This window comes from Pseudomonas laurylsulfativorans (assembly GCF_002906155.1).
Classification (GTDB): domain Bacteria; phylum Pseudomonadota; class Gammaproteobacteria; order Pseudomonadales; family Pseudomonadaceae; genus Aquipseudomonas; species Aquipseudomonas laurylsulfativorans.
In genome coordinates, this window is sequence record NZ_MUJK01000002.1 from 460,630 (window position 1) to 517,668 (window position 57,039).

Here is a 57,039-nt window from a genome sequence, read left to right on the forward strand (position 1 = left end):
ACCAGCATCGCCACGACGTTGGTCACCGGCACGTCCCGTGGGCGGCTGAGCTGGTTGAGCAGCCACAGCGGCAGGGTGCGTTCATGGCCGGCGGTGAAGGTGGTGACGATGATCTCGTCGAACGACAGCGCGAACGCCAGCATGCCGCCGGCCAGCAACGCCGAGCCGAGGTTCGGCAGGATGATGTAGCGGAAGGTCTGCCAACCATCGGCGCCGAGGTCCATCGAGGCCTCGATCAAGCTGTGGGAGGTGCGGCGCAAGCGGGCGATGACGTTGTTGTAGACGATCACCACACAGAAGGTCGCATGGCCGACGATGATGGTGAACATCCCCGGCTCGATGCCCAGGGTCTTGAAGGTCGCCAGCAGCGCGATCCCGGTGATGATCCCCGGCAGGGCAATCGGCAGGATCAGCATCAGCGAGATGCCTTGCTTGCCGAAGAAGTCCCGGCGGTACAACGCGGCGGACGCCAGCGTGCCGAGGACCATGGCGATCAACGTGGCAATCGAGGCGATCTGCAACGACAACTTGATGGCTTCGAGCACGTCTGGCCGCGAGAACGCCACCCCGATCCACTTCAGGGTGAAGCCCTTGGGCGGAAAGCTGAACGCTGCGTCTTCGGTGTTGAAGGCGTACAGGAAGATGATCAGGATCGGGAAGTGCAGGAACACCAACCCGCCCCAGGCTGCGATGCGCAGACCTAAGGATGCTTTTTCAGAGTGCATCGAAGGCCCCCAGACGTTTGACGATGGACAGGTAGATGGCGATCAGCACGATCGGCACCAGGGTGAACGCAGCGGCCATTGGCATGTTGCCGATGGCGCCTTGCTGGGCGTAGACCATGCTGCCGACGAAGTAGCCGGGCGGGCCCACCAGTTGCGGCACGATGAAGTCGCCCAGGGTCAGCGAGAAGGTAAAGATGGAGCCAGCGGCAATGCCCGGGATCGACAGCGGCAGAATCACTTGCATGAAGGTCTGGCGAGGCTTGGCACCGAGGTCGGCGGAGGCCTGCAGCAGCGATGGCGGCAGGCGTTCCAGCGAGGCCTGGATCGGCAGGATCATGAACGGCAGCCAGATGTAGACGAACACCATGAAGCGCCCCAGGTGCGAGGTCGACAAGGTACTGCCGCCCACTCCCGGAATACCCAGCACGAATTGCAGGACCGGTTCCAGCCCCAGGTGCTGGACGAACCACTGCGCCACGCCGCCCTTTGCCAGAAGCAGCGTCCAGGCGTAGGCCTTGACGATGTAACTGGCCCACATCGGCATCATCACCGCGATGTAGAAAAACGCCTTGGTCTTGCCCGTGGTGTAGCGCGCCATGTAGTAGGCAATCGGGAACGCGACGATGGCGCTGGCAATCGACACGACAATCGCCATGCCCAGGGTGCGCAGGATGATGTCGAAGTTTGACGGCTGGAACAGCGCGGCGAAGTTTGCCAGGGTCAGGTCGGGGGTGACCGCCATGGTGAAGTCATCGAAGGTGTAGAAACCTTGCCACAGCAGCGTCAGCAACGAGCCGAGATAGATCGCGCCAAACCAGATCAGCGGCGGCACCAACAACATCGACAGGTACAGGTTCGGCCGGCGATACAGCAGGTTGGAGAACCGGCGCAACGGCGAGCCGCCCGACTGGTTTTGAGAGATAGCCAAGGTGTTCATGTCACACCCCGCCCGCAACGGTGTCTTGCAACGCAATCATGGCTTCGCGTGCCCAACGTGCGCTGATGCGCTGGCCGGTCTGGTGTTGGGCGCTGGTGTCCAGCCACTGGTTGTTGGCCTTGCTGATGTTCAGGGTCTGGCCGTTATCCAGTTTCAGCTCGTAGCGGGTGGCGCTGCCTTGATACTGGATATCGTGCAGCAAGCCGGTGACTTCGATTTCGTGGCTGGCCAGCGGACCCTCGGCGAAGCGCACGTGTTCCGGACGAATCGAGAACGGCTGCGGATTGCCGCTGAGCTGCCTGGCCAGGTCACCGCGGATCACGTTGGAGGTGCCAACGAATTCCGCGACGAAGGTGGTGGCCGGTTTCATGTACAGGTTGCGCGGGCTATCGACCTGTTCGATGCGGCCCTTGTTGAACACCGCCACGCGGTCGGACATCGACAGCGCTTCGGTCTGGTCGTGGGTGACGAAGATGAAGGTGATGCCGAGCTGGCGTTGCAGCTTCTTCAGCTCGCTCTGCATTTGCTCGCGCAGCTTCAGGTCGAGGGCGCCGAGGGGTTCGTCGAGCAGCAGCACCCGTGGGCGATTGACCAGGGCGCGGGCCAGGGCCACACGCTGGCGCTGGCCACCGGAGAGCTGCACCGGCTTACGCTCGCCATAACCGCCGAGGGCGACCATCTCCAGGGATTCTTCGGCGCGCTTGAGGCGTTCGGCCTTGGCGATGCCCTTGACCTTCAAACCGTAGGCGACGTTGTCGCGAACGTTCATGTGCGGGAACAGCGCGTAATCCTGGAACACGGTGTTCACGTCGCGCTGGTACGGCGGCAGGCCGGCGGCCTCTTCGCCATGAATTCGGATGGAACCTGCGCTCGGCTGTTCAAAACCGGCGATCAGGCGCAAACAGGTGGTCTTGCCCGAGCCGGAAGGCCCCAGCATGGAGAAGAACTCGCCGTCCTGGATGTCGATGGAAACCCGGTCTACGGCTTTCACTTCGCCGAACTGACGGGAAACGTTGGTGAACTGGACTGCAAGCGTCATGGTGCGGTGCTCCAAAAAGGCGAAGGCCGTCGCAGCGGCCCTGCCTGGACTTCTGAAAAATCTGAATCGATAGAGAAGAGCGCTTCGCGCTCTATCGCTGGCAAGCCAGCTCCTACAGGGGTACGCAGACTGTGTAGGAGCCGGCTTGTTGGCGATAAGGTCCGAAGGACCTTCGGGCGTTAACGACCGCCCATGATTGCGATGTAGTCCTGGGTCCAGCGGCTGTACGGCACGAACTTGCCGCCTTCAGCCTGCGGGGTTTTCCAGAAGGCGATCTTGTCGAACTGGTCGAAACCGTTGGTCTTGCAGCCTTCGGCGCCGAGCAGTTCGCTCTCCTTGCACGCCGCCGGAACCGCTGGCAGCGAGCCGAACCACGCCGCTACGTCACCCTGGACTTTCGGTTGCAGCGACCAGTCCATCCACTTGTAGGCGCAGTTTGGGTGCTTGGCCTCGGTGTGCATCATGGTGGTGTCGGCCCAACCGGTGGCGCCTTCTTTCGGGATGGTCGAGGCGATTGGCTGCTTCTCGTTCATCAGGCCGTTGACCTGATACGGCCAGGCGCCGGAGGCGACTACGCCTTCGTTCTTGAAGTCGCTCATTTGCACGGTGGTGTCGTGCCAGTAGCGGTGAATCAACGGCTGCTGCGCGCGCAGCAGGTCGAGCACGGCCTTGTACTGGGCTTCGGTCAGTTCGTAGGGGTTCTGGATACCCAGTTCCGGCTTGGCGGTTTTCAGGTACAGCGCCGCGTCGGCGATGTAGATCGGGCCGTCATAGGCCTGCACGCGGCCTTTGTTCGGTTTGCCGTCCGGCAGGTTTTCCGCATTGAACAGCACGCCCCAGGTGGTCGGCGCGGTCTTGAACACGTTGGTGTTGTACATCAACACGTTCGGACCCCACTGATACGGGGTGCCGTAGGTCTGCTTGTTGACCACGTACCACGGTGCATCCTTGAGGCGCGGGTCGAGGTTTTTCCAGTTCGGGATCAACGCGGTGTTGATCGGTTGCACACGCTTGCCGACGATCAGGCGCAGGGACGCGTCGCCGGATGCGGTCACCAGGTCATAACCGCCCTTGGCCATCAGGCTGACCATTTCATCGGAAGTGGCGGCGGTCTTGACGTTGACCTTGCAGCCGGTTTCCTTCTCGAAACCGGTCACCCAGTCGTAGGCCTTGTCGCTCTCGCCACGTTCGATGTAGCCGGGCCAGGCCACAATATCCAGTTGGCCTTCGCCCGCCCCGACAGCTTTGAGCGGCTCGGCGGCCTGGACAGCGGCGCTGGCCAGCAGCGCGGTGGTGATTGCACTGAGCAGTGCGGTCTTGTGCACGAACATGGGAATTCCCTCTTCTTTAATTATGGTCGGGGCAGTTTTTTGAACATGGTTTTCAACGTCGTAAACACGATCCTGTAGGAGCCGGCTTGCCGGCGATGAGTCCCTCAAACCTTGCGGTGTCCTGATGGACGCCTTCGCTGGCAAGCCAGCTCCTACAAGGGGACCGCTTTGTTTCAACGTTTCTACATCAATGCCTTTACGGCTAATTGTTAGCGTAGTGCGCTTTTATAAATGCTGTCCGTGGCGGGCCATGATGTGCCGCACCACGCTGTAGTCCTGAAGCGAATCGCTGGACAGGTCTTTGCCGTAGCCCGAACGTTTCAGGCCGCCATGGGGCATTTCGCTGACCAGCATGAAATGGCTGTTGATCCAGGTGCAGCCGTACTGCAAGCGCGCCGCGACCTGCATGGCCTTGTCGAGGTTCTGGGTCCACACCGACGACGCCAGGCCGTATTCCGAGTCGTTGGCCCAGTCCACCGCTTGTTCCAGCTCATCGAAGCGGGTCACGGTAACCACCGGCCCGAACACTTCGCGCTGGACGATCTCGTCACTTTGCTTGCAGCCGGCCAGCAGGGTCGGCTGGTAATAGAAGCCGGCGCCGGAATGCACGGCCGCACCGGTCACCCGCTCGATGTGCGGCTGACCGAGGGCGCGTTCGACAAAACTGGCCACGCGGTCGCGCTGGCGGGTACTGATCAGCGGGCCGATTTCGTTGTCGGCGTCGCGCTTACCGGCAAAGCGCAGGCTGCTGACGGCCGCGCCGAGTTCGGCGACCAAACGGTCATGTATCCCGGCCTGGGCATAAATGCGGCAGGCAGCGGTGCAATCCTGGCCAGCGTTGTAATAGCCGTAGGTGCGCACGCCTTCGACCACGGCCTGAATGTCGGCGTCGTTGCAGACGATCACCGGGGCCTTGCCGCCGAGTTCGAGGTGGGTACGCTTGAGGGTTTTCGAGGCGGCCTGGAGAATCTTCTGGCCGGTGACGATATCGCCGGTCAGCGACACCATGCGGACCTTCGGATGGCTGACCAAATGGCTGCCGACGCCTTCGCCACCGCCACAAACGATGTTGATCACCCCCCGTGGCAGGATCTCGGCCAGCGCGGGCGCCAGGGCCAGGATCGACAGCGGCGTGTGTTCCGACGGCTTGAACACCAGGGTGTTGCCGGCGGCGAGGGCCGGGGCGATTTTCCAAGCGGCCATCATGATCGGGTAGTTCCACGGCGCAATCGACGCCACCACCCCGATAGGATCGCGACGAACCATGCTGGTATAGCCCGGCAGGTATTCGCCACTGAGCTGGCCGGTCTGGCAGCGCACGGCACCGGCGAAGAAACGGAACACGTCGACCGTGGCGCTCAGGTCATCCTGACGGGCCAGGTGCAACGGCTTGCCGCAGTTCATGGATTCGAGGCGGGCCAGCAGGTCGGCGTTTTTTTCGATGGCGTTGGCGATGTCCAGCAACAGGTTCGAACGCTGTTGTGGCGTGGTGCGCGACCAACCGGCAAAGGCACGGTGGGCGGCGAGGATGGCGGCTTCGACTTGCTCGGTGCTGGCTTCGGCGATCTGCGTGATGACTTCGCCGGTGGCCGGGTTGAGAATCGGCTCGACGCAACCCTGACCGGCGACTAATTCACCATCAATCAACAATGCGGTGAACAACGGGGTCTGCGCGCCAGCCATTTTTCGGGTTCTCTTTTGTGTTGCTTCTTGTGTAGACATCCCAGCGTTCCCTGTGACTGGGGCCCGGCCGTCTTTATTAGTTGTAACAAGACTAGTTCGCGGGCCCGAGGACGACAAATACTAAATACTGAAGGTGGCGTTCGATTAAATAGATGGCTTGCGCCCGCCGTGGGGTTGCTCGCGGGCAACGGTGAGAAACGGGTCCACCAGCGCCGGCCGAGCTGTGCCGCGTCGCCAGGCGAGGCCGACATCCAGGGTCTGGCTGAGGTCGGCAATCGTCCGTGCTTCGATGATGTCGCCCTCCAGTGACCATGGGCGATACGTCATATCGGGCTGGATCGACACGCCCAATCCGGCAGCCACCAGGCTTCGCACCGCTTCGGTCGAGGCAGTGCGCAGGGTGATACGCGGTTGCAGCGAGGCTGCCGACCACATGCGCTGGGCGTTGCGGTCCATTTCGTCGACGTTCAGTTGAATCAATGGCTCGCGGGCGACGTCGGCGAGGTTGATGCTGTCGTGTTCCAGTAGCGGGTGCTGGGCCGGCAGCCATAGCCGGTGCGGCGAGTGGGTCAGCACTTCAGTCTGCAAGGCGTGGCGGTCTTCGAGGTTGGAGAGGATCAGCACGCCGACATCGATCTCGCCGCTGACCAGCAAATGCTCGATGTACGGGCGTTCATCTTCCATCACGCGGATTTCCACGTTGGGGTAGGCGCGCTGGAAGCGGGTGAGCAAATCCGCCAGGTAGTAACCGGCGACCAGGCTGGTCACGCCGACGATCAACTGCCCGGCGACCTGATCGGTGCTCTGTTGCAGGTTGCGCTTGGCGTTATCCACGGTCGCCAGGATCAAGTGCGCCTGACGCAGGAATTGATGGCCCTGGTGGGTCAGGGTCATGCCCTTGGCGTGGCGGCTGAACAGGCTGACGCCGATTTCCTCCTCCAATTGCTGGATCGCCAGGGTCAGGGTCGACTGGGAAATGAACGCGGTTTGTGCGGCGGCCGAGATCGAGCCGGTCTCGGCCACGGCGATGAAATGACGGATCTGACGCAAGGTCATCATGGGAAAGCACCCGGTGGGCTGTTTTTATCGATTCACGAGAGTCTATATCTTTTTTTTCGATAGGCAGCGTGTCGATGCAACATCTGGAAGCACTCTCTCGCACGGGGCGTGGGTACTTTCCAACTAGGCTGGTGGCCTTATTTCAGGTTAAACGTCCTGTGGAGGCGAAAAATGAACACCCGTGGATTGCTTGATCAACTTCTCAAATCCGGCCAGGACCTGTTGCAGAACAAGACAGGCAGCTCTTCGCAAAAAGGCGCGAGCGGCAGCACCGGTGCCCTCGGCAGTTTGCTCTCCGGCGCCAGCGGCGGGGCATTGGCGGCAGGCGCCATGGGCTTGCTGCTGGGTAGCAAAAAGGCCCGTAAAGTCGGGGGTAAGGTCGCGGTCTACGGCGGTCTCGCCGCGTTGGGCGTGCTGGCGTACAAAGCCTACGGCAACTGGCAGGCGCAGCAGGGTGGTGCAGCCGGTACGGAGCCGCAAACCCTGGACCGCGTACCGGCCGCGCAGGTCGAGTTGCACAGTCAGGCGATTCTCAAGGCGCTGGTAGCCGCGGCCAAGGCTGACGGTCATGTCGATGAGCGTGAACGTGCCCTGATCGAAGGCGAATTCACCCGGCTCGACAGCGACCAGGAACTTCAACACTGGCTGCACGCCGAGCTCAACAAGCCGCTGGACCCGAGCGATGTCGCCCGCGCCGCCCGCTCCCCGGAAATCGCCGCCGAGATGTACATCGCCAGCGTGATGATGGTGGACGAGGAAAACTTCATGGAGAAGGCCTACCTCGACGAACTGGCGCGGCAGCTAAAGCTGGAGCCAGGGTTGAAAGCCGAGCTTGAGAAGCAGGTTCGCCAGGCTTCGCTGTAAACCTTTAGGAGCGGGCTTGCCCGCGAAGATGGTGTGTCAGGCACCTGTACATCGACTGACACAACGCCTTCGCGAGCAGGCTCGCTCCCACATTGAATCTCTAGTGTTCATAAAATCTGTGACCACTGAAGTTCCATCGTGGGAGCGAGCCTGCTCGCGAAGGCGTTTTCAGGCCCCCCCCATCCCAAATGGCCGATCCGTCGCCCGTTTCTACCCAATCACCGCTGGCACTCATCCCCTCAATTAACGGACAGTCCCCATCCAGAGCCCACCGGCTTGCCCGCGGGATGAGCGGCGGTATACATCCGTCTTATAAATGAAACACCGCCCTCGGCTATACTCCCCGCATTTCGAATCAGGCCCGAGGATTGACTGTGAAGAACTGGACGTTGCGCCAACGCATTTTGGCGAGCTTTGCGGTAATTATCGCCATCATGCTGCTGATGGTGGTCGTCTCGTATTCCCGGTTGTTGAAGATCGAAAGCAGCGAAGCCAGCGTTCGCGAAGATGCTCTGCCCGGTTTGTATTACAGCTCGATGATCCGCGGCGCCTGGTCCGACAGTTATTTGCGAATGATGGCGATGCTGGGACTGGAGCAGGGGCAGGGCTTCACCGCCAAGGATGCATCGGACTTCAAGGACTTCTCTGCGCGTCTGCAAGAGCAGATGGAGCTGTATCGTGGAACGGTCACGACGGATGAAGACAAGGTCGAGTACGCCGCGTTTGAAAACATCCACAAGGATTACCATCGGATCCTGCTCGCCGTTACCGAGTTGCATAAACGCAACCAGGAAACCGAAGCCATCAAGATGTTCAACGAAGAACTGACCCCGGCCTGGACGGCTGGTCGAATGAAGCTCAGTGAGATTCTGCGTCATAACAAAGCGGTGGCAGACCAGGATGTTGCGGCCATCGATGACGCGGTGCTCACCGCAAAAACCATCATGGGCATTTCCCTGCTGGTGGCAGTGCTGGCCGCCGGCCTCTGCGGCCTGTTGCTGATGCGCGCCATCATGGCGCCGATGAACCGCATCGTGGATATTCTGGAAATCATGCGCACGGGCGACCTCAGCAGCCGCCTGAACCTGGAGCGCAAGGACGAATTCGGCGCGGTGGAAACCGGTTTCAACGACATGATGACCGAGCTGACCTCGCTGGTATCCCAGGCCCAGCGTTCGTCGGTGCAGGTGACCACGTCGGTCACCGAGATCGCCGCGACGTCCAAGCAGCAACAAGCCACCGCCACGGAAACCGCCGCCACCACCACGGAAATCGGCGCGACCTCTCGTGAGATCGCCGCCACTTCGCGGGATCTGGTGCGGACCATGACCGAGGTCTCCACCGCCGCCGACCAGGCTTCGGTGGCCGCCGGCTCCGGACAACAGGGCCTGGCGCGCATGGAAGAAACCATGCACTCGGTGATGGGCGCGGCCGATCTGGTCAATGCCAAGCTGGCGATCCTCAACGAGAAGGCCGGCAACATCAATCAGGTGGTGGTGACCATCGTCAAGGTCGCCGACCAGACCAACCTGTTGTCGCTCAACGCCGCCATCGAGGCCGAGAAGGCCGGGGAATACGGGCGCGGTTTTGCCGTGGTCGCCACCGAAGTGCGGCGCCTGGCAGACCAGACGGCGGTGGCCACCTACGACATCGAACAAATGGTGCGCGAAATCCAGTCAGCGGTATCGGCCGGGGTCATGGGCATGGACAAGTTCTCCGAGGAGGTGCGTCGCGGCATGTCCGAGGTGCAGCAGGTCGGTGAGCAGTTGTCGCAGATCATCCATCAGGTCCAGGCGCTGGCGCCGCGGGTGCTGATGGTCAACGAAGGCATGCAGGCCCAGGCCACTGGTGCCGAGCAGATCAACCATGCGCTGGTGCAGTTGGGTGATGCCAGCAGCCAGACGGTCGAGTCTCTGCGTCAGGCCAGTTTCGCCATCGATGAGCTGAGCCAGGTGGCCGTCGGGCTGCGCAGCGGCGTTTCGCGATTCAAAGTCTGATGAGCGAAATCACGGCCAAACGCTCTGCCGTGAAGCAGGCGCTGCATGCCTTGTTTCTGGTGTTTCGCATCGGCAACGAGCGCTATGCATTAAAGGCTATCGAAGTGGCGGAAGTGCTGCCGCGCCTGCCCTTGAAGCCCATTGCCCATGCCCCTGCCTGGGTCGCCGGGGTGTTTGCCTATCGGGGCGTCGTGGTGCCGGTGATCGACTTGAGCGCACTGACGTTTGGTACGCCGGCACAGGGCCGAACCAGCACGCGGCTGGTGCTGGTCAACTATCGCCCGGATGCAACCGCCGAGACACAGCTACTCGGGCTGATACTGGAACAGGCGACCGATACCTTGCGCTGCGACCCGGCGGATTTTCAGCCATACGGCCTGGACAATCGGCAGACGCCTTACCTCGGGCCGGTGCGCAAGGATGAGCTGGGCTTGTTGCAATGGGTACGGGTCAGCGATTTGCTGGACGACCAGGTTCGCGCCTTGTTATTCCCTTCGCCGCCACTGGATCCGGTGCTGCTGGAGGACCGCCCATGAACAGCGATCAGCGTTTTTTCGACTTCCTCAAGGAGCGTATCGGCCTGGACGTGACTTCCGTGGGGCCGGCGATCATCGAGCGTGCAGTGCGCCAGCGCAGCATCGCTGCGCAAACATCCTCGGTCGATGAATATTGGCTCACCTTGCAGGGCTCACGGGACGAGCAGCAGGCGTTGATCGAAGCGGTGATCGTTCCGGAAACCTGGTTCTTCCGGTATCCGGAATCCTTCGCCACCCTGGCGAAGCTGGCGAGCAAACGGCTGGCCGAGATCAACAACCTGCGCGCACTGCGGATTCTCAGCCTGCCGTGTTCCACCGGCGAAGAACCTTACTCAATCGCCATGGCGTTGCTCGATGCCGGGCTCAATCCGCACCAGTTCAAGGTCGGCGGCATGGACGTCAGCCCGCTGTCGGTGGAAAAAGCCAGGCGCGCCTTATACGGCAAGAACTCCTTTCGGGGTGACGACATTGCGTTTCGCGACCGTCATTTCACGGCCGAGGGCGACGGTTATCGCCTGAACCCGCGTGTGCAGGAGCAGGTGCGCTTGCAGGTCGGCAATCTGCTGGATCCGGCCTTGCTGGCCGGTGAGCCGCCGTTCGACTTCGTGTTTTGCCGCAACCTGCTGATCTATTTCGACCAGCCGACCCAGAAGCAAGTCTTCGAAGTGCTCAAGCGCCTGACCCACGATGAAGGCGTGCTGTTTATCGGTCCGGCCGAAGGCAGTCTGCTGGGGCGTCTGGGGATGCGCTCGATCGGTATCGCGCAGTCCTTCGCGTTCAGTCGACAGGGGGCTGCGGACCCTGAACCTTTTCCGGTATTCGTTCCAACACCATTGCCTGTGCCGCAACCGCTGCGCAATCCGCCACCTGCGCCAGTGCGCAGCCGCCCATTCGCCAGTGTCGTGCCGCTGGCTTCTGCGCCGAAAACGTCTGGCACCGATACGGCCGTGCTGCTGGCGAACATCGCCACGCTGGCCAACGAAGGTAAAAGCGCCGAGGCAAGGGCCGCTTGTGAAAGCTATTTGCGCAGTCATGAACCGGTAGCCCAGGTGTTCTATTGGCTGGGACTGCTCAGCGATGTCGCCGGCAACGTCCTGGAAGCCCAGGGCTTTTATCGCAAGGTGCTGTACCTCGAACCGCAACATTCCGAAGCGTTGATGCACCTGGCCGCATTGCTGCAGGCCCAGGGCGACGCGACGGGGGCCAGACGATTGCAGGAGCGTGCCGCCCGTAGCGGGCGCGCCGCCGACAGTGAGCGTAAACGATGATCGCCTCCGACACCTTTAGCGTCACCCGGGATGCCCAGGCCATCGACGACTGCTGGAACCGCATCGGTATCCACGGCGACAAGTCCTGCCCGTTGCTGGCCGACCATATTCACTGCCGCAATTGTGCGGTGTATTCGGCGGCCGCCACACGCTTGCTCGATCGCTATGCGTTGCAGCAGGAAGATCGCGGGCCAGACTCCGTCGCGGTCGAGAGCGAGGTGAAAACCCGTTCGCTGTTGATGTTCCGTCTGGGTGAAGAGTGGCTGGCTCTCGCGACCCGCAGTCTGGTCGAGGTGGCGCCACTGCAAGCGATTCACTCCTTGCCGCACCAGCGCTCCCGGGCCTTGCTCGGCGTGGCGAATGTGCGCGGCGCGCTGGTCGCTTGCCTGTCGCTGGTGGAACTGTTGGGGCTCGACGGTACTGTCAACGCGGCGTCCGGCGCGCGGGTCATGCCGCGCATGCTGATTATCGCGGCCCACGGCGGGCCAGTGGTGGTGCCAGTGGACGAAGTCGACGGGATTCACGCCATCGACGAGCGCATCCTCGATGCCGCGTCGCGCTCGGGTACCCAGGCCAGCGCCAAGTACACCCGTGGCGTGTTGCAATTCAAAGGTCGCAGCCTGCGTTGGCTGGATGAAGAACAGCTGCTATCCGCCGTGACCCGGAGCCTCACATGACCCCCGAGCAAATGCGCGACGCCTCTTTGCTGGAGCTGTTCAGCCTGGAGGCCGAAGCCCAGACCCAGGTCCTGAGCGCCGGCCTGTTGGCGCTTGAGCGCGACCCGACGCGGGCCGATCAACTTGAATCGTGCATGCGTGCGGCGCACTCGCTCAAGGGTGCGGCGCGGATCGTCGGCGTCGATGCGGGGGTTAGCGTCTCCCATGTGATGGAAGATTGCCTGGTCAGTGCTCAGGAAGGCCGTCTGTTGTTGCGCCCTGAACACATCGATGCGCTGTTGCAAGGCACCGACCTGCTGATGCGCATCGCCACGCCGAGCAACAACCCGGAGGGTGCGGACATCGAAGCCTACGTGGCGTTGATGGCGCGGTTGCTGGACCCGGCGGTCCCGCTGGTTGCGCCTGCTGCACCGGTGATGGCCGAACTTCAACTTGAAGCACCTGCGCCCAAGGTCGAGGCACCGGCACCTGTCGTCGAACCCATACCGACAGCCGTTCCGCGCAAGACCAAACGCACCACTGAAAATGGCGAACGCGTACTGCGTGTCACCGCCGAGCGCCTGAACAGCCTGCTCGATCTGTCGAGCAAATCCCTGGTGGAAACCCAGCGGCTCAAACCGCACCTGGCGACCATGCAGCGCCTCAAGCGCATGCAGAGCAACAGCCTGCGAGCCCTGGAGAGTCTCAACGTTCACCTCAAGGATCACGCCTTGAGCCTGGAAGCCCAGGAAGTTCTCGAGGATGCGCGGCGCTTGCTGGCGCAATCCCAGCAATTGCTCATGGAGAAGAACGCCGAACTTGATGAGTTCGCCTGGCAGGTCAGTCAGCGGGCGCAGGTGTTGTACGACACGGCGCTGGCTTGCCGCATGCGGCCGTTTGCCGATGTGCTGGCCGGGCAGGTGCGCATGGTCCGTGATCTGGGGCGCGACCTGGGCAAGCAGGTACGGTTGGAAATCGACGGCGAGAAGACTCAGGTCGATCGCGACGTACTGGAAAAGCTCGAAGCGCCGCTGACTCACTTGTTGCGCAATGCGGTCGACCACGGCATCGAAACCCCGGAGCAGCGCCTGCTGGCGGGCAAACCGGCAGAAGGTTTGATTCGCCTGCGCGCTTCTCATCAGGCCGGTTTGCTGGTGCTTGAATTGAGCGATGACGGCAATGGCGTGGACCTGGAGAAGGTCCGTCGCAGCATCGTTGAACGCAATTTGTCCCCCGCAGAAACTGCCGCGCAGTTGAGCGAAGAGGAGTTGCTGACGTTCCTGTTCCTGCCCGGTTTCAGTCTGCGCGACACGGTCACCGAGGTGTCCGGTCGCGGCGTCGGCCTGGATGCGGTGCAGCACATGGTCCGGCAGTTGCGCGGCGCGGTGGTGCTGGAGCAGACGGCGGGCGAGGGCAGTCGTTTCCACCTCGAAGTGCCGCTGACCCTGTCGGTGGTGCGCAGCCTGGTCGTGGAAGTCGGCGATGAAGCCTACGCCTTCCCGCTGGCGCACATCGAGCGCATGTGCGATCTGGAGCCGACGGATATCGTGCAGGTCGAAGGTCGTCAACACTTCTGGCACGAAGGCCGGCATGTCGGCCTGGTGGCGGCCAGTCAGTTGCTGCATCGTCCGGCCAGCCAAAACAGCGGGCAAACCCTGAAAGTCGTGGTGATTCGCGAGCGCGATGCGATCTACGGCGTGGCAGTGGAACGGTTTGTCGGTGAGCGGACCTTGGTGGTGCTGCCGCTGGATGAGCGTCTGGGCAAGGTCCAGGACATTTCCGCCGGGGCCTTGCTTGACGATGGCTCGGTGGTGCTGATCGTCGATGTCGAAGACATGCTGCGTTCGGTGGAAAAACTGCTTAACACGGGGCGTCTGGAACGTATTGCCCGTCACAGCAATCAGGTGGTCGAGGCGGCCCGCAAACGAATTCTGGTGGTGGATGATTCCCTGACCGTGCGAGAGTTGCAGCGCAAGCTGTTGCTCAATCGCGGTTACGACGTGGCGGTTGCGGTGGACGGCATGGATGGCTGGAACGCGCTGCGTTCGGAGGATTTCGATCTGCTGATCACCGACATAGATATGCCGCGCATGGATGGCATCGAACTGGTCACGCTGCTGCGTCGGGACAATCGCCTGCAATCGTTGCCGGTGATGGTGGTGTCCTACAAGGATCGTGAAGAGGACCGGCGTCGTGGACTGGATGCCGGGGCCGACTATTATCTAGCCAAGGCCAGTTTTCATGACGACGCCTTGCTCGATGCAGTGGTCGAGCTCATCGGAGGAGCTAGGGCATGAGAATCGCAATCGTCAATGACATGCCCATGGCGGTGGAGGCCCTGCGTCGCGCCCTGGCATTCGAGCCCGCGCACGAGGTGGTCTGGGTTGCCGGCAATGGCGCCGAGGCGGTGCGCCAGTGCGCGCAGGACACGCCGGACCTGATTCTGATGGACCTGATCATGCCGGTGATGGATGGCGTGGAGGCCACGCGACGGATCATGGCCGAGACCCCGTGTGCCATTGTCATCGTCACCGTGGATCGCCAGCAGAACGTGCACCGGGTGTTCGAGGCCATGGGCCACGGTGCGCTGGATGTGGTCGACACCCCGACCGTCGGCGCCGGCAATGCCCAGGAGGCGGCTGCGCCGTTGTTGCGCAAGATCATGAACATCAGCTGGCTGATCGGCGACAAGGGCAACCGTCCGCGCGCGGCGCCGGCACCGCTGCGCAGTTCGGGCCCACGCCAGAGCCTGATCGCCATTGGCTCATCCGCCGGTGGACCGGCGGCGCTGGAAGTCTTGCTCAAAGGGCTGCCGCGTGATTTCTCTCCGGCCATCGTGCTGGTGCAGCACGTTGATCAGGTGTTTGCCGCCGGCATGGCTGAATGGCTCGGCAGCGCCAGCGGTCTCAAGGTGCGCCTGGCCCAGCAAGGCGAGGCGCCGCAAAGCGGCACGGTATTGCTGGCCGGCACCAATCATCATATTCGCTTGCTGAAAAACGGCACGCTGGCCTACACCGCCGAACCGGTCAACGAGATCTACCGGCCCTCCATCGATGTGTTTTTCGAGAGCGTGGCCAGTTACTGGAGCGGTGACGCCGTGGGGGTTTTACTCACCGGCATGGGGCGTGATGGCGCCCAGGGGCTTAAACTCATGCGCCAACAGGGCTACCTGACCATCGCACAAGACCAAAGCAGCAGTGCGGTGTACGGCATGCCAAAGGCGGCCGCGGCCATCGACGCTGCCGTAGAGATTCGCCCGCTGGACAAGATAGCGCCACGATTGCTGGAGATATTCGCCAAATGAACATCTTTTCCCGCATTCCTGGCCCAGGCAGTACTCAGGTGACCGCACATGAATGAATTACAGCTCGACGACTTCAAGACCGACGAAAACGCCGCCATGGTGTTGCTGGTGGACGATCAGGCCATGATCGGTGAAGCCGTGCGCCGCGGCCTGGCGAACGAAGAGAATATCGATTTCCACTTCTGCGCCGACCCGCACCAGGCCATCGCCCATGCGGTGCGCATCAAGCCAACGGTGATCCTGCAGGATCTGGTCATGCCCGGTCTCGACGGCCTGAGCCTTGTGCGCGAGTACCGCAATCACCCGGCGACCAAGGACATCCCGATCATCGTCCTGTCGACCAAGGAAGACCCGCTGATCAAGAGCGCGGCCTTTGCGGCTGGGGCCAACGATTATCTGGTCAAGCTGCCGGACAACATCGAACTGGTCGCGCGCATCCGCTATCACTCGCGTTCCTACATGACCCTGCTGCAGCGGGATGCAGCGTACCGCGCGTTGCGGGTCAGCCAGCAGCAATTGCTCGACACCAACCTGGTGCTGCAACGCCTGATGAATTCCGATGGGCTGACCGGGTTGTCGAACCGTCGGCACTTCGATGAATACATGGAACTGGAGTGGCGTCGTTCGCTGCGTGAGCAAAGCCAGTTGTCGTTGCTGATGATCGACGTGGACTATTTCAAGGCCTACAACGACAGTTTCGGCCACCTGGAGGGCGACGAAGCCCTGCGCAAGGTCGCCGCGGCGATCCGTGATGCCAGCGCCCGGCCTTCGGACCTGCCGGCACGCTACGGCGGCGAAGAGTTCGCCCTGGTGCTGCCCAACACCTCGCCGGGCGGAGCACGGCTGGTGGCCGAGAAGCTGCGCCAGACCGTGGCAGCCCTGAAGATCCCGCACAATTCGCCGAGCGAAGGGTCGAGCCTGACCATCAGCATCGGCCTGTCGACCATGACCCCGAAAGCAGGCAGCAACTGTCGAGAGCTGATCTCGGCAGCGGACAAGGGGCTGTATTCGGCGAAGAACAATGGGCGTAATCAGGTGGGGGTTGAGTAACGCTCGACCTGCATGTAGATGAACCTGTGGCGAGGGGGCTTGTCCCCGTTGGGTCGCGAAGCGGCCCTGAAACCTGCATCTGCGTGTTTCAGCCATGCCCAATCAGGCAGTTTTACGACTGCTGCGCAGTCGAACGGGGGCAAGCCCCCTCGCCACAGGTGGGCGTGATAGCTTGAGGCCGTCATCTGAAACCATTCGCCGGTAAACCCGCCACGCGGGCTGCCGGGACCGCTTGATTACGGTATACTCGCCGGCTTTCAAAAGTTCGCCAACGAGTGCTGCCCGTCATGGAAATCAACCCGATCCTGAACACCATCAAGGACCTGTCCGAGCGCTCCGAAACTATTCGGGGGTATCTTTGACTACGATCAAAAGCATGAGCGTCTGACCGAAGTCAATCGCGAGCTTGAAGATCCGAGTGTCTGGAACAAACCTGAATACGCCCAGGAGCTGGGCCGCGAGCGCGCTGCGCTGGCGCAAATCGTCGAAACCCTCGACGAGCTGAACACCGGTCTGGCCGATTGCCGCGACCTGCTGGACATGGCCGTCGAAGAAAACGACGAAGGCGCAGTGGGCGATGTCGTCGCCGAGCTGGCCCGTCTCGAGGAAAATCTGGCCAAGCTGGAATTTCGCCGCATGTTCAGCCACGAAATGGACCCGAACAACGCCTACCTGGACATCCAGGCCGGTTCCGGCGGCACCGAAGCCCAGGACTGGGCCAACATCCTGTTGCGCATGTACCTGCGCTGGGCCGACAAACGCGGCTTCGACGCGACCATCATGGAATTGTCGGCCGGTGAAGTCGCCGGGATCAAGGGCGCCACCGTGCACATCAAGGGCGAATACGCCTTTGGCTGGCTGCGTACCGAGATCGGCGTACACCGCCTGGTGCGAAAGAGCCCGTTCGACTCCGGCAACCGTCGCCACACCTCTTTCTCTGCGGTGTTCGTTTCCCCCGAGATCGATGACAAGGTGGAAATCGAGATCAACCCGGCAGACCTGCGGATCGACACCTATCGTTCCTCCGGTGCCGGTGGTCAGCACGTAAACACCACCGACTCGGCCGTACGTATCACCCACGTACCGACCAACACCGTGGTCAGCTGCCAGAACGAACGTTCCCAGCACGCCAACAAGGACACCGCCATGAAAATGCTGCGGGCCAAGTTGTATGAGCAGGAAATGCAGAAACGCAACGCCGCCTCCCAGGCGCTGGAAGACACCAAGTCGGATATCGGCTGGGGTCACCAGATCCGTTCGTACGTACTCGATGCCTCGCGCATCAAGGATCTGCGCACCAACATCGAACGCAGCGACTGCGACAAGGTGCTCGATGGCGACATCGACGAATACCTGGAAGCGAGCCTGAAGTCCGGGCTGTAATACACTGACACACCGCGATCCCCTGTAGGAGCCGGCTTGCCGGCGATCCCCGGCCGCAGGCCGGGGACAACGAACCAGATGGAATATTTAAAGACATGAGCGACCTAGAACTCGATCCGCAAGCCCTGCAACAGGAAGAAAACTCCCTGATCGCCCTGCGCAAGGAAAAGCTTGCTGCCGAGCGCGCCAAGGGCAATGCCTTCCCGAACGACTTCCGCCGTGAAAACTACTGCGAGCAACTGCAGAAACAGTACGCGGACAAGACCAAGGAAGAGCTGGCAGAGGCTGCGATTCCGGTCAAGGTTGCCGGTCGTATCATGCTCAACCGTGGCTCGTTCATGGTGATCCAGGACATGACCGGTCGCATCCAGGTCTACGTCAACCGCAAGACCCTGTCCGAAGAAACCCTGGCCGCGGTGAAAACCTGGGACATGGGCGACATCATTGCCGCCGAAGGCACCCTGGCCCGTTCCGGCAAGGGCGACCTGTACGTTGAAATGACCAACGTGCGCCTGTTGACCAAATCCCTGCGTCCGCTGCCGGACAAGCACCACGGCCTGACCGACACCGAGCAGCGCTATCGCCAGCGCTACGTTGACCTGATCGTCAACGAAGACGTGCGCCAGACGTTCCGCGTGCGTTCGCAAGTCATCGCCCACATCCGCAGCTTCCTGATGAAGCGTGACTTCCTGGAAGTGGAAACGCCGATGCTGCAAACCATTCCTGGCGGCGCGGCAGCCAAGCCGTTCGAGACTCACCACAACGCTCTGGACATGGGCATGTTCCTGCGTATCGCGCCGGAGCTGTACTTGAAGCGTCTGGTGGTCGGTGGTTTCGAGAAAGTGTTCGAGATCAACCGCAACTTCCGTAACGAAGGCGTTTCGACGCGTCACAACCCTGAATTCACCATGTTGGAGTTCTACCAGGCTTACGCCGACTACGAAGACAACATGGACCTGACCGAAGAACTGTTCCGCGAGCTGGCTCAGCTTGTGCTGGGGACTACCGACGTGCCGTACGGCGACAAGGTGTTCCACTTCGGCGAGCCATTCGTGCGTCTGTCGGTGTTCGACTCGATCCTCAAGTACAACCCAGAGTTGACCGCTGACGACCTGAACGACATCGACAAGGCCCGCGCCATCGCCAAGAAAGCTGGCGCCAAGGTGCTGGGCTTCGAAGGCCTGGGCAAATTGCAGGTGATGATTTTCGAGGAGTTGGTCGAGCACAAGCTGGAGCAGCCGCACTTCATTACCCAGTACCCGTTCGAAGTGTCGCCGTTGGCTCGTCGCAACGACGAGAACCCGAACGTCACCGACCGTTTCGAGCTGTTCATCGGTGGCCGTGAAATCGCCAACGCCTACTCCGAGTTGAACGACGCGGAAGACCAGGCGGAGCGTTTCATGGCCCAGGTGGCCGACAAGGACGCCGGCGACGACGAAGCCATGCACTACGACGCCGACTTCGTGCGTGCGCTGGAGTACGGCATGCCGCCAACGGCGGGTGAAGGTATCGGCATCGACCGCCTGGTGATGCTGCTGACCAACTCCCCATCGATCCGCGACGTGATCCTGTTTCCGCACATGCGGCCGCAAGCGTAAGTGTTTCAATTAAAAAACCGCCTTTTCAGGCGGTTTTTTATTGCCTGTCTGGTACAAACGTATCAACTTGTTACTTTCATCTGAGAGGAAATACCTGTCGTGATTCGTGCAATAGCTCAAGAAGGTGCAGCGGGTATCGCCACTGCGGTCGCTGAAAGTGTTCAGTACCAGGGCCGCAAGGCCAGCCGACAGGGCAGCGAGCAGCGTCGACAGGAAATTCTCGACGCTGCCATGCGCATTGTCGTGCGCGATGGCGTGCGCGCCGTGCGACATCGCGCGGTGGCCGCCGAGGCGCAAGTGCCGTTGTCGGCGACCACCTACTATTTCAAGGATATCGATGACTTGCTCACCGATACCTTCGCCCAATACGTGGAGCGCAGTGCCGCGTACATGGGCAAGTTGTGGGTGAATAACGAAGGTCTGTTGCGCGACATGATCGCCAGTGGCGATGGCAGCCCGCAGGCGCGCTCGAAGCTGGCGGACGATATTGCGCGGCTGATGACCGATTACGTTCACCGGCAATTGGTCAATCGCCGCGAACATTTGATGGCCGAGCAAGCATTCCGCCAGGAGGCATTGCTCAACCCGCGCCTGGCCGAACTGGTGCGCTCGCATCAGCAAATCCTGTTGCAGGGCTCTTGCCAGCTGTTCCAGGTGCTGGGCTCGCGCGAGCCGCATCAGGATGCCAAGGTGTTGACGGCGATTATCGGGCGGATGGAATATCAGGGGCTGCTCAACGTAGACGAGCCGGCTGCCGAAGAGGAAATGCTCGGCATCCTGACGCGCTACATGCACCTGGTGCTGGCGTCGGTGTAGTTCGGTTGGTGCATACCTGTGGGAGCGGGCCTGTGGCGAGGGGGCTTGCCCCCGTTGGGTGGCGAAGCCGCCCCAAAACCAGTGAGCTCGGTGAGACAGTCAGTCCGGATGCGCTGGTTTTACGACTGCTTCGCAGCCGAACGAGGGCAAGCCCCCTCGCCACAGAAGGCGCTGTGCATCTGAGGGCGAAGCGTGTTCATAGGGAGTATTGAATGAAAGCCTGGCGTGTCGTTGTGATCGCCTTGTCGTTCCTGCTGCTCAGTGGCTGTTTGGTGACCTTCAAGGAGCCGCTGCCTGCAAGCGAACCCGCGCCCAAGGGATTGCTCGGCAAATGGACCAGCACCAACGCCTGGGGCGAGGCGCTCAACCTCGAACTGAGCCGTATCGGTGACAACCACTATCAGGCCGTCAGCTATTACCGGGCCAAACCCAGGGAACGGGAGGCCTATCCCTTCACGGTGTCACGCCATGGCAACCGCTGGTATCTGTCGGCGAAGGTGCCGGCGCAGTTCGGCGGGCATTTCACCCTCGGCGGTTTTGAGCTGACCGACAAACATGAGTTGGTGGTTTACAACCTTGATCTTGAGCAGATCAATCAAGCCATCAAGCAGAAAGCCCTGAGCGGTGAAAGCTTCCAGACCAGCGACGGCGATGGCGTATTGATCGACAGCAACATGGATCAAGTCGCCGCCTACCTCGACGACCCGGCCAATTCCGATGTGTTCGTCGAAGCGGTGCGCTATCAGCGTCAGGCCAAGGCCAAATAACCGGCATCAACAGGTTTCTACAGGAGTTTCGCGTGGACGATTACCAACAGTCGATACGCATTTTGTCCGATCGCATCGTGCTGGCGCAGACGCCGATCCGCGTACTCGATGCGGTCAAATGGGACGACAATATTCGCAAGGGCTTCCTCAAGGCCAAGGGCAAGGAAATGCCGGCGGTGGACCGCGACTATTACCTCAACCGGCCACTGGCGTTCGATTCCAGCAAGGTGAAGCTGGAGTTCCAGAACATCGAGCGCGACATCACCCGTCAACTCGGCCAGTTCAACCCGGTCGGCCAGATCATGCGGCGCATGTGCAAGGAATACCGCATGGTGGTGCGCATGCTCGAAGCGCGCGGCACCGAGGATTTCGGCCTGATTTCCCAGGAACTGTACGGCGCCGCTTCCGATGCCTTCCACGCTGGCGACCCGACGCTGTCCGACCTGGGCATGATGCTCTCCGAATACCTGAACAACATCGACGGCCGTGGCGACCTCAAGGACGAACCGAAGACGCTGACGGCCAAGGATGCGGTCGACATGTTGCAGCATCGCTTGAACAAGGTGTTTGGCGAAGCCGAGGAAACCATTCGGGTGTTCGAGTCCGATGGCATCGTTGCGGATGCGGCGGCCGGCGCCGACTACATCAAGATCCGCTCCGACGCGATGTTCAACCAGCGCGATGTACGCGCCCTGGAGGTCCACGAAGGGCTGGTGCACGTCGGTACCACGCTCAACGGCCTGAACCAGCCGATTTGCACCTTCCTGGCCAAAGGTCCGCCCTCGTCGACGGTGACCCAGGAAGGCCTGGCGATCCTGATGGAAATCATCACCTTCGCCTCGTACCCGAGTCGCCTGCGCAAACTCACCAACCGCACTCGCGCCATTCACATGGTGGAGGAGGGCGCGGACTTCCTGCAGGTGTTCGAGTTCTTCCGTGAGCAAGGTTTCGAGATGCCCGAGAGCTACAGCAACGCCAGTCGCGTTTTCCGCGGCTCGGTGCCGACAGGTCTGCCATTTACCAAAGACTTGTCCTACCTCAAGGGCTTCATCATGATTTACAACTACATTCAACTGGCCGTGCGTAAAGGCAAGCTGGAGCAAATACCGCTGTTGTTCTGCGGCAAGACCACCCTGGAAGACATGCGTACCTTGCGCCAGTTGGTGGACGAAGGCCTGGTGGTGCCGCCCAAGTACCTGCCGGAACAGTTCCGCGACATGAACGCGCTGTCGGCGTGGATGTGCTTCTCCAACTTCCTCAACCACCTGAGCCTGGACCGGATCGAGGCGGATTACTCCAACATCCTGTAAGGGCTGGTGATAATCCCTGTAGGAGCTGGCTTGCCAGCGATGGCGGTGTGTCAGGCAACGGTCATGTTGAATGTTAAGCCGTAATCGCTGGCAAGCCAGCTCCTACAGGGAGGCGCATTCCAATCCATTTTTTCGCGGGGTTTCAACGGATGAGAATCCTCGGCATCCTCTGCCTTCTCCTGACCCTGAGCGGTTGCAGCTCACTGTTGTTCTACCCCGAACCCGGCCAGTTGTTCACTCCGCAAAAGGCCGGGCTCGAATACCGCACCGTCACCCTGATCACGGCCGATGGCCTCAAGCTCAACGCGTGGTGGCTGCCGGCAAAGCCGGGTGTCGAGGTCAAAGGCACGGTACTGCACTTGCACGGCAACGGCGGAAACCTGCCCATGCACCTCGGCGGCAGCTTTTGGTTGCCGAAAAATGGTTACCAGGTGTTGCTTGTTGATTATCGCGGTTATGGTTTGTCCGAAGGCGAACCAAGCCTGCCGGCGATCTATCAGGACATCGATGCGGCGTTCGCCTGGCTGGACAAGGCGCCGGAGGTCCAAGGCAAGCCGTTGATCCTGCTCGGCCAGAGCCTCGGTGGCTCGATGGCCGTGCATTACCTGGTCCAGCACCCGCAACGACAGAAACAACTCAAGGCCATCGTGCTCGATGGCGTACCCGCCAGTTACCGTAGCGTCGGTCAGTATGCGTTGAGCCATTCATGGGTGTTCTGGACGTTCCAGGTGCCGTTGTCATGGCTGGTGCCGGATGGCGACAGCGCGATCAACGCCATGGCGCAGCTTAAAGACGTGCCGAAACTGCTCTACCACAGCATCGACGATCCGATCGTGCCTCTTTCCAACGGCATCCGACTGTATCAAGCTGCGCCGCCGCCGCGGGTGCTGCAACTGACCCGTGGCGGTCATGTGCAGACGTTCGCCGACCCGGTCTGGCGCACAGTCATGCTGCGCTATCTCGATGATCCGCAGCATTTCAACGGCCTGCGCCGCCTGGGTGAAATTCCCAATTACCCGGCACCGCCGAATTCTGAAGATGAACCACCAGAGAGTCCGCAATGAGTGAAGAACGTAACGCCATCCCGCTGATCATCACCGGTATCTGCAGCATCCTCGGCACCGTCGGTGCCCTGTGGTGGTATGGCTACCTGCACTTCGCCAAGCCTGAAGATGCGTTGCTGCTCAACGAGTTCACCATGCTCAAGACCATTCCGGGCGAAGACTACAAAGTCTCCCTGGAGCCGGCCGCCCAAGTCGCGCAGTGCGTCGATGGCGTGCTGGTGCTGTTCGACATGGAACAGAAAGGCCTGACCGGCGTGCTGGTCGACAGCAAGAAGAAGGCCGTGCGTTGCATGGGGCAGGAAACGCCGCAGAAGCTGGAGCCGTAAACCGGCCCCTGTGGGCAACACAGAGCCCCATGTAGGAGCGAGCTTGCTCGCGATGAGGCCGTAACATTCAACATCCATGTTGACTATTACACCGTCATCGCGAGCAAGCTCGGTCCTACAGGGTATTGCGTTACCGCAGGTTATCGCGTGTTGGCACTAATCGCCGAACGCGGCATTACCGGCTGATTGTCATTGGAGATGGTCACCTCCACCCGACGATTCATCGCCCGGCCCGAGGTGCTGGCGTTATCCGCCACCGGATACTCCTTGCCGTACCCCTGCGCCACGATCCGCGCCGGATCGACGCCCATCTTCACCAGCGCTGTACGCACAGAGTCCGCACGACGTTCCGACAGCGACTGGTTGTGCGACGCCGTACCGGTGCTGTCGGTGTAGCCCTCGACAATCACTTTGCGGTCCGGGTTTTCCTGGAGGTACTGCGCCAGTTTGTTGATGTTCATCAGACCGTTGGAATTCAGTTCGGCCTTGTCCGTGGCGAACAGTACGTCCCCAAAGGTCACTAGCGTCCCGCGATCGGTCTGCTTGGCGTTGAGGCTGTCCTTCAGTTGTTTGATCTGCTGCTCTCGACCTTCCAGGCGGGCCTCGGCCCGTTGCGCCGAAGTGTTTTTCAGATTGGCTTCAGCGGTGCGCAGGGCAATGGTCTGCTTGGCCACTTCAACCCGTTGGTTGGTCAGATAGGCAAGCTGGTCAACCTTGGCCACGTCCTGCTTGTCCCGGTAGGCCTGATCGGCCTTGTCCAGATAATCGCTGGCTTCCTTGGTTTCCAGGGCGGCGACCTTGGCCGCTTGCGGGTCGGCCTGCAGGCCCGAGTAGTTGGTGCGGGCCTGTTCGAGGTTGGCGTTGGGGGGTGTTGAGCAGGCCGCCAGGGCTACGGTGACAGCCAGCAGGGCAGGGATCATCAGTTGATTACGTTTCATGATTTCGTCCTTTTAGTCGAGTGGGAATGCGTGGCGCCGCGCCGTTTACTGAAGGGTGCGCTGGCTTTCCTGACGCAATTCCTGAACGCCTTTCTGCGCGTCCTTCACAGATTGTTCGGCCTTCATCGCCTGGGCCTTGCGCTCTGCGACACGAGCGTCCCACTCGGCCTGTTCGGCGAGCATCCGGGCCTGGTCATATTGTTTGTCGTGCATGGCAATTTCGGCTTGCTTGAGCTTGTCCTGGGCCGATTTCATTTCCACGGCTGAGAACTCGGTGCCGCCGGCGCTCACGGCGTCGTTGACGGCCGATTGGGTCACCGCGTATTGCTCGGTTGGCGGGTTGCCAGCGCAACCGGACAGGATCAGGCTGCCGCCGAGGGCCAGCGCCGCCAGTTGGAGGCTGCGCGCATGAGTGAACGAAGATGTGCCGGTTCGGGTTTTCATGGTCTTCAACTCCATTGGGCTAACTCCTGAAAAGCGTTGAATCCATCCTGGGCTGGGCGCTGAAACCATCAAGTGCGGGGTGTTTTGAAACGCTCGTCCCAGGCGTGGTTACTTGGGTTGACCCGAGGCGTTTTTTGAAAGTTCAGAGAAATTAGCCGGCTATCGAAAAAACTTTGATCGAGTCGACAGGGCTCTAAATCGCATACTTGTGGGAGCGAGCCTGCTCGCGATGGACTTCACTACGCCGCGTTTAATCAGTCATCACGCGGTTTCGTTAACGACCATTGCGAGCAGGCTTGCTCCCACACAGGCAGGAGTGCGGGGAAGAAATCAGTGTTTCTGTTTGTCCTCAGGCATCGACAAATCGTGCAGATGCCGACGGGACAGCGCCAGAAAACGCGGGGTCGGCCCGATGTCTTCGTACAGCGGATCACCTTCTTCGTCAGTGGCAACCACGGTCGAGCCTTTGACGTACGGGAAGCTTCGTTCCAGCTCTTCCAGCGCGGCGCCGATCAGATCGCCGAGCAGTTCTTCGGGATGCCGTTTGGGGTACATCTCGATGATCGCGGCCAGCCGTGCGGCGGACTCCACGTCCAGATGAATCGAGTAGCCGGTGTCGGTCAGGCGACCCTTGGCGTTTTCTTCCCAGTGGTGGGCAAGCTCGCGGATTTTCATATTGACCTCATTGCGCTCCCGCTCGTGGCAGGCAGGGTGAGTGTCCGGCATTGGCCGGCGACAGCCATTGTGCGGCTTATCTTCAGACTAGCCTCTACAGGCAAGGTTTAAAGGCCCTTCGTCGTCTTGCTTGTAAGAACCCGTCTGGGGCGGCACTCTCTAGGTTCTTAGCCGCCCGGATTTTTTGCTGGAGACCTGCTGATGACCGATATTGATGCACGCTTGCGCGAGGATGTTCACCTGTTGGGTGAGCTGCTGGGCAACACCATTCGTGAGCAATATGGCGACGATTTTCTCGACAAGATCGAGCAGATCCGCAAGGGCGCCAAGGCTGACCGGCGCGGTTCCATGGACGCCGAACTCAGCGCCAGCCTCAACCAGTTGTCCGAGGACGAATTGCTGCCGGTGGCGCGGGCGTTCAACCAGTTTCTCAACCTGGCCAATATCGCCGAGCAATACCAATTAATTCACCGCCGCGACGAATCCCAACAGGCGCCGTTCGAAGCCCGGGTACTGCCGGAGTTGCTCGCGCGTCTGCGCGCCGAGGGGCATGGCGCCGAAGCGCTGGCCCGGCAACTGGGCCGACTGGAGATCGAGCTGGTATTGACCGCGCATCCGACCGAAGTCGCGCGCCGCACGCTGATCCAGAAGTACGACGCCATCGCCGCGCAACTGGCGGCGCAGGATCACCGCGACCTGACCAGCGCCGAGCGCGAGCAGATCAAGACGACCTTGCAGCGTCTGATCGCCGAAGCCTGGCACACCGAAGAGATCCGCCGCACGCGTCCGACGCCGGTGGACGAGGCCAAGTGGGGGTTCGCGGTGATCGAGCACTCGCTGTGGCAGGCCATCCCCAATTATCTGCGTAAGGCCGATCAGGCCCTGCACGCGGCCACCGGCTTGCGCTTGCCGCTGGAAGCGGCGCCGATTCGCTTTGCCTCGTGGATGGGCGGCGACCGCGACGGCAACCCGAACGTGACGGCGGCGGTTACCCGTGAAGTACTGCTGTTGGCGCGCTGGATGGCGGCTGATTTGTACCTGCGGGATGTCGATCACCTGGCGGCTGAACTGTCGATGCAGCAGGCCAGCGATGAGCTGAAGGCCAAGGCGGGTGACAGCGCCGAACCCTACCGGGCTGTGCTCAAACAGCTGCGTGAACGCCTGCGGGCGACACGCAACTGGGCGCACGCCGCCTTGTCAACGCCAACGCCGGCACCGACCGATGTGCTGCAAAACAACCGCGAACTGCTCGATCCGCTGGAGCTTTGCTACCACTCGTTGCACGAGTGCGGCATGGGCGTGATTGCCGACGGACCGTTGCTCGATTGCCTGCGTCGGGCGGTGACCTTCGGCCTGTTCCTGGTACGTCTGGATGTGCGCCAGGACTCCTCGCGGCACACCGCGGCGATGACCGAAATCACCGACTACCTTGGCCTCGGCCGCTACGAAGACTGGAGTGAAGAAGAGCGTATCGCCTTCCTGATGCGCGAGCTGAGTAATCGTCGGCCCTTGTTGCCGGCGTACTTCAAGCCTTCCGCCGACACCGCTGAAGTGTTGGCGACCTGTCGGGAGATCGCTGCGGCACCGGGTGCGTCCCTCGGCTCCTATGTGATCTCAATGGCCGGTGCCGCCTCCGATGTGCTGGCGGTGCAATTGCTGCTCAAAGAGTCCGGCGTGCTGCGGCCTATGCGCGTGGTGCCGTTGTTCGAAACCCTGGCCGACCTCGACAACGCGGGGCCCGTGATTGAGAAACTGTTGCTGTTGCCGGGCTATCGCGCGCGCCTGCAAGGGCCGCAGGAAGTGATGATCGGCTACTCCGACTCGGCCAAGGACGCCGGCACCACCGCGGCGGCCTGGGCGCAGTACCGGGCGCAGGAGCGACTGGTGGATATCTGCCGTGAACAACAAGTGGAACTGCTGTTGTTCCATGGTCGCGGTGGCACCGTGGGGCGTGGCGGCGGCCCGGCCCACGCGGCGATCCTGTCGCAGCCACCGGGATCGGTAGCGGGGCGTTTCCGTACCACCGAACAGGGCGAAATGATTCGCTTCAAGTTCGGCCTGCCGGACATCGCCGAACAAAACCTCAACCTGTACCTGGCCGCCGTGCTTGAGGCGACCTTGCTGCCTCCACCGCCACCTACGCCCGAGTGGCGCCATTTGATGGACGAATTGGCCGCGGACGGTGTCAGCGCCTACCGCGCCGTGGTGCGGGAGAACCCGCAGTTCGTGGAGTATTTCCGCCAGTCCACGCCGGAACAGGAACTCGGTCGCTTGCCGTTGGGCAGTCGCCCGGCCAAGCGTCGGGCCGGGGGGATCGAAAGCCTTAGGGCTATTCCGTGGATCTTCGGCTGGACCCAAACGCGCCTGATGCTGCCAGCCTGGCTGGGTTGGGAAGCGGCCCTGAGCAAGGCACTGGAGCGTGGCGAAGGCGAACTGCTGGGGCAGATGCGTGAGCAGTGGCCATTCTTCCGCACCCGCATCGACATGCTGGAAATGGTCCTGGCCAAGGCGGATGCCGACATTGCGCAGTCCTACGATCAGCGTCTGGTCGAGCCGAATCTGTTGCCATTGGGTGCGCACTTACGCGACCTATTGTCGCAGGCGTGCACCATCGTTCTCGGCCTGACCGGGCAGTCGCAGCTGCTGGCACATAGCCCAGCGACCCTTGAGTTCATCCGGTTGCGCAACACTTACCTCGACCCGCTTCATCTATTGCAGGCCGAGTTGTTGGCCCGTTCACGAGTGCAGGACGTGGCGCAGGGCAGCCCGGTAGAACAGGCTTTGCTGGTGTCTGTGGCGGGGATTGCCGCCGGTTTGCGTAATACCGGCTAAGATTTTTGCCGTGGTATTGGGTGTCCGGCTCAACGGCCGGATGCCACCCGATGGCAGGCATAAAAGTGCGGCCAGGCGACAGTTAATGATGAGGTTGCGACTTGGGAAACTGCGCGCAATGGTCGCAAGAGACAGTGGTTTCTCCGACTTTTGGCGTCTTGTGTGGGCGCAGCCTGCTGTGTATCTTGATCAGCCTTTGGCCGTTTGGGCGGTCACGACCCTATTTTTGAGATTGGCCCCACGAGGCGAATCTGACGTTATCTATATAAAAAATTGAGGAGCACATCGATGCGCGTCATTCTGCTGGGAGCTCCCGGGGCCGGTAAAGGTACTCAGGCTAAGTTCATCACCGAAAAATTCGGCATTCCGCAAATCTCCACCGGCGACATGTTGCGTGCCGCGGTCAAGGCCGGCACCGAGCTGGGCATCAAGGCCAAGAGCATCATGGATGCCGGCGGCCTGGTGTCCGATGATCTGATCATCGCTCTGGTCAAGGACCGCATCGCCCAGTCCGACTGCGCCAACGGTTTCCTGTTCGACGGCTTCCCGCGCACCATTCCCCAGGCTGAAGCCCTGGTGACTGCTGGCGTCGAGCTCGATGCAGTGGTTGAAATCGCCGTCGAAGACGAAGAAATCGTCCAGCGTATCGCCGGTCGCCGTGTTCACGAGGCCAGCGGCCGCGTGTACCACATCGTCTACAACCCGCCGAAAGTAGCTGGTATTGACGACGTCAGCGGTGAAGAGCTGGTACAGCGCAAGGACGACACCGAAGAAACCGTACGTCATCGCCTGTCGGTCTACCACTCCCAGACCAAGCCGCTGGTGGATTTCTACCAGAAGCTGTCGGCTGCCAATGGCAAGCCGAAGTACAGCCACATCGAAGGCGTCGGTTCGGTTGAAGCGATCACCGCCAAGGTGCTTGCAGCCCTGAGCTGAAAAACCTGATTCGCTGCATCATCCACGGCCCGCTTGCGGGCCGTAGTTGTTTATACTGACGCACTTTTTCTGATCCCCCTTCTTACGGAAACATCGATGAGCACCTTGCTGGCCCTGGACACCGCGACTGAAGCTTGCTCCGTTGCCTTGCTGCATGACGGCAAGGTCACGAGCCATTACGAGGTGATCCCGCGCCTGCATGCGCAGAAGCTGTTGCCGATGATCAAGCAACTGCTGGCCGATGCGGGTACCACGCTGCAAGCAGTCGATGCCATTGCGTTTGGCCGGGGCCCGGGTGCCTTCACCGGCGTGCGTATTGCCATCGGCGTGGTGCAAGGCCTGGCATTTGCCCTGGATCGCCCCGTGCTGCCGGTGTCGAACCTGGCCGTGTTGGCGCAACGTGCGCTGCGCGAACACGGTGCCACTCAGGTCGCCGCTGCCATCGACGCGCGCATGGACGAAGTGTATTGGGGTTGCTACCGCGAAACGGCCGGGGAGATGCGTCTGGTCGGCGCTGAGGCGGTACTGCCACCGGAGTCGGCTGCATTGCCGGTCGATGCCAGTGGCGAGTGGTTTGGCGCGGGTACCGGGTGGGGTTATGGCGAGCGTATCGCCGTCAGCCTGAGCGGGCAGGACGCGGGCATGTTGCCCCATGCCGAAGACTTGCTGACCCTGGCGCGATTTGCCTGGGCACGCGGCGAGGCTATCGTGGCCGACGAGGCGCAGCCGGTTTACCTGCGGGACAAAGTGGCGACGCCGAAAGCGCGGTAGTTCAGCAGGTTCAGGGGCTTTTGTGGCGAGGGGGCTTGCCCCCGTTGCACTGCGCAGCAGTGCCAAAACTATAGAATTCGATTTGCCTGTCACACCGCATCAGCCGACCTGCGACTGCTACGCAGCCGAACGGGGGCAAGCCCCCTCGCCACAGTCGGTGTTCCAGATTCAGCCGATCGTCGTTTTCTAACCTCAGCTTTAAACCTTTTGCCTTTTATGTGTTCTAGTTATCACTCGGCGGTTTGCGAAGTGGGTATTGCGCCACTAAACTGCCATTACTGATTCCGAGCATGCACCTATGCGTATAGACGGCGTTTCCTCTCAGTCCTACCCCATCAAGCGTAAGCCAAGCAAAGGCCGCGTGGTGGAAGATGACGCCATTGATATCGAAGGCGAGCTGGAATTCCCGACTGAAGAGCAACTGGCTGCCCGCGCCGCCAAAGCCTCTGCGCAAAAACTGAGCAACCTTCCCGCCCGTCAGCAAGACATGATTTACCACCGTGCCATGAGCAAAAGTGTGGCGATGGCCCTGGCCAGCTACCTGAGCACCGCCGGTTTCGTCGATTGGGAAGCGGATGTGCTGGGTCTCGACCTGTACATCTGATGCTGCTGCCGTACTACCTCGGTTGCCCCTCCTGGAGCGAAAACGCCTGGCGCGATTACCTGTATCCGCCAGACGCCAAGACCGCAGACTTTCTTGAGCTCTATTCCCGGGTTTTCAATGCCGTGGAAGGCAACACGACCTTCTACGCGAGTCCGGCTGCCAGCACCGTGCAGCGTTGGGCCGAGACCATGCCCGAACACTTTCGCTTCACTGCCAAGTTTCCCGGCGAAATCAGTCACGGCGGCGATCTGCGCGAGCAACTGACCGCCGCCGAAACCTTCCTGCAACTGCTCAGCCCGCTCGGCGAGCGGGTGTCGCCACTGTGGTTGCAGCTTTCGAAAAGCTTCACGCCCCAGCGCTTGCCCGAACTGACCGGATTCATCGATGCGCTGCAGCGGCCACTGGCCGTGGAAGTGCGGCATGACGAGTTTTTCGCCAAGGGTGACAGCGAGCGAATGCTCAATCGCCTGCTGCTGGATCGCGGCGTCGAACGCATCTGTCTCGATCCCCGTGCGTTGTTCAGTTGCACCTCGACCGAGCCCTCGGTACTCCACGCCCAAGCGAAGAAACCCCGTGTGCCACCGCGTCCGACGGCCTTCACGTCATTCCCGCAGGTGCGCTTTATCGGCCATCCGACGCTTGAGGCCAACGATAGGTTTCTGGAACCCTGGGTCGAAAAAATCGCGGTGTGGATCGAAGAGGGCCGCACGCCGTATATCTTCCTGCACACGGCCGACAACTTGCTGGCCGCAAAACTGGCGCAGCGCTTTCACGCCAAACTGATGCTGCGTTTGCCTGGCCTGCCGGCGCTGCCTGAGCTATACAGAGAACCCGTCGCCGAGCAACTTGGCCTGCTCTGAGGCGGATTCTTTCCCCTCTTCAGGAGCCTGCCCAATGGATGCGCAAACCCTTCGAGCCCAGGCGTTCAAAGCCCTACATGAACGCCCCGGCGCTTTTGTGATTCCCAATCCGTGGGATGCCGGCTCGGCGAAAATGCTCGCCAGCCTTGGCTTCGAGGCGCTGGCGACCACCAGTGCCGGTTATGCCTTTTCCCAGGGCCGCGCCGATGGTGGATTGACCCTCGACGATACCCTGTTGAACGTTAAGGCGATCGTCGCCGCCGCTGACTTGCCGGTTGCAGTCGACCTGGAAAACGGCTTTGCCGACAACCCGGCTGATTGCGCCAAAAGCATCTTGCGCGCTGCCGAGGCTGGAGCCGTCGGTGGTTCGATTGAAGATGCCACCGGCCGCGAAGAAGGCCCGATCTATTGTTTCGAACACGCCGTGGCGCGAATCGAGGCCTCTGTGGCCGCTGCTCGCAGTTTGCCGTTCCCCTTCACATTGACGGCCCGGGCGGAAAACTTCCTGCACGGCAATCCCGATCTGGCCGACACCATCCGCCGCTTGCAGGCATTCGCCGAGGCCGGTGCCGATGTGCTTTACGCACCCGGTCTGCGCAGCGCCGAGGATGTATTGGCGGTGGTGCGCGCGGTGGCGCCAAAACCGGTGAATGTGTTGATGTCGGGCGGCTTGAAGCTGACGGTCGCGCAGTTGGGGGAAATGGGCGTCAAACGTATCAGCGTCGGTTCCGCGCTGGCATTGGCGGCCTATGGTGAATTCTTCCGCGCCGCCGAGGAAATCCAGACATCGGGCACGTTTGGTTTCACGTCCCGGTCGATGCCGTACCAGAAGGCCAATCAGTTCTTCAAAGGCTGAGGATCAGGCAGCGATACGCAGGTTCTGCAGGATGATCGGGCGTGCCCAGCCGTTATCGAAATCGAGCTGTTTCTGCTGTTCCACGCGTTCTTCTGGCGAGAACGGCGGGAACGGTTTGTCGAGCAGGTCGAGCTCGAACTCGGCAATCGGCAGGCGCAGCGGACGCGGTTGCGGGGCAGGGCCGGCTTCGTATACCGGCTGACCGGCGTTGAGCACGATCGGGCGTACCCAGCCGCTTTCGAAGTCTTGCTGTTTTTGCTGGGCGACGATTTCGTCTGCCGGGAACGGTGGGCGGGGCTTGTCGGCCAGTTCCATTTCGAATTCGGCAATCGGCAGGAACAGCGGCTCGGGTGGACGAACCTGGGTGTCCTTCACATCGCACTCGCGCTGGGACACGATGTGCTCCAGCAGCTCGCTGCCGACAGTCGGCTCCACAGGGCTTTCGAGATCGACCGGTGGGAAATTCAACGATTCAGGCAGCACATCACCCGACTGATCGGCCAGCGCACGGGCAAAGAAATCCTGCCAGATGTGACTGACACCGCTCAGTGCCTGGGTGTTTCGCAGGTTGTAATTGCCGTAGGGCGATATAAAACCTGTGATTGTGGGTTGAATGTCTGACATTTCTCTCGGTCGACGCTCAGCTCTGGCAAAATGCTCGATAGTTTTGTTATCGGCAGTTTTTGCCGATCATTAATTTTTTGAGCGTGTTTTCCGATGATTGATCAACCTGCGGCCTGCCGCATCCATGTCCAGGCCCTGGACGCGGCTTTCGAGCCACAAGCCGAGCAATGGGCCGAGCGCCTGGGCTTGCCGATGCAAGTGGCGGACGGCGAGTTTGCCCTGCAGGTGGGTGACCAGGGTTTGCAGTTGCAGCAGCTGGGGCCGGATGCGCCGGGGCCGGTGCGGGTGGATTTCGTCGAGGGCGGTGCGGCCCATCGCCGGTTGTACGGCGGTGGCAGCGGGCAGATGATCGCCAAGGCCGTCGGTGTCGCCCAGGGCGTGCGCCCGCGGGTACTGGATGCGACGGCGGGGCTGGGCAAAGACGCGTTCGTGTTGGCCAGCCTTGGTTGCGAGATGAGCCTGATCGAGCGTCAGCCGCTGATCGGCGCCTTGCTGGAGGATGGCCTGGCCCGTGGCGCGGAAGATTTCGACGTGGCGCCGATCGTGGCGCGCATGCGCTTGCTCAAGGGCAATTCGATCGAGGTCATGCGCAATTGGGAAGGCGAACCGCCGCAGGTGATCTACCTTGACCCGATGTTCCCGCACCGCGAGAAAACCGCGCTGGTGAAAAAGGAAATGCGCCTGTTCCGCCCACTGGTGGGCGATGACCCGGATGCGCCGGCACTGCTCGAAGCCGCCTTGGCCCTGGCCAGCCACCGGGTGGTGGTCAAGCGCCCGCGCAAAGCGCCGTGCATCGAAGGGCCGAAGCCGAGTCATGCGCTGGATGGCAAGTCCAGTCGGTATGACATTTATCCGAAGAAGGCTTTGAAGCCTTAAGACCAAGTCGCCTTCATCGCTGGCAAGCCAGCTCCTACAGGTTCTGTGTCGGGCCCAAGACTTGGGAGCACCCCCGTACCCTGTAGGCGCTGGCTTGCCAGCGATAGCGTCAGATCAGCCAGCCTATATCTGTCAGGGCTCACTCCGGCCGATAAGCCCGCATAAACAACCCCACCACTTCCCGCACATGGCTCTCCGCCGCCTCGCCCACCGGCGGTTCGCCGCAGCCATACAGCAAGCGAAAGTTCCCCGCCCCCTTGAGCAGGCAGAAGAAGTGCTCGGCTGCGTTGTGTGGCTTGTCGATGCGCAGCACGCCACTTTCATCGATCTTGCTCAGCAGGCGTTCCATGCCGTGGAGCATGCGCTGCGGCCCGGCCTCGAAGAATATTTGCGCGAGTTTTGGGTCCTGGCTGCCCAGGGTCATCATCAAGCGGTGCAGGTTTACTGATTCATCACTGTTGATCAGGTGATGAAAACCGCGCGCGATGTTCAGCAGCACGGTTTCCACCGCCACGCCTTCCGGCAATTCGAAAAACAGCGGCGGCAACTGCTCCTCGCACTTGGCCACCACGGCGGCGGAGAACAGCGTCTCCTTGTCGTTGAAATGGCTATAGACCGTCAGCTTCGACACACCGGCCTCGGCTGCGACGGCATCCATGCTGGTATTGGCATAACCCTTACTCAGAAACAGCGTTTTCGCCGCATCGAGAATCGCCTGGCGCTTGACCAGATCCTTGGGTCTGCCTGGGCCATTGGGTGCTGAAGGATAGTTTGGCATATTCGTTTTTATTACTGGACTGGTGAGTTTGCTATTAATAACATACTGCTCAGTATAATTATTCCAAGCACCATTAGCGAAAGGTCCTTCACCATGTTCCGCTATGCCTTGCCCCTCGCGTTGCCAGTTACCCTGGCTTTTTTATTGTCTGCGTGTGGTCACGAAGAAGCGCCGCAAGTCAGCGTGCGCCCGGCCATGGTGGTCCAGCCAGAGCCTTCGGCGCAGTCCATGGAAAGCTATCCCGGTGAAGTTCGTGCACGTTATGAGCCGGACCTGGCGTTCCGCATCGGCGGTAAAGTCAGCCGACGACTGGTGGAAGAGGGGCAGCGGGTCAAGGCCGATCAACCCTTGGCAGAGCTCGACCCACAGGACGTGCGCCTGCAACTGGAGGCCACACGCGCCCAGGTCGCCGCCGCTGAAGCCAATTTGAGCATGGTGCGTGCCGAACGTGATCGCTATAAAACCCTGATGGAGCGTCAGCTGGTCAGCCGTTCGCAGTACGACAATCACGAAAACCTCTACCGCTCCGGCGAAGCGCGCCTCAAGCAAATCAAAGCCGAATTTAACGTTTCCAATAACCAGGCCAGTTACGCCGTGTTGCGGGCGCCGCAGGACGGCGTCGTGGCAAAGCGTCTGGTGGAAGTCGGGCAAGTCGTGGCCGCCGGGCAAACGGTGTTCACCCTGGCCACCGATGGCGAGCGTGAAGTGTTGATCAGCCTGCCGGAGCAGAACTTCGGCCGCTTCAAGGTCGGTGGGCCGGTGGCGGTGGAACTCTGGACCCAGCCCAACCAGCGTTTCGAAGGGCGCATCCGTGAACTGTCGCCGTCAGCCGACCCCAAGTCGCGCACCTTCGCGGCGCGTATCGCCTTCAATTCCGGCACAGTACCTGTCGAACTGGGCCAGAGCGCCCGGGTGTTCGTGCAGGCTGCCGACGTGGTCCCGCTGTCCGTTCCGCTCTCAGCGCTGACGGCGGAAAACGGCGTGACCTATGTCTGGGTCGTGAGCGCCAACAACACCTTGAAAAAGACCCCGGTGCGCGTGGGTGCCTTCGGCGAGAAAACCGTACCGGTGCTTGAAGGACTCAACGCCAGCGACTGGGTAGTGGCCGCCGGCGTTCATGTGCTACTCGAAGGGCAGCAGGTGCGCCCGGTGGATCGCTCCAATCGCGTGGTCAATCTGGCGGACAAGGAGTAAGCCCCGATGCGCTTCAACGTTTCCGAATGGGCGCTGCGTAATCGCCAGATCGTCCTGTTCCTGATGCTGTTGCTGGCCATCGTCGGCGCACTGTCCTACACCAAGCTCGGCCAGAGCGAAGATCCGCCGTTCACCTTCAAGGCCATGGTGATTCGCACCAACTGGCCGGGCGCGACCGCCGAGGAAGTCTCGCGCCAGGTCACCGAACGCATCGAAAAAAAGCTGATGGAAACCGGCGAGTACGAGCGCATTGTCTCGTTCTCGCGGCCCGGGGAATCTCAGGTCACCTTCATTGCGCGTGATTCCATGCACTCGGCAGAGATCCCGGAGCTCTGGTATCAGGTGCGCAAAAAGATCAGCGACATCCGTCATACCTTGCCGCCGGGGATTCAGGGGCCGTTCTTCAACGATGAATTCGGCACCACTTTCGGCAACATCTACGCCCTGACCGGCGCAGGTTTCGACTACGCCGTGCTCAAGGATTACGCCGACCGCATCCAGATCCAGCTGCAACGGGTCAAGGATGTGGGCAAGGTCGAGTTGCTGGGGTTGCAGGACGAGAAAATCTGGATCGAGCTCTCCAATGTCAAGCTCGCCACCCTCGGCTTGCCGCTGGCGGCCGTCCAGCAAGCCCTTGAAGAACAGAACGCGGTGTCCACGGCAGGCTTCTTCGAAACCAGCAGCGAGCGATTGCAGCTACGGGTGACGGGGAATTTTCATAAGGTCGACGAGATCAAGAACTTCCCGATTCGCGTCGGTGATCGCACTTTCCGCATCTCTGATGTGGCCGATGTGCGGCGTGGTTTCAATGATCCACCGGCGCCGCGCATGCGCTTCATGGCGCAAGATGCCATCGGCCTGGCGGTAGCGATGAAGGACGGTGGAGACATTCTGGTGCTGGGCAAGGCACTGGAAGTCGAATTCGCCCGCATCCAGAAAAACCTCCCGGCCGGTATGGAACTGCGCAAAGTCTCCGACCAGCCGGCTGCGGTGAAAACCGGTGTTGGCGAGTTCGTGCAAGTGCTGGTCGAGGCGCTGGCCATCGTGTTGGTGGTGAGCTTCTTCTCCCTCGGCGTACGCACTGGCATGGTGGTGGCCCTGGCCATTCCGCTGGTGCTGGCGATGACGTTTGCCAGCATGTATTACCTTGGCATCGGCCTGCACAAGATTTCCCTGGGTGCATTGGTTCTGGCGCTGGGCCTGCTGGTGGACGACGCGATCATCGCCGTGGAAATGATGGCGATCAAAATGGAGCAGGGTTTCGACCGGGTCAAAGCCGCGAGTTACGCCTGGACCAGTACCGCGTTCCCGATGCTCACCGGTACGCTGATCACCGCGGCCGGCTTCCTGCCGATTGCCACGGCGCAATCGGGCACTGGTGAATACACCCGTTCGATCTTCGAAGTGGTCACCATCGCGCTGTTGGCGTCGTGGGTGGTCGCGGTGGTCTTCGTGCCGTATCTCGGGGAAAAGCTCCTGCCGGACCTGGCGAAGATTCATGCCGCCAAGCACGGTGCCGGCCAGCCCGATCCGTATGGCACACCGTTTTATCAGCGCGTCCGGCGTCTGGTGGAGTGGTGCGTGCGCTGGCGCAAAACCGTGATCGGGGCGACCGTGGTGTTGTTCATTGCCTCTATCGTGCTGTTCAAGTTCGTACCGCAGCAATTCTTCCCGGCATCGGGTCGACTGGAGTTGATGGTCGACCTGAAACTGGCCGAAGGCGCTTCGCTGAGCAATACCGCCGACGAGGTCAAGCGTCTCGAAGCGCTGCTCAAGGACAAGGCCGGGATCGACAATTACGTGGCCTACGTCGGCACCGGTTCGCCGCGTTTTTACCTGCCGCTGGATCAGCAACTGCCGGCGGCGAGCTTCGCCCAGTTTGTCGTCCTGGCAAAAACCATCGAGGAACGCGAAACCCTGCGCACCTGGCTGATCTCAACCCTCAACGAACAATTCCCAGCGCTGCGCTCGCGGGTCACACGTCTGGAAAACGGTCCGCCAGTGGGTTACCCGGTGCAGTTTCGCGTGACGGGGGAGCACATCGAGGAGGTGCGGGCGCTGGCGCGCAAAGTGGCGGCCAAGGTTCGCGAGAACCCGCATGTGGTCAACGTTCACCTGGATTGGGAAGAACCGAGCAAGGTGGTGTACCTGAACATCGATCAGGACCGCGCGCGGGCACTGGGCGTCAGTACGGCGAACCTGTCGAAGTTCCTGCAAAGCTCCTTGACCGGTTCCAGCGTCAGCCAATACCGTGAAGACAACGAGTTGATCGAAATCCTGCTGCGCGGCACCTTGCATGAGCGCACCGAACTGTCGTTGTTGCCGAGCCTGGCGGTGCCGACCGATAACGGTCGCAGTGTCGCGCTATCGCAGATCGCGACCCTGGAGTACGGCTTCGAAGAGGGCATCATCTGGCACCGCAATCGCCTGCCCAACGTGACGGTTCGTGCCGACATCTATGACAAGCAGCAACCGGCTACGCTGGTGCAGCAGATCATGCCGACCCTCGATCCGATCCGCGCTGAATTGCCGGATGGCTACTTGCTGGATGTCGGCGGCACGGTGGAAGACTCCGCGCGCGGACAGAACTCGGTGAAGGCCGGCGTGCCGTTGTTTATCGTGGTGGTGCTGACCTTGCTGATGCTGCAGCTGCGAAGTTTTTCGCGTACGGCGATGGTGTTTCTGACGGCGCCCTTGGGCTTGATTGGCGTCACGCTGTTCTTGCTGGTGTTCCGTCAGCCGTTCGGTTTCGTGGCCATGCTGGGGACCATCGCGTTGTCCGGGATGATCATGCGTAACTCGGTGATTCTGGTGGATCAGATTGAGCAGGATATCGCGGCCGGGTTGAAGCCTTGGCAGGCGATCATCGAGGCGACGGTGCGGCGGTTTCGGCCGATTGTGTTGACGGCGCTGGCGGCGGTGTTGGCGATGATTCCGTTGTCGCGCAGTGTGTTTTTCGGGCCGATGGCGGTGGCGATCATGGGGGGATTGATTGTGGCTACGGCGTTGACGCTGCTGTTTTTGCCTGCGCTTTATGCGGCTTGGTTTCGGGTCAGGAAGGAGACCGTTTGACCGGGTACATATCCGTTGTTTAGGTAACGGCGGCTTATGGTTTCGCCCTTACGGCGAGTCCCTTTTGGCAAACGCCCCAAAAGGAACCAAAAGGTCTCGCCCCTTTCGTACGGCCCCTCGCTAAGGCTCGGGGTTCCTTCGCTCCGGTATCCATCCGGGGACACTGCCCTCCAGTCGGCTTCGCTTCGACCTACATTCAGCGTGTTCGACTGCGTCGAACGGCGCTGCGCGCCCATCCCCGGATGAACACCGGAACGAGGCCTCCCGAGGGGGCGGGTGGATCAAGATCAAGAGCTGCAGGCGAGCTAACGCTCGGCCTGATGAGTGGTGAAGAGCACGGGTGTACGCCGATCAACTGTAGGAGCTGGCTTGCCAGCGATGGCGGCCTGCCAGCCAACCAATTCCTCACAGATGTACCCAATCCAATTGTAGGAGTGAGCCTGCTCGCGAAGACTGCCCAACAGTCAATAGTGTTTATCGCCAATGCCAACCATTCAGACCATTCCCACAAGACTTTCAGCTTGCCCGTCGGAAGCCCGTTCTCTAGCCTCTGACGGTCGCTGCCAATTCAGCGACCGGGACTGCAAGCCCGCCAATAGTTTGTTAGGCGCCCACTGGCGCACCTATAATCGTGGCGCTTTTTAGCGACCACCGATTTATGGTGGCTGTGTGCGGGAGATCTTCGGGTCTGCCGAGGTTGCCTAACGACTCGGTCTTGCAGACCTGCACACAGCTGCCACCCATCATCTGCAAGTGATGCTGGCTGCTCCAACTTTCGTTAGGAGCTTCACAATGATCAAACCCAGCCCAAACCCCCCGGCTTCAGAGCCCGAAGAGCAAATCGGCACTTCAAGTCGCCCCTGTCCAATTTTCACCATCCGCCCTGGCATTAATTCCGAAACGCTGCTGGTCCACGCCTACGAAACCCTCGCCTCGGCCAGCGTGATGGCGACTGAGTTGTCATCCATCCTGACCGGCCCAATGACCGGCCCAACCTGCAATCTGGCACTCGGCATTCAGCAGATGATCGTCCTGGCGCAGCTATCAGTGAACCGCGTCCTCGATCAGCTGGAGCCGCAGCAATAGTAAAAGGAAAAAGCCCGCTGATCCTGTACCAACCAGCGGGCCTCCATTGTTCCTACATCTATCTCGGACCCGTCTGATATTGAGGCTAAAAAGCTCAGGTGTTGTACTCAGAGACCGGTTTCACGCATGTTTGAGACAGCTCCATGAAAAATCCACCCACATTGAGGGGGCGGTCCGATCCGGTGTTTGATCGGCTGCTGCGATCGCCCCACAAGGAACGCCTTTCGCAATACCTCGCTTTGCTCAAGCCTCTGGACGATCAGGGGCGTTACCTGCCGTTCGATTCATTGCGCTATCGCTGGGCGCCTGGGCTGGATTCGAGTCTGTGCTGGGCCTTGGTCAAGAAAGCGCGGACTGCACAGTACTCGAACCTTTTGCCATTGGGCGAACCCACGTGCTGGCTGAAATTCATACTGACGCCGCAGGCGCAAAAAGCCATTTCCGTGGTGGATCGCCAAGCGACAACCGCGGTGCTGGAATACATGACCGGCCAGATTGGCGAGCGCGCTCATTTCAGCTATTTGCTCAATGATCTGATCGAAGACGAGGCCATCAGCAGCAGCCAGCTCGAAGGTGCGGCCACCACGACGCGGGTGGCCAAGGACATGCTCAAGCGCCATCGCTTGCCGCGCACGCCGGATGAGCGAATGGTCATTGGTAACTACAAGATGATGAACTTCGCCTGGGAGCAGCGATACGAGCCACTGAGCGTTGAGCTGATTGCAGCCATGCATCGGGTTGGCGTCGAAGGAATCGACGATTCGCGGTACTCGCCTGGGGCATTCAGGACCAACGATGACGTCGTCGTCCAGGATGGCGAGGGCAACACAGTGCATTCGCCACCACCAGCAGCAGGGCTTGTGTCACGTTTGCAGGTGCTGACCCAGTGGATCAACCAAACCCACAACAACCTTCATCAAGCGGACTACCTTCACCCATTGATCAAAGCCATCGCGCTGCATTTTGTCCTGGGTTACGAGCATCCCTTTCGTGACGGCAACGGTCGGGTGGCACGTGCGTTGTTTTACTGGTTCATGTTCAAAAATGATTACTCGGCATTTCGCTATATCGCCATCAGTGTTTTGTTGCGCAATGCGCCGTTGAAGTACGGGCGGTCGTATTTGAATACCGAGGCGGACGACCTGGATCTGACGTACTTCATCGATTTCCAGTGTTCGGTGGTGTTGCGCGCTGTGGGCAGTTTTACCGAGGCGTATCGGAAAAGTCTGAGCGATGCGCAGCTATTTGATTGCTGGTTGCGTGAAAGTGGTTTTCTGAACCAGCTCACCGAGAAACAGCGGGCGTTGTTTCAAGTGGCCAGAAGCGGAATGGCCAAGGAGTTCACTGCGGTCAACGTGAAGGAAAATCTGGGTTGTTCCTACAACACAGCATCAGCCACGCTCAATGGACTGGTCGCGTTGAAGCTGTTCGAGAAACGCAAGATGGGGCGCGAGTGGGTGTTCTTTCTAAGACCCGTGGCCTGAAACTTTGTGGGAGCAAGACTGCTCCCACAGGTTTTGTGTCGCGGCTCAGAGCGTGCCAAACACCTTCTTCGCCAAACTGGTCGCCGCAGCTGCAGGGTTCTGGCGGATGGCTTCTTCCTGTTTGCCGATCATTTCGAACAAGCCATTCAACGCCTGCTCGGTGACGTAGTTTTCGACGTTGGCATTCTTCGCGTCCACTACGCCCATGGTCGCCGCTTGTCCGGCGAACGAGTTGTACTGCTGGGCCAGGCCAACCTTGTCGGTGGCTTGCTTGACGATAGGCAGGAACTTGGCGCGGATCTGTTCGCGGCTGGTCTTGTTCAGGTATTGGGTGGCCGAGTCGTTGCCGCCGCTGAGGATGCCCTTGGCGTCTTCCACGGTCATTTTCTTCACCGCATCGACAAGGATTGGCTGGGCCTGTGTCACGGCGGTTTCCGCCGCTTTGTTCATGCTGGCTTCCAGTTCATCGACCTGATCACCCATGCCGAACTGTTTCATCTTGCTCGCGACCTTGCCCAGCTTGCCCGGCAGTTCGATTTTTACGTCGGGGTTGTTGCTGAAGCCGCCCGGGGTGCCGAGTTGTTTCACGGCCAGTTGCGCGCCTTGGGTCAGTGCGTCCTTGAGTCCACCGGTGGCGTCTTTCTGCGACAGATCGGTGAGGGACAGCGCCAGTGCGTTGGCACAAATCATCAAGCCTGCACACAGGCTGGCAAAGCGGAGGGTAGGGCGGAACATGACAGCTTCCTTGTTCGAAAGAGGAAATTAGCGGACGGCGTCGACGCGGATTTTCAGCGGTTGCGGGTCTTTGTCATCGAGTTGCACAGCGTGGTTTTCGGTCGTGATGAACATCAACTTGCCGTCGACTTCGATACGGGCGCTGACTGAGTAGCGATGACCCGGTTTGATCTGGGCAGGATCGTAACTCAGATGGAAGGCTAACGGCACCTGGCCTTTGACCTGGCCTTTCTGTTCATCGAGAACGACAGCGGGCGCATCCATTAGCGATACGTCCTGCAAGCTGACACTCAAGGTGGCGGTAGGTGGCAACGCGATGCGTTGCAGATAAAAGACTTCGCCGTCGAGGCTGGCTTTCGGGGCAGGTTGCATGGACTGGCAGGCGCCGAGCAAAACAGTAAGCCCAAGGAGTGAGCGTTTTTTCATGAGGCGTATCCTTGTCGTTGGCGCCGAAGAAGACCGGCGCCAACGACAATTTAACGGATTTTACCGGGGATATCGCCCAACTTGCCTCGGGGGTGTTCTCAGACGAGGCTGACCAGCACTTCCTGTTCCTTTACATAATCGACACCCAGTTCCACCGGGTGTTGTTGAGTGGTGGCGAAGAGCAGACGGTCTTCGAGGGTGATGCTCGCGCTGATTGCATAGGTATGGCCAGGCAGGACATCTGCATGCTTGTACGTCAGGTTGAAGTTCAGCCCGACTTTTTCTGCATTGGGGGTGATCTGTACGGCCAGTTCCTTCGCGACGACATCTTGCAGGCTGACATCCAGCAAGCGGACATGAAGCGTCGAGTTAGGCGTCAGCGCAATCCTTTCCAGGAAGTGCACTTTGCCACCAATGGTCTTTACGGTTTCGCTGCTCATATTGATTTCCTTATCGATTGATCGTCGGTAGTGACGAGCGTCCAGAATAGGGGCGGGGCAGCGATTTCTATGTAGGGGAACTCCTGCAAGCAGGGGCGAAGAGGGGGTGGCATGAGTCAGAAGCGTCCTTGCTTCAGCCATAAGCCCTGCGCGCAGTGATCCAGATGGATCAGGCCGGCGTGACCAACTCCGCCGCATCTTCACTTCGATGCAACGCCACCTGCCTGATCGACAAACGAATCTCCGCCGGCAACACCCGCTTGGCCGCGCCTTCGGCCAGTTCGCCGAGCAGTTCGTGATAGCTCAACTTGCCCGCTTCGTCGCGCTTGAGCACTTCGAGGTCGAGCAGGGTCTGGATAAAGTGACGGAACAGGCTCTTGTCGAAGAATTCCGGGGCATTCAGGCCATGCAGGATCGACAGGCGCTGGGCCATGACGGTGCACAGGTCTTCCAGTTCTTCGGCGCTGATGCTGTTCTGGCCACTGTTGAGCAGCAGGGACACGGTCATGTAGAAGCGCTGCAACGTCTGGGCGATGCTTTTCGACAGCAGGGTCAGCAACACGAAATGCCGTGAGCTTGGCGCCGGGCGCAGGTACACATCGTTCTCGAAACGCAGCAGGCCTTGCTCGACGAATGCCTCCAGCCATTGATCGATCACCGCATCCAGTTCGTCCAGCGACCAGCGAATGAACAGCTCCGCTTGCAGGTACGGATACAGCGCGCGGGTGTAGCGCTGTATCTGTTCGCGGCTCATGCGCGATGCGCTTTGGAAGAAGCTCGCCAGCAGTGCCGGCAGGGCGAAGATGTGCAATACGTTGTTGCGGTAGTAGGTCATCAGGACGGCGTTCTGCTCGTCCAGATAGAGAATCTTACCCAACGCATCGCTCTGCTCGGACAGCAGGTCCATGTCCTTCACGTGCTCGATCAACGCGCGGCCGTCACCCTCCGGAAGGGTGGTGTGCGGCGAGTACGGCACCTTGCGCAGCAGCGCCAGGTACAGGTCGAGCACCCGCGCCATGGCGCGATCATCGAGTGCCAATCGGCTGGTGGAGAGCAATGCCAACGCCACCAGGTTCACCGGGTTGATCGCCGCCGCTTCGTTCAGGTGCTGTGCAACCTTCTCGCCGAGGCGGTTGGTGGTTTCGTTGAGCCAGGCCGGTCTGAACTGCGGGCCGAGTTCCTGTTTGCGCCAGTCGGGCTGCTCGCTGTCGAGGAATTCCGCCAGCTTGATTGGCTCGCCGAAGTTCACCGCCACCTGGCCGAAGCGCTGCTTGAGTGCGCCAATGACTTTGAAAATATCGAAGATCGACTCTTTCTTCTTGGCTGCACCGCGCAACTCGCCCAGATACGTTCGACCTTCCAGTACGCGCTCGTAGCCGATGTACACCGGCACGAACACGATGGGCATACGCGATGAGCGCAGGAAGCTGCGCAGGGTGATCGCCAGCATCCCGGTCTTCGGTTGCAGCATGCGCCCGGTGCGCGAACGGCCACCCTCGACGAAGTACTCCACCGGGAAGCCCTTGGTGAACAGTGTGTGCAGGTATTCGTTGAACACCGAGGTGTACAGCGGGTTGCCCTTGAACGTGCGGCGCATGAAGAAGGCACCGCCGCGACGCAGCAGGCCGCCGATCACTGGCATGTTCAGGTTGATGCCTGCGGCGATGTGCGGCGGGGTCAGGCCGTTGCGGAACAGCAGGTAGGACAGCAGCAGATAGTCGATGTGGCTGCGGTGGCACGGCACGTAGATCACTTCGTGACCCTGGGCGACCTTCTGCACGCCTTCGATGTGGTTCACCTTGATGCCGTCGTAGATCTTGTTCCAGAACCAGCTCAGCACCACTTCCATAAAACGGATCGCCGTGTAGGTGTAGTCCGAGGCGATTTCGTTGCCATAGCGCAGGGCCTGGGCCTTGGCTTTTTCCGGGGAGATGTTCTCGCGCTCGGCTTCGTCGAGGATCGCTTGCTTGACCATCGGCTGGTTCAACAGGCCTTTGACCAGGTTGCGTCGGTGGGAAATGTCCGGGCCGATGACTGCGGCCTTCAGGTTGCGAAAGTGCACCCGCAGGATGCGTTGAGCCATGCGCACGGTGCGCTCGTGCCCCTTGTTATGGTCGATCAGTTCGCGCAGGTGGATCGGCGCGGAGAACTGCACGCGGGTCTTGCGCCCCAGCACGATGATGCTTAGCAGGCGACGCAGACGTCCGGTCACCGCCCAACTGTCGGCGAACAGGAGTTTCCACGGGCTGTTTTCGCTGTCCGGCGACTGGCCCCAGAACACGCTGACCGGGATGATCTGTGCATCTTCGGCGGCGTTCTGGCTCAGGGCGCTGACCAGTCGGGTCAAGGTCGGCGGCGCGCCGCGCTTGTCCTGGCGGCCGAGCCAGTCCGGGTCCGGTGTCAGGTAGAAGAACGCAGCTGGCTCCAGCAGGTTGCCCACCGAAACCGGCAGCACCGGGCGTGGCAGGCCGGCCTTGCTGCATTCGGTGTCGACCACGGCGAGATCGGTTAGCGAAGGGTTTTGCAGGACGTAGAACACCGGACGACTGCGGTCGAGGTCAAGGGTGAACGACGACTGGTTGATCGTCTCCGAGCGAACCCAGAGGTACAACAGTCGGCGCAGGGTGCCAAACACAAGACGGCGGAACGGGGAACGGGTCATACGGCTTCTGCGTGAGTGAGTAAAACCGAGCGTTTGCTCGGGAGGCCGATAGTGTGCCGGATTCGCTTAAAATCGGCAAAAAAGCGCCGAAGTAATCTCCTGTTGAGAGTTTTAACGTCTGTCATATACTCGGCCGTCTGCTGTCGGTGCCCTTATAGGGACGTCGCACGCAGATAGACGTTCCCGAGGCTTTCCTGCGAAAAGCCCGATCAATAATAAAAAGGGAGTATGAACAAATGGCAACACGCGAAACCGGCAACGTGAAGTGGTTCAACGACGCCAAAGGCTACGGCTTCATTCAGCGCGAGGACGGGGTGGACGTGTTCGTGCATTACCGTGCGATTCGCGGCGAAGGGCATCGCTCGCTGATCGAGGGCCAGCAGGTTGAATACGCGGTGGTGGAAGGGCAGAAGGGGTTGCAGGCTGAGGATGTGGTGGGTCTGTAAAGCGGATCTTCAGATCACCCAAAAAAACCTGTAGGAGCGAGCTTGCTCGCGAAGAACTCAATGACGCCGCGTTTTCCCTGAATAGGCGCGTTGTCGTTGACGACCATCGCGAGCAAGCTCGCTCCTACAGGAGGTGGTTCAGGTTTTAAGCGGTCTTCCAGGTGATTTCTTCTTCACCATCGGCGCTGATGCGAATCCAGCGGTCTGCCGTTTCCTCGCCTTCTTCCTCGACCCAGCTACCCGGTGCGCAGCGTACTTCCACGTTCAGCGCGGCAAATGCGGCGCGGGCGCAGGCGATGTCGTCGTCCCATGGGGTCTGGTCGCTTTCCAGGTACAGGCTGTTCCACTTGCCGACGGCTTTTGGCAGCCAGGTCACTGGCACATTGCCGGCCTTGCACTTGTAGGTCTGGCCCTTCTGGACCCAATCCGTGCACGGACCCAATGCCGCACCGAGCCAGGCGGAAACGGCCTTGTGGTCGACGTCGGCGTCTTTCAGGTAAATCTCGATATCCGGTTGGCGCATGGATGTCCTCACTGCGGGTCTGAAAAATCCATTCGCGGATTTAGCCGGTCTTGGGCACTCGCCCGAGACCAAAAGGTTATTGAAGAACGAAATAATCGTAGCGCATTGACACGGTGGTCTCGAACGGCTCGGCCTGTTCGATAACCGCCGCACGACGCTCGGCACTGGCACGCCAGCCGTGGGGCGTCATCGCCAGCAGGTTGGCGCGGTCCTGCGGCTTGTCCAGCGTCAGCTTGAACGTCAGCGTCTCGCTGTGCGCCAGTGCCATGCCTTCCGGCACCAGGTCCAGATGCTTGTCGTCAATGTACTCGCGCACTTCGTTGTACAGCCGCTCACGCAATTCCATCAGGTGGCCGCTGGTCGGCCCGACTTTCATCAGGCCGCCGCCAACACTGAGCAGGCGCTTGGCTTCTTCCCAGTCCAGCGGGCTGAATACGCTCGCCAGGAACTGGCAACTGCCGGAAGCCAACGGCACCCGCGCCATGCTGGCGATCAACCAGGTGAGCTTCGGGTTGCGCTTGCAGGCACGTTTGACCGCTTCCCGGGAGATGTCCAGGGCATAACCATCGGCATCCGGCAGGGCTTCGGCGATTTGCGCCGTGTAGTAACCCTCGCCACAACCGATATCGACCCAGCGAGCCGGTGCGTAACCCGCCGCCAGCTCCGCCAGTCGCTTGGCCACCGGGGCGTAGTGCCCGGCATTGAGGAAGTCGCGGCGAGCCTCGACCATGGCCTGGTTATCCCCAGGATCGCGACTGTTCTTGTGCTGCACCGGCAACAGGTTCAAATACCCCTGACGCGCACGGTCGAACCGATGCCCGGCGGGGCAGACCACACCGTTGTCCACCGCATTGAGCGGCTCACTGCAGATCGGACACGCCAGCATCAGGCGAGCAACTTGATCAGGGTCTGGTAGTAGATCTCGGTCAGCACATCGAGGTCGGCTGCCAGCACGCGCTCGTTGACCTGGTGGATGGTCGCGTTGACCGGGCCCAGCTCAACCACTTGGGTGCCCATGGTCGCGATGAAGCGGCCGTCGGAGGTGCCACCACTCGTGGAGGCTTTGGTTTCACGGCCGGTGATGTCCTTGATGCTCGACGACACAGCGTCCAGCAGCGCGCCAGGTTCGGTCAGAAACGGCAGGCCGGACAGCGCCCAGTCGACGTGCCAGTCCAGGCCATGCTTGTCGAGGATGTCGGCGACGCGCTTTTGCAGGCCTTCGACGGTGGACTCGGTGGAGAAGCGGAAGTTGAACACCGCCACCAGGTCACCCGGGATCACGTTGGTCGCACCGGTGCCGGAATTGACGTTGGAGATCTGGAAGCTGGTCGGCGGGAAGAAATCGTTGCCGTGGTCCCAATGCTCGGCAGCCAGTTCGGCCAAGGCCGGGGCGGCGAGGTGGATCGGGTTCTTCGCCAGGTGCGGGTAGGCCACGTGGCCTTGCACGCCGCGCACTGTCAGCTTGGCGCCGAGGGAGCCACGACGACCATTCTTGACCACGTCACCCACCAGGGTGGTGCTCGACGGTTCGCCGACGATGCACCAGTCCAGGCGTTCCTTGCGCGCGGCCAGGCGTTCGACCACGGCCTTGGTGCCGTGGTGCGCCGGGCCTTCTTCATCACTGGTGATCAGGAACGCGACTTTGCCTTTGTGGTTCGGGTAGTCGGCGACGAAGCGCTCGGAGGCGACGGTCATGGCGGCGAGGCTGCCTTTCATGTCGGCGGCGCCACGACCGCAGAGCATGCCGTGTTCGTCGATCAGCGCGTTGAACGGTTCGATCTGCCAGGCCGTCACCGGGCCGGTCGGAACCACGTCGGTGTGGCCGGCGAAGCACAGCACCGGACCATCGTCCTGGCCGTGGGTGGCCCAGAAGTTATCCACATCTTCGATGCGCATCGGTTCCAGGGTGAAACCGGCATCGCCCAGGCGCTGCATCATCTGCTTCTGGCAATCGGCGTCGATCGGCGTCACGGACGGGCGGCGGATCAGGTCGATGGCGAGTTGGAGGGTCGGCGAAAGGTCGGCGTGGGCCGTCATGGAAAACTCCGGAAGTTCTTGATGTGGGAGCGAGCCTGCTCGCGAAAGCGATGTCACTGTCACCCTAAAGGTTGAATGTGACGGCCTCATCGCGAGCAGGCTCGCTCCCACAGGTATTGGGTCAGGCCATTAGGGCCAAGGCCCCGCAAAATGGCGGTTATCTTAAAGCAAAACGGCGACCATTGGCCGCCGTTTAGTGCATCCGCAGAGATTTAGACCGCTGGTGCCGTTTCAGTCTCGACAGACGGTTTCGGCAGCGACGACAGGAACGCCATGATCAGCGCCGCGACGTACGGCAGCGACTGGACCAGCAGCATGGTGACCCAGAAGCGCATGTCGTTGCTCGGCAGGCCGTTCACCAGGTAGATCCCCAAGGCCGCGCCCCACAACAGCAGCATGATGAACATCTCTTCCCGGGCTTCCGAAATTGCCACCCAGAAGCCGTGGTTGTCGGCGTTTTTCGGTGTACGGAAGAACGGAATGCTGCTGGTGAAGAAGCCGTACAGCACCGCTTTGGCGATGGTGTGGGACAACGCCAGACCGGCCAGTGCCGCGCAGAAGGCATCCTTCAGATTGACCCCGACCGCACGGCGGTAGAGGAAGATGATCTTGGCGACCTTGAACACGAACAGCGCCAGTGGCGGGATTGCGAAGATCAGCAGCGGCGGATCGACCCGTTGCGGCACGATGATCATCGCAGCCGACCACAACAGTGCGCCGACGGTGAAGAAGATGTTCATGCCGTCCGCCACCCACGGCAACCAGCCCGCGAGGAAGTGGTAACGCTGGCCACGGGTCAGTTCGGTGTCCTTGCCGCGCAGCAGGCTGGCGGTGTGGCGCTTGATGATCTGAATCGCCCCGTAGGCCCAGCGGAAACGCTGTTTCTTGAAGTCGATAAAGGTATCGGGCATCAGGCCCTTGCCATAGCTGGTGTGGTAATACGCCGCCGACAGGCCTTTCTCGAATACCCGCAGGCCCAGTTCGGCGTCCTCACAGATGCACCAGTCGGCCCAGCCCAGCTCCTCGAGCACCGAGCGACGGGTCATGGTCATGGTGCCGTGCTGGATGATCGCGTCACGGTCGTTGCGGGTCACCATGCCGATGTGGAAGAAACCTTTGTATTCCGCGTAGCAGAGCTTCTTGAAGGTGCTTTCATTCTGGTCGCGGTAATCCTGCGGCGACTGCACCACGGCGATTTTCGGGTCGGCGAAGTGCGGCACCATGTGCTTGAGCCAGTTGCGGTCGACGCAGTAGTCCGAGTCGATCACGGCAATGACTTCGGCATCCTTGGCGGTGTGCGGAATCAGGTAGTTCAGCGCGCCGCCCTTGAAGCCGGCCAGCGGTGCCACGTGGAAGAACTTGAAGCGCGGGCCGAGGGTTTCACAGTAATCGCGCACCGGTTCCCAGACCGCCGGGTCCTTGGTGTTGTTGTCGATGATCAGGACTTCGAAGTCCGGATAGTCGAGGTTGGCCAGGGCGTTGAGGGTCTGTTTGACCATCTCGGGCGGCTCGTTGTAGCAAGGCACGTGAATCGACACTTTCGGGCGGTAGCTGGAGTCGCCTTCTACCGGGAGGAACTCGCGCCGGCGCTTGTGCACCCACACCGCTTCGGCCAGTTCATGGGCTTCGGTCAGTAGCACGATAAACACCCCGAGCGCACCGAGGGCGAGCAAGAAGCCCACCGTCAGGCTGAACCAGGTGCTGTATTGCTGGCTGTAGTCGTAACCGATCCACACCAGCACCGAGCCGCACAGGAACGCAACGAAGGTCAGGAAGGTACGGCCACGCTGGCGCAGGGCCGAGCCGTCGATCATCAGCAGGGTCAGCGACAACAGCGCCAATACCACCGAACCAATAGCCAATACGCGCCACTGCGGAATCGCCACCACCGGGCCTTCGAAGTTGAACTTCTGCTGGCGCGCGGCGTTGAACACGCCCCAGTAGGCGCCGACGGAACCTTCGTCACTGGCTTTCCACGGCTGGTCAAACGCTTCGATCACGAAGTAGTTGAAGCCCTGGCGGTTGAGCTTGTTGACCAGGGTTCGCAGGTAGATCGCCTGGTCCGCCGGGGAGGCATCGGCGCCACCGCGCATGCGGCCGTTGCTCGGCCAGCCCACCTCGGACAGCAGCAGCGGCTTTTTCGGGAACATCTTTTTCAGGTCGCGGGCGCGATCGAGGACGAACTGCTGAGCCTTGTCCACCGGAATGAATTCCCAGTAAGGCAGGACGTGGGCGGCGATCAGATCGACGTGCTTGGCCAGTTCCGGGTGTTCTTCCCATACGTGCCATTGTTCGGACGTGGTGACCGGTACTTTGACGGCGGCACGCACGCGGTCGAGCATCACGCTGAGTTCGGCGGCGGTAATCTCCTTGCGGAAGATCGCCTCGTTGCCGACTACCACACGAACCACGCTACGCGAGGAGTTGGCGATTTCAATGGCGCGGGTAATTTCCCGTTCGTTGCGTTCCTGGTCCGGGCTGATCCAGATCCCCAGGGTCACCCGCAAGCCGAACTCTTCCGCGAGTTTCGGGATGTCTTGCAGGGTGCCATCGACCGAGTAGATGCGGATGTTGTCCGTCAGCTTGCTCATGATCTCCAGGTCGCGACGCATTTGATCGTCGGTCGGGTACTGGTCTTTCTGCGGGAACTGGCCCTGCTGGAATGGCGAGTACGAGAAACCGGAGATCTGTTCAGGCCAGTTGGGGGCGGTGACCGGGCGGTTGATCAGCGCCCAGAAGCCGGTAAACAAGGCTGCGATGGCGAGCACCACGACCAGGTTGAGTCCAAATTTACGCGATGACATAGCTATTTCGGGTTCCAAAGACTGTGGAACGAAGGAACGGTTGGCGGTCGCCAAGGGGCGCGCATCCTACACCGGGCATTCTCTTGTCGTACAGCGGACAGGGAATTGCCAGACATTGGGCAGTTAACTTTCACATAAGTTCTTACACTTGCAGCTTGAAGCTTAAAACTTGTCGTTATGTAGCCCATAATGCGCGCCGGTTTTTGGGGTAATGGTCATGAGTACAGAAGATCCGCGGTTTGCTGGCATCGCCCGTTTGTATGGCATCGAAGGCCTTGAGCGTCTGCGCGCGGCTCATGTGGCGATCGTCGGCGTCGGTGGTGTCGGTTCCTGGGCGGCGGAAGCCATGGCCCGCTGTGGCGTGGGCGAAATTTCGTTGTTCGACCTGGACGACGTCTGCGTCAGCAACGCCAACCGCCAGTTGCACGCGCTGGACAGCACGGTGGGCAAGCCCAAGGTCGAGGTGATGGCCGAGCGTCTGCGCGGGATCAACCCAGACTGCACGGTGCACGCGGTGCCGGACTTCGTCACCCGCGACACCATGGCCGAGTACATCACGCCGAACATCGACTGTGTGATCGACTGCATCGATAGCGTCAACGCCAAAGCGGCGCTGATTGCCTGGTGCAAGCGTCGCAAGATCCAGATCATCACCACCGGCGGCGCGGGCGGTCAGATTGACCCGACGTTGATCCAGGTCTGTGACCTGAATCGCACGTTCAATGACCCGCTGGCGTCGAAAGTGCGTTCCACGCTGCGTCGCGACTATGGCTTCTCACGTACCGTGACCCGCCATTACAGCGTGCCGTGCGTGTTTTCCACCGAGCAACTGCGCTACCCGAAACCGGACGGCAGCATTTGTCTGCAGAAGAGTTTTGTCGGTGATGGGGTGAAGCTGGACTGCGCCGGCGGGTTTGGCGCGGTGATGATGGTGACGGCAACCTTCGGCATGGTCGCGGCGACCAAGGCTGTGGACAAGATTGTGGCGGGTGTTCGGCGGCCGGCGGAGCGGGTCAAGCCTGAGGCTTGAAACACAATCCTTGTAGGAGCTGGCTTGCCAGCGATGGCGGCGATCCTGATACACCCCGGTGCATGGATCGCCAGCAAGCCGGCTCCTACAAGGACATTTCACGCATCCACAAAGTCAGGCAGCCAGCTCCCGCATCCGCTGAAGCACCGCATTCAAGCCATTACTGCGGGACTCGGACAACTGCCGTCCCAGCCCCAGTTGATTGAACCAGTCCGGCAAATCCACCTGCTGCAACTCGGCCGCCGACAACCCGTTGACCCGTGCCAGCAGCAACGCCACCAAGCCGCGAATCAACCGCGCATCGCTGTTGGCGCTGAACTGCCAATGACCATCGCGCAGTTCGCCCACCAGCCACACCTGGCTTTCACAGCCGTGTACCCGGTTGGCGTCGCACATTTGCGTGTCGCTCAACGCGGGCAGGCGCTCGCCCCATTGCATCAGCAGGCGTGCGCGTTGTTCCCAGCCTGCCGCTTTCTGAAAGGTCTCGAGTGCTGTCACGGCATCGGCTGGCAGGTTCATCGCAAAAGCTCCAGCGCCTGATCCAGGGCTTCAAAGAATCGCTCCAGGTCTTCGGAATCGTTGTATAGCGCCAACGACACCCGAATCGCTCCGGCCAGTTCAAAGCGTTTAAGCAGCGGCATGGCGCAGTGATGGCCAGCACGCACCGCGATGCCTTGTTCGGTCAGCAAATGCGCCAGGTCAGCGTTATGCACACCTTCGACGGTGAAACTGGCCAGTGCCAGTTGCGGCTTACCCAGCAGGCAAATGCCATTGCGCGCTTCAAGACCCTTGAGCAGGCAGGCATGCAGTGCCGCTTCATGGGCGGACACGGCGTTCTGTTCAAGTCCTGCGAGGTAATCCAGAGTCGCTCCCAGGCCGATCACACTGGAAACCGGCGGCGTCCCAGCCTCGAAACCCAGCGGTGCCGGGCGAAAGCGTGCGTCGTGATAGTTGGCATCCAGCACCATCTCACCGCCGAACTGCCAGGGACGCAGCTGTTGCAGCGCGGTATTGCGCCCGAACAGCACGCCCAGGCCATCGGGACCATAGAGCTTGTGGCTGGAGAACACATAGAAATCGCAGCCCAATGCTTGCACGTCGTGGCGGCCATGGACCACGCCCTGGGCGCCGTCGACTACGGTCAGGGCGTTGTGCGCCTTGGCCAGTGCCAGCAGTTCGGGCAGCGGTTGCCACGCGCCAATTACGTTGGACAACTGGCTGACGGCCAACAGGCGTGTGCGCGAGCCGATCAAGCCGGTCGCGGCTTCAAGGTCGATCACGCCGTCGGCATCCAGCGGCAGGATCACCAGTTTCAGGTCGCGGCGGTGCGCCAGTTGCTGCCACGGCAGCAGGTTGGCGTGGTGTTCCAGGGCGCTGATGACAATCTCATCGCCTGGATTGAAAAGATGTTCCAGGCCGTAGGCCAGCAGATTCAGCGCGGACGTCGCGCCGTGGGTAAAGATGATCTGGCCGCAATCGCCGGCATTGAGCCATTGCGCGGCTTTGCGACGGCTGTCCTCGAACGCCTGGGTGGCGTGGGCGCCGGGCAAATGCTGTGCCCGATGCACGTTGGCCGCGCCGTTGGTGTAGTAATGCGCCAGGGCGTCCAGCAGGGCTTGAGGTTTTTGCGTGGTGGCAGCGTTGTCCAGATAGGTCTGGCCTTGCCGTTGCAGGGCGGCGATGGCCGGGAAATCGGCGCGCCAGGGGGAGAGAATCATCATGGTGTTCGCCTGTACGCCTGCCCCCTGTAGGAGCGAGCTTGCTCGCGATGGACGCGTGGACGACACGGGCTGTCTGATGCCGCGCGTTATCGTTGACGTCCATCGCGAGCAAGCTCGCTCCTACAGAGGTGCGGGTGGTCGTGTGGCTTAGTTGTGAGCGTGCAGCGCTTCGTTCAGTTCGATGGCCGATTTGTGGGATTTGCATTCCACGGCACCGGTTTCCGAATTGCGACGGAACAGCAGGTCCGGCTGGCCGGCCAGTTCACGGGCCTTGACCACTTTGACCAGCTGATTGTTTTCATCCAGCAGCGCGACTTTGGTGCCGGCGGTCACGTACAGGCCCGACTCGACGGTGTTGCGGTCGCCCAGCGGGATACCGATGCCGGCGTTGGCGCCGATCAGGCAGCCTTCGCCGACCTTGATCACGATGTTGCCGCCACCCGACAGGGTGCCCATGGTCGAGCAACCGCCGCCCAGGTCCGAACCCTTGCCGACGAATACGCCAGCGGAGACGCGACCTTCGATCATGCCCGGGCCTTCGGTGCCGGCGTTGAAGTTGATGAAACCTTCGTGCATCACGGTGGTGCCTTCGCCCACGTAGGCGCCCAGGCGCAGACGCGCAGCGTCAGCGATACGTACGCCGGCCGGTACCACGTAGTCGGTCATTTTCGGGAACTTGTCCACCGAGAACACTTCCAGCAGATCGCCGCGCAGCCGGGCTTCGAGTTGCAGTTCGGCCAGTTCGCTCAGGTCGACAGCGCCCTGGCTGGTCCAGGCCACGTTCGGCAGCAGCGGGAAGATCCCGGCCAGGTTCAGGCCGTGCGGCTTGACCAGGCGATGGCTCAGCAGGTGCAGCTTGAGGTAAGCCTCAGGGGTGGACGACAGCTGGGCGTCTTCGGCCAACAGGGTGGCAACCAGTGGCTTGTGGCTTTCGGCCAGGCGGGTCAGCAGGGCAGCCTGGGCAGCGTCGACGCCTTTGAGGGCTTCGGCCAGTTGCGAGGCCTGGGCAGTGCTGAACGCGATGGCCTGATTGCCTTCGGTGTAGCCCAGGATCGGGGCGATAGCGGCGACGACTTCAGCCGATGGCTTGAGTACCGGGGCGGCGTAGAACACTTCCAGCCATGCGCCTTGACGGTTTTGAGTGCCGACGCCGAAGGCCAGGCTGAACAGGGTAGTAGACATGTTGATACCTCTAACAAAATGGAACGGGCTGCTTACTTGAGCGCGGCCGCGTAGATATCTGGCTTGAAGCCAATCAGGGTTCGGTCACCGAGATCGAGCACCGGGCGCTTGATCATCGAGGGGTGTGCGAGCATCAGTTCGATGGCTTTCGACTGGTCGAGATCGGCTTTGCGTTCGTCGTCGAGCTTGCGAAAGGTCGTGCCTGCACGGTTCAACACCACTTCCCAGCCGTGCTCGTTGCACCATTGGGTCAGGTGTTCACGGTCGATACCGACCGCTTTGTAATCATGAAAGTCATAGCTGACAGCGTGTTCATCGAGCCAGGTGCGCGCCTTTTTCATGGTGTCGCAGGCTTTGATGCCGAAAAGGTGCAACGTTTTGCTTGAAACGGTCAAGGAATTGCCCCCTTTGCAGGTGCCGTAAATAAAAGGTGACGGATTATGCCATGGGCATGGAGTTAAAACGCAAACCTGTGGGAGCGAGCTTGCTCGCGATGAGGGCATGGCAGTCGAAATCAATGTTGACTGGCCTGACGCCATCGCGAACAAGCTCGCTCCCACAAGGATTATCGCGGCCTGGGTGCGACATAGGTGCAAGGGCCAGCGGTAGTCTAAGCGGCTAATATGGCACTTCAATGGTGTCGACTGTCCGGGAACCACGTTTTATGCAAACCGCTTACACCGTCCTGATCCTGTTGATGCTGGTCGGCGTTTCGCGCCTGATCGGACGGGTGATTCCGTTGCCGTTGCCGCTGGTGCAAATCGCCGCTGGGGCATTGTTGGCGTGGCCGACGCTGGGTTTGCATGTGGCCCTGGATCCCGAGTTGTTCCTGTTTCTGTTCCTGCCGCCGCTGTTGTTCTCCGACGGCTGGCGCATGCCCAAGCGCGAATTCTGGCACCTGCGTGGCCCGATCCTGACCCTGGCGGTGGGGCTGGTGTTGTTTACCGTGGTCGGCGCCGGGTATTTCATTCATTGGCTGCTGCCCGGTGTGCCGTTGCCGGTGGCGTTTGCCTTGGCGGCCGTGCTGTCGCCGACGGATGCGGTGGCGGTGTCGGCCATCTCCCGCAATAGGCTGCCCACGCCTTTAATGCACATCTTGCAGGGCGAGGCGCTGATGAACGATGCCTCGGGTCTGGTGACGTTCAAGTTTGCACTGGTGGCGGCGGTGACCGGCGTGTTTTCGCTGGCCAATGCCAGCGTGACGTTTGTGCTGGTCGCCGTGGGCGGCCTGGCAGTGGGGGTGGCGTTGAGCTGGCTGGTCGGCCGTCTGCGGGCGTGGATGATTGCCCG

The 57,039-nt window shown here is 61.0% G+C and carries 52 protein-coding genes (2 of these 52 cut by a window edge); 29 read left to right on the forward strand and 23 right to left on the reverse strand.

Going from position 1 to position 57,039, the window contains the following annotated elements:
* The 6 genes from B0D71_RS08430 to B0D71_RS08455 form a co-directional block, all read right to left on the reverse strand.
* Window positions 1-725, reverse strand: the 5' portion of a protein-coding gene (locus tag B0D71_RS08430) for an ABC transporter permease (RefSeq protein ID WP_102699051.1). The gene continues 85 nt to the left of window position 1, outside the view; 725 of the gene's 810 nt are visible here — the first part of the coding sequence; the start codon lies at window positions 723-725; its stop codon lies off the left edge, out of view.
* Window positions 715-1,662 (reverse strand): ABC transporter permease, encoded by a 948-nt coding sequence (locus B0D71_RS08435; RefSeq protein WP_103394371.1) that lies wholly within the window; start codon window positions 1,660-1,662, stop codon window positions 715-717. The genes B0D71_RS08430 and B0D71_RS08435 overlap by 11 nt, the downstream gene beginning before the upstream one ends.
* Before the next feature lies 1 nt (window position 1,663).
* Window positions 1,664-2,701 (reverse strand): ABC transporter ATP-binding protein, encoded by a 1,038-nt coding sequence (locus tag B0D71_RS08440; protein ID WP_103394372.1) that lies wholly within the window; start codon window positions 2,699-2,701, stop codon window positions 1,664-1,666.
* Between the two features lie 179 nt (window positions 2,702-2,880).
* Window positions 2,881-4,032, reverse strand: coding sequence for a putative ABC transporter substrate-binding protein YdcS (ydcS, locus tag B0D71_RS08445; protein ID WP_103394373.1), 1,152 nt, complete (start codon window positions 4,030-4,032; stop codon window positions 2,881-2,883).
* A 225-nt stretch (window positions 4,033-4,257) separates the two neighbouring features.
* Entirely contained in the window at window positions 4,258-5,715 is a 1,458-nt protein-coding gene (locus B0D71_RS08450; protein WP_103394374.1) for a gamma-aminobutyraldehyde dehydrogenase, read from the reverse strand.
* 144 nt (window positions 5,716-5,859) lie between these two features.
* Window positions 5,860-6,774 carry a LysR family transcriptional regulator gene (locus tag B0D71_RS08455; RefSeq protein WP_103394375.1) on the reverse strand — a complete coding sequence of 305 codons (915 nt, stop codon included), beginning with the start codon at window positions 6,772-6,774 and terminating at the stop codon, window positions 5,860-5,862.
* Between the two features lie 171 nt (window positions 6,775-6,945).
* Here B0D71_RS08455 and B0D71_RS08460 point away from each other — a divergent pair, with 171 nt between their 5' ends.
* From B0D71_RS08460 to B0D71_RS08540, 15 genes are all read left to right on the forward strand, one after another.
* Window positions 6,946-7,638 carry a tellurite resistance TerB family protein gene (locus B0D71_RS08460; RefSeq protein WP_103394376.1) on the forward strand — a complete coding sequence of 231 codons (693 nt, stop codon included), beginning with the start codon at window positions 6,946-6,948 and terminating at the stop codon, window positions 7,636-7,638.
* A 374-nt stretch (window positions 7,639-8,012) separates the two neighbouring features.
* Window positions 8,013-9,635 (forward strand): methyl-accepting chemotaxis protein, encoded by a 1,623-nt coding sequence (locus tag B0D71_RS08465; RefSeq protein ID WP_103394377.1) that lies wholly within the window; start codon window positions 8,013-8,015, stop codon window positions 9,633-9,635.
* Entirely contained in the window at window positions 9,635-10,171 is a 537-nt protein-coding gene (locus tag B0D71_RS08470) for a chemotaxis protein CheW (protein WP_103394378.1), read from the forward strand. The genes B0D71_RS08465 and B0D71_RS08470 overlap by 1 nt, the downstream gene beginning before the upstream one ends.
* Complete coding sequence (locus B0D71_RS08475; protein ID WP_103394379.1) at window positions 10,168-11,439, forward strand: CheR family methyltransferase; 1,272 nt, start codon at window positions 10,168-10,170, stop codon at window positions 11,437-11,439. Before B0D71_RS08470 ends, B0D71_RS08475 begins: the two co-directional genes overlap by 4 nt.
* Window positions 11,436-12,116, forward strand: a complete 681-nt coding sequence (locus B0D71_RS08480) for a chemotaxis protein CheW (RefSeq protein WP_103394380.1) — start codon at window positions 11,436-11,438, stop codon at window positions 12,114-12,116. The genes B0D71_RS08475 and B0D71_RS08480 overlap by 4 nt, the downstream gene beginning before the upstream one ends.
* Entirely contained in the window at window positions 12,113-14,392 is a 2,280-nt protein-coding gene (locus tag B0D71_RS08485) for a hybrid sensor histidine kinase/response regulator (protein WP_103394381.1), read from the forward strand. The genes B0D71_RS08480 and B0D71_RS08485 overlap by 4 nt, the downstream gene beginning before the upstream one ends.
* Window positions 14,389-15,399: a chemotaxis response regulator protein-glutamate methylesterase gene (gene cheB / locus B0D71_RS08490; RefSeq protein WP_103394382.1), complete on the forward strand. Its 1,011-nt coding sequence runs from the start codon at window positions 14,389-14,391 to the stop codon at window positions 15,397-15,399. The genes B0D71_RS08485 and cheB overlap by 4 nt, the downstream gene beginning before the upstream one ends.
* A gap of 48 nt (window positions 15,400-15,447) precedes the next feature.
* Window positions 15,448-16,449, forward strand: a complete 1,002-nt coding sequence (locus B0D71_RS08495) for a response regulator (protein WP_103394383.1) — start codon at window positions 15,448-15,450, stop codon at window positions 16,447-16,449.
* Between the two features lie 287 nt (window positions 16,450-16,736).
* Window positions 16,737-17,832 (forward strand): peptide chain release factor 2 gene (gene prfB / locus B0D71_RS08505; protein ID WP_103394385.1). Its coding sequence is split into 2 segments (ribosomal slippage): window positions 16,737-16,808 and window positions 16,810-17,832, totalling 1,095 coding nucleotides; the frame shifts between segments, so codons are not numbered across the junction.
* Between the two features lie 95 nt (window positions 17,833-17,927).
* Window positions 17,928-19,430: a lysine--tRNA ligase gene (gene lysS, locus B0D71_RS08510; RefSeq protein WP_103394386.1), complete on the forward strand. Its 1,503-nt coding sequence runs from the start codon at window positions 17,928-17,930 to the stop codon at window positions 19,428-19,430.
* Window positions 19,431-19,529: 99 nt separating this feature from the next.
* Window positions 19,530-20,246, forward strand: coding sequence for a TetR/AcrR family transcriptional regulator (locus B0D71_RS08515; protein ID WP_103394387.1), 717 nt, complete (start codon window positions 19,530-19,532; stop codon window positions 20,244-20,246).
* 212 nt (window positions 20,247-20,458) lie between these two features.
* Window positions 20,459-21,013 (forward strand): hypothetical protein, encoded by a 555-nt coding sequence (locus B0D71_RS08520; RefSeq protein ID WP_103394388.1) that lies wholly within the window; start codon window positions 20,459-20,461, stop codon window positions 21,011-21,013.
* A gap of 32 nt (window positions 21,014-21,045) precedes the next feature.
* A complete protein-coding gene (locus B0D71_RS08525; protein ID WP_095965012.1) occupies window positions 21,046-22,323 on the forward strand; it encodes a flavohemoglobin expression-modulating QEGLA motif protein in 1,278 nt (425 codons plus the stop codon).
* Between the two features lie 149 nt (window positions 22,324-22,472).
* Entirely contained in the window at window positions 22,473-23,387 is a 915-nt protein-coding gene (locus B0D71_RS08535) for an alpha/beta hydrolase (protein ID WP_103394389.1), read from the forward strand.
* Window positions 23,384-23,713 carry a PA3694 family proteiin gene (locus B0D71_RS08540; protein ID WP_103394390.1) on the forward strand — a complete coding sequence of 110 codons (330 nt, stop codon included), beginning with the start codon at window positions 23,384-23,386 and terminating at the stop codon, window positions 23,711-23,713. Before B0D71_RS08535 ends, B0D71_RS08540 begins: the two co-directional genes overlap by 4 nt.
* 140 nt (window positions 23,714-23,853) lie before the next feature.
* Here the strand turns inward: B0D71_RS08540 and lptF are convergent, their stop codons facing one another.
* The 3 genes from lptF to B0D71_RS08555 all read right to left on the reverse strand — a co-directional run bounded on the left by lptF (window position 23,854) and on the right by B0D71_RS08555 (window position 25,770).
* The gene (lptF, locus tag B0D71_RS08545; protein ID WP_103394391.1) at window positions 23,854-24,651 is read right to left on the reverse strand and encodes a lipotoxin F family OmpA-related lipoprotein LptF; all 798 of its coding nucleotides are present in this window, start codon (window positions 24,649-24,651) and stop codon (window positions 23,854-23,856) included.
* Window positions 24,652-24,696: 45 nt separating this feature from the next.
* The gene (locus B0D71_RS08550) at window positions 24,697-25,110 is read right to left on the reverse strand and encodes a DUF4398 domain-containing protein (protein WP_103394392.1); all 414 of its coding nucleotides are present in this window, start codon (window positions 25,108-25,110) and stop codon (window positions 24,697-24,699) included.
* Between the two features lie 315 nt (window positions 25,111-25,425).
* Entirely contained in the window at window positions 25,426-25,770 is a 345-nt protein-coding gene (locus tag B0D71_RS08555; protein WP_103394393.1) for a pilin assembly protein, read from the reverse strand.
* 201 nt (window positions 25,771-25,971) lie between these two features.
* On the opposite strand from B0D71_RS08555, the gene ppc reads away from it, so the two are divergent.
* The 6 genes from ppc to B0D71_RS08585 all read left to right on the forward strand — a co-directional run bounded on the left by ppc (window position 25,972) and on the right by B0D71_RS08585 (window position 32,629).
* Entirely contained in the window at window positions 25,972-28,602 is a 2,631-nt protein-coding gene (gene ppc / locus B0D71_RS08560; protein WP_103394394.1) for a phosphoenolpyruvate carboxylase, read from the forward strand.
* Window positions 28,603-28,890: 288 nt separating this feature from the next.
* Window positions 28,891-29,538 (forward strand): adenylate kinase, encoded by a 648-nt coding sequence (gene adk, locus B0D71_RS08565; RefSeq protein WP_103394395.1) that lies wholly within the window; start codon window positions 28,891-28,893, stop codon window positions 29,536-29,538.
* 96 nt (window positions 29,539-29,634) lie between these two features.
* Window positions 29,635-30,309 (forward strand): tRNA (adenosine(37)-N6)-threonylcarbamoyltransferase complex dimerization subunit type 1 TsaB, encoded by a 675-nt coding sequence (gene tsaB, locus B0D71_RS08570; RefSeq protein ID WP_103394396.1) that lies wholly within the window; start codon window positions 29,635-29,637, stop codon window positions 30,307-30,309.
* Between the two features lie 298 nt (window positions 30,310-30,607).
* Window positions 30,608-30,913: a hypothetical protein gene (locus tag B0D71_RS08575; protein ID WP_103394397.1), complete on the forward strand. Its 306-nt coding sequence runs from the start codon at window positions 30,608-30,610 to the stop codon at window positions 30,911-30,913.
* Entirely contained in the window at window positions 30,913-31,773 is an 861-nt protein-coding gene (locus B0D71_RS08580; RefSeq protein WP_103394398.1) for a DUF72 domain-containing protein, read from the forward strand. Before B0D71_RS08575 ends, B0D71_RS08580 begins: the two co-directional genes overlap by 1 nt.
* Window positions 31,774-31,807: 34 nt before the next feature.
* Window positions 31,808-32,629 (forward strand): isocitrate lyase/PEP mutase family protein, encoded by an 822-nt coding sequence (locus B0D71_RS08585; protein WP_103394399.1) that lies wholly within the window; start codon window positions 31,808-31,810, stop codon window positions 32,627-32,629.
* Between the two features lie 3 nt (window positions 32,630-32,632).
* On the opposite strand, the gene B0D71_RS08590 is transcribed toward B0D71_RS08585, so the two are convergent.
* Entirely contained in the window at window positions 32,633-33,253 is a 621-nt protein-coding gene (locus B0D71_RS08590; RefSeq protein ID WP_103394400.1) for an energy transducer TonB, read from the reverse strand.
* A gap of 93 nt (window positions 33,254-33,346) precedes the next feature.
* Here B0D71_RS08590 and B0D71_RS08595 point away from each other — a divergent pair, with 93 nt between their 5' ends.
* Window positions 33,347-34,129, forward strand: coding sequence for a class I SAM-dependent methyltransferase (locus B0D71_RS08595; protein ID WP_008019582.1), 783 nt, complete (start codon window positions 33,347-33,349; stop codon window positions 34,127-34,129).
* Window positions 34,130-34,268: 139 nt separating this feature from the next.
* On the opposite strand, the gene B0D71_RS08600 is transcribed toward B0D71_RS08595, so the two are convergent.
* Window positions 34,269-34,907 carry a TetR/AcrR family transcriptional regulator gene (locus B0D71_RS08600; protein ID WP_103394401.1) on the reverse strand — a complete coding sequence of 213 codons (639 nt, stop codon included), beginning with the start codon at window positions 34,905-34,907 and terminating at the stop codon, window positions 34,269-34,271.
* A 93-nt stretch (window positions 34,908-35,000) separates the two neighbouring features.
* Between B0D71_RS08600 and B0D71_RS08605 the strand changes: the two genes are divergently transcribed.
* The 4 genes from B0D71_RS08605 (at window position 35,001) to B0D71_RS08625 (ending at window position 41,743) form a co-directional block, all read left to right on the forward strand.
* Window positions 35,001-36,101, forward strand: coding sequence for an efflux RND transporter periplasmic adaptor subunit (locus B0D71_RS08605; protein ID WP_103394402.1), 1,101 nt, complete (start codon window positions 35,001-35,003; stop codon window positions 36,099-36,101).
* A gap of 6 nt (window positions 36,102-36,107) precedes the next feature.
* On the forward strand, window positions 36,108-39,173 hold the full coding sequence (locus tag B0D71_RS08610) for an efflux RND transporter permease subunit (protein WP_103394403.1): 3,066 nt from the start codon (window positions 36,108-36,110) through the stop codon (window positions 39,171-39,173).
* Window positions 39,174-39,965: 792 nt separating this feature from the next.
* Complete coding sequence (locus tag B0D71_RS08620; RefSeq protein ID WP_103394404.1) at window positions 39,966-40,259, forward strand: DUF6124 family protein; 294 nt, start codon at window positions 39,966-39,968, stop codon at window positions 40,257-40,259.
* A 143-nt stretch (window positions 40,260-40,402) separates the two neighbouring features.
* On the forward strand, window positions 40,403-41,743 hold the full coding sequence (locus tag B0D71_RS08625) for a Fic family protein (protein WP_103394405.1): 1,341 nt from the start codon (window positions 40,403-40,405) through the stop codon (window positions 41,741-41,743).
* Between the two features lie 45 nt (window positions 41,744-41,788).
* Here the strand turns inward: B0D71_RS08625 and B0D71_RS08630 are convergent, their stop codons facing one another.
* The 4 genes from B0D71_RS08630 to plsB form a co-directional block, all read right to left on the reverse strand.
* On the reverse strand, window positions 41,789-42,478 hold the full coding sequence (locus B0D71_RS08630; RefSeq protein WP_103394406.1) for a DUF4197 domain-containing protein: 690 nt from the start codon (window positions 42,476-42,478) through the stop codon (window positions 41,789-41,791).
* A gap of 27 nt (window positions 42,479-42,505) precedes the next feature.
* Entirely contained in the window at window positions 42,506-42,904 is a 399-nt protein-coding gene (locus B0D71_RS08635; RefSeq protein ID WP_103394407.1) for a YbaY family lipoprotein, read from the reverse strand.
* 98 nt (window positions 42,905-43,002) lie between these two features.
* The gene (locus tag B0D71_RS08640) at window positions 43,003-43,344 is read right to left on the reverse strand and encodes a YbaY family lipoprotein (protein WP_103394408.1); all 342 of its coding nucleotides are present in this window, start codon (window positions 43,342-43,344) and stop codon (window positions 43,003-43,005) included.
* 169 nt (window positions 43,345-43,513) lie between these two features.
* Window positions 43,514-46,006, reverse strand: a complete 2,493-nt coding sequence (plsB, locus tag B0D71_RS08645) for a glycerol-3-phosphate 1-O-acyltransferase PlsB (protein ID WP_103394409.1) — start codon at window positions 46,004-46,006, stop codon at window positions 43,514-43,516.
* 236 nt (window positions 46,007-46,242) lie between these two features.
* Between plsB and B0D71_RS08650 the strand changes: the two genes are divergently transcribed.
* Window positions 46,243-46,452 (forward strand): cold shock domain-containing protein, encoded by a 210-nt coding sequence (locus B0D71_RS08650; RefSeq protein WP_103394410.1) that lies wholly within the window; start codon window positions 46,243-46,245, stop codon window positions 46,450-46,452.
* 145 nt (window positions 46,453-46,597) lie between these two features.
* On the opposite strand, the gene B0D71_RS08655 is transcribed toward B0D71_RS08650, so the two are convergent.
* The 4 genes from B0D71_RS08655 to B0D71_RS08670 form a co-directional block, all read right to left on the reverse strand.
* The gene (locus tag B0D71_RS08655; RefSeq protein ID WP_103394411.1) at window positions 46,598-46,975 is read right to left on the reverse strand and encodes a hypothetical protein; all 378 of its coding nucleotides are present in this window, start codon (window positions 46,973-46,975) and stop codon (window positions 46,598-46,600) included.
* 76 nt (window positions 46,976-47,051) lie between these two features.
* Complete coding sequence (locus B0D71_RS08660) at window positions 47,052-47,861, reverse strand: putative RNA methyltransferase (RefSeq protein ID WP_103394412.1); 810 nt, start codon at window positions 47,859-47,861, stop codon at window positions 47,052-47,054.
* Window positions 47,861-49,012: a succinyl-diaminopimelate desuccinylase gene (gene dapE, locus B0D71_RS08665; RefSeq protein WP_103394413.1), complete on the reverse strand. Its 1,152-nt coding sequence runs from the start codon at window positions 49,010-49,012 to the stop codon at window positions 47,861-47,863. Before dapE ends, B0D71_RS08660 begins: the two co-directional genes overlap by 1 nt.
* Window positions 49,013-49,224: 212 nt before the next feature.
* Window positions 49,225-51,816 (reverse strand): glycosyltransferase, encoded by a 2,592-nt coding sequence (locus B0D71_RS08670; RefSeq protein ID WP_103394414.1) that lies wholly within the window; start codon window positions 51,814-51,816, stop codon window positions 49,225-49,227.
* 211 nt (window positions 51,817-52,027) lie between these two features.
* Here B0D71_RS08670 and tcdA point away from each other — a divergent pair, with 211 nt between their 5' ends.
* Complete coding sequence (gene tcdA / locus B0D71_RS08675) at window positions 52,028-52,846, forward strand: tRNA cyclic N6-threonylcarbamoyladenosine(37) synthase TcdA (protein ID WP_103394415.1); 819 nt, start codon at window positions 52,028-52,030, stop codon at window positions 52,844-52,846.
* Window positions 52,847-52,960: 114 nt separating this feature from the next.
* On the opposite strand, the gene B0D71_RS08680 is transcribed toward tcdA, so the two are convergent.
* The 4 genes from B0D71_RS08680 to B0D71_RS08695 form a co-directional block, all read right to left on the reverse strand.
* Window positions 52,961-53,365 carry a SufE family protein gene (locus B0D71_RS08680; protein ID WP_103394416.1) on the reverse strand — a complete coding sequence of 135 codons (405 nt, stop codon included), beginning with the start codon at window positions 53,363-53,365 and terminating at the stop codon, window positions 52,961-52,963.
* Window positions 53,362-54,567, reverse strand: a complete 1,206-nt coding sequence (locus tag B0D71_RS08685) for an aminotransferase class V-fold PLP-dependent enzyme (protein WP_103394417.1) — start codon at window positions 54,565-54,567, stop codon at window positions 53,362-53,364. Before B0D71_RS08685 ends, B0D71_RS08680 begins: the two co-directional genes overlap by 4 nt.
* A 147-nt stretch (window positions 54,568-54,714) precedes the next feature.
* Window positions 54,715-55,749, reverse strand: a complete 1,035-nt coding sequence (gene dapD / locus B0D71_RS08690) for a 2,3,4,5-tetrahydropyridine-2,6-dicarboxylate N-succinyltransferase (RefSeq protein WP_103394418.1) — start codon at window positions 55,747-55,749, stop codon at window positions 54,715-54,717.
* Window positions 55,750-55,781: 32 nt separating this feature from the next.
* The gene (locus B0D71_RS08695; protein ID WP_276310334.1) at window positions 55,782-56,144 is read right to left on the reverse strand and encodes an ArsC family reductase; all 363 of its coding nucleotides are present in this window, start codon (window positions 56,142-56,144) and stop codon (window positions 55,782-55,784) included.
* A gap of 269 nt (window positions 56,145-56,413) precedes the next feature.
* Between B0D71_RS08695 and B0D71_RS08700 the strand changes: the two genes are divergently transcribed.
* Window positions 56,414-57,039, forward strand: the beginning of a protein-coding gene (locus B0D71_RS08700; protein ID WP_103394419.1) for a Na+/H+ antiporter. It continues 1,006 nt past the right edge of the window; only the first 626 of its 1,632 coding nucleotides appear in the window; it begins with the start codon at window positions 56,414-56,416; the stop codon falls past the right edge of the window.

Bases quoted from the DNA above. Each gene is read 5' to 3' on its own strand.
- B0D71_RS08435 (WP_103394371.1), bottom strand. From the start codon at position 1,662: ATGAACACCTTGGCTATCTCTCAAAACCAGTCGGGCGGCTCGCCGTTG.
- B0D71_RS08440 (WP_103394372.1), bottom strand. From the start codon at position 2,701: ATGACGCTTGCAGTCCAGTTCACCAACGTTTCCCGTCAGTTCGGCGAA.
- ydcS (WP_103394373.1), bottom strand. From the start codon at position 4,032: ATGTTCGTGCACAAGACCGCACTGCTCAGTGCAATCACCACCGCGCTG.
- B0D71_RS08450 (WP_103394374.1), bottom strand. From the start codon at position 5,715: ATGGCTGGCGCGCAGACCCCGTTGTTCACCGCATTGTTGATTGATGGT.
- B0D71_RS08455 (WP_103394375.1), bottom strand. From the start codon at position 6,774: ATGATGACCTTGCGTCAGATCCGTCATTTCATCGCCGTGGCCGAGACC.
- B0D71_RS08460 (WP_103394376.1), top strand. From the start codon at position 6,946: ATGAACACCCGTGGATTGCTTGATCAACTTCTCAAATCCGGCCAGGAC.
- B0D71_RS08470 (WP_103394378.1), top strand. From the start codon at position 9,635: ATGAGCGAAATCACGGCCAAACGCTCTGCCGTGAAGCAGGCGCTGCAT.
- B0D71_RS08475 (WP_103394379.1), top strand. From the start codon at position 10,168: ATGAACAGCGATCAGCGTTTTTTCGACTTCCTCAAGGAGCGTATCGGC.
- B0D71_RS08480 (WP_103394380.1), top strand. From the start codon at position 11,436: ATGATCGCCTCCGACACCTTTAGCGTCACCCGGGATGCCCAGGCCATC.
- B0D71_RS08485 (WP_103394381.1), top strand. From the start codon at position 12,113: ATGACCCCCGAGCAAATGCGCGACGCCTCTTTGCTGGAGCTGTTCAGC.
- cheB (WP_103394382.1), top strand. From the start codon at position 14,389: ATGAGAATCGCAATCGTCAATGACATGCCCATGGCGGTGGAGGCCCTG.
- B0D71_RS08495 (WP_103394383.1), top strand. From the start codon at position 15,448: ATGAATGAATTACAGCTCGACGACTTCAAGACCGACGAAAACGCCGCC.
- lysS (WP_103394386.1), top strand. From the start codon at position 17,928: ATGAGCGACCTAGAACTCGATCCGCAAGCCCTGCAACAGGAAGAAAAC.
- B0D71_RS08520 (WP_103394388.1), top strand. From the start codon at position 20,459: ATGAAAGCCTGGCGTGTCGTTGTGATCGCCTTGTCGTTCCTGCTGCTC.
- B0D71_RS08535 (WP_103394389.1), top strand. From the start codon at position 22,473: ATGAGAATCCTCGGCATCCTCTGCCTTCTCCTGACCCTGAGCGGTTGC.
- B0D71_RS08540 (WP_103394390.1), top strand. From the start codon at position 23,384: ATGAGTGAAGAACGTAACGCCATCCCGCTGATCATCACCGGTATCTGC.
- lptF (WP_103394391.1), bottom strand. From the start codon at position 24,651: ATGAAACGTAATCAACTGATGATCCCTGCCCTGCTGGCTGTCACCGTA.
- B0D71_RS08550 (WP_103394392.1), bottom strand. From the start codon at position 25,110: ATGGAGTTGAAGACCATGAAAACCCGAACCGGCACATCTTCGTTCACT.
- B0D71_RS08555 (WP_103394393.1), bottom strand. From the start codon at position 25,770: ATGAAAATCCGCGAGCTTGCCCACCACTGGGAAGAAAACGCCAAGGGT.
- ppc (WP_103394394.1), top strand. From the start codon at position 25,972: ATGACCGATATTGATGCACGCTTGCGCGAGGATGTTCACCTGTTGGGT.
- adk (WP_103394395.1), top strand. From the start codon at position 28,891: ATGCGCGTCATTCTGCTGGGAGCTCCCGGGGCCGGTAAAGGTACTCAG.
- tsaB (WP_103394396.1), top strand. From the start codon at position 29,635: ATGAGCACCTTGCTGGCCCTGGACACCGCGACTGAAGCTTGCTCCGTT.
- B0D71_RS08575 (WP_103394397.1), top strand. From the start codon at position 30,608: ATGCGTATAGACGGCGTTTCCTCTCAGTCCTACCCCATCAAGCGTAAG.
- B0D71_RS08580 (WP_103394398.1), top strand. From the start codon at position 30,913: ATGCTGCTGCCGTACTACCTCGGTTGCCCCTCCTGGAGCGAAAACGCC.
- B0D71_RS08585 (WP_103394399.1), top strand. From the start codon at position 31,808: ATGGATGCGCAAACCCTTCGAGCCCAGGCGTTCAAAGCCCTACATGAA.
- B0D71_RS08590 (WP_103394400.1), bottom strand. From the start codon at position 33,253: ATGTCAGACATTCAACCCACAATCACAGGTTTTATATCGCCCTACGGC.
- B0D71_RS08595 (WP_008019582.1), top strand. From the start codon at position 33,347: ATGATTGATCAACCTGCGGCCTGCCGCATCCATGTCCAGGCCCTGGAC.
- B0D71_RS08600 (WP_103394401.1), bottom strand. From the start codon at position 34,907: ATGCCAAACTATCCTTCAGCACCCAATGGCCCAGGCAGACCCAAGGAT.
- B0D71_RS08605 (WP_103394402.1), top strand. From the start codon at position 35,001: ATGTTCCGCTATGCCTTGCCCCTCGCGTTGCCAGTTACCCTGGCTTTT.
- B0D71_RS08610 (WP_103394403.1), top strand. From the start codon at position 36,108: ATGCGCTTCAACGTTTCCGAATGGGCGCTGCGTAATCGCCAGATCGTC.
- B0D71_RS08620 (WP_103394404.1), top strand. From the start codon at position 39,966: ATGATCAAACCCAGCCCAAACCCCCCGGCTTCAGAGCCCGAAGAGCAA.
- B0D71_RS08625 (WP_103394405.1), top strand. From the start codon at position 40,403: ATGAAAAATCCACCCACATTGAGGGGGCGGTCCGATCCGGTGTTTGAT.
- B0D71_RS08630 (WP_103394406.1), bottom strand. From the start codon at position 42,478: ATGTTCCGCCCTACCCTCCGCTTTGCCAGCCTGTGTGCAGGCTTGATG.
- B0D71_RS08635 (WP_103394407.1), bottom strand. From the start codon at position 42,904: ATGAAAAAACGCTCACTCCTTGGGCTTACTGTTTTGCTCGGCGCCTGC.
- B0D71_RS08640 (WP_103394408.1), bottom strand. From the start codon at position 43,344: ATGAGCAGCGAAACCGTAAAGACCATTGGTGGCAAAGTGCACTTCCTG.
- plsB (WP_103394409.1), bottom strand. From the start codon at position 46,006: ATGACCCGTTCCCCGTTCCGCCGTCTTGTGTTTGGCACCCTGCGCCGA.
- B0D71_RS08650 (WP_103394410.1), top strand. From the start codon at position 46,243: ATGGCAACACGCGAAACCGGCAACGTGAAGTGGTTCAACGACGCCAAA.
- B0D71_RS08655 (WP_103394411.1), bottom strand. From the start codon at position 46,975: ATGCGCCAACCGGATATCGAGATTTACCTGAAAGACGCCGACGTCGAC.
- B0D71_RS08660 (WP_103394412.1), bottom strand. From the start codon at position 47,861: ATGCTGGCGTGTCCGATCTGCAGTGAGCCGCTCAATGCGGTGGACAAC.
- dapE (WP_103394413.1), bottom strand. From the start codon at position 49,012: ATGACGGCCCACGCCGACCTTTCGCCGACCCTCCAACTCGCCATCGAC.
- B0D71_RS08670 (WP_103394414.1), bottom strand. From the start codon at position 51,816: ATGTCATCGCGTAAATTTGGACTCAACCTGGTCGTGGTGCTCGCCATC.
- tcdA (WP_103394415.1), top strand. From the start codon at position 52,028: ATGGTCATGAGTACAGAAGATCCGCGGTTTGCTGGCATCGCCCGTTTG.
- B0D71_RS08680 (WP_103394416.1), bottom strand. From the start codon at position 53,365: ATGAACCTGCCAGCCGATGCCGTGACAGCACTCGAGACCTTTCAGAAA.
- B0D71_RS08685 (WP_103394417.1), bottom strand. From the start codon at position 54,567: ATGATGATTCTCTCCCCCTGGCGCGCCGATTTCCCGGCCATCGCCGCC.
- dapD (WP_103394418.1), bottom strand. From the start codon at position 55,749: ATGTCTACTACCCTGTTCAGCCTGGCCTTCGGCGTCGGCACTCAAAAC.